Consider the following 55878-nt stretch of genomic DNA (forward strand, 5'->3'; position numbering starts at 1 on the left):
ACGTTGACCAATCGTCTGCGCAAGTTCGAGACCCACGGGTTGCTCGTACGGACGGTGTACCCGGAGATTCCGCCGCGGGTGGTCTACGAGCTCACGCCGCTGGGGCAGGGGCTCCGGCCGGTGTTGGACGCCATGAACGAGTGGGCCATGACCGTGCCGATCGCCGGTGTTGGCGAACGCGCCTAACCCGTGTCGGAGCCGACTTCGCCGACCCCGGCGATCAACTGTTCACGCGCACGCGCGACCCGTGAGCGGACTGTGCCGATGGGGCACCCGCACACATCAGCCGCCTCCTGGTAGGACAGCCCGAGCACCTGCGTCAGGATCAGTGCCTCGCGTCGGTCCGCGGGCAGATCGGCCAGCATCATGCGAACTTCCACCAGGTCCTCCGCGACGTTCGATCCCGTGGAGGCACTCTGCGCGGAATCCGCCACGGCCACCCAGTCGTCGCTTCCGACGAGCCGCGGGCGAGCCATCGCCGACCTGACCTGATCGACCACCACGCGTCGTGCGATGGACAGGAGCCAGGTGCGCGCGGAGGACTGCGCCGCGAACCGCGGGAGGGATGTCATCGCGCGGAGGTACGTCTCCTGCGTGAGATCGTCCGCGGCGGACGGGGAGCTCAGATGGGCGACGAATCGCCACACGTCACGCTGTGTCTCTCGAACGAAGGACTCGAGTGCGCGGTGATCACCTCGGCCGGCGGCGAGCGCCAACTCGGTGGTGTGCGCGTCGTGCTCGGCTCGGGAACTCACACCTTCAGTATAGTTGATGACCTTCAGTGTTATTGAAAAGGCCCGTCGGGAACTTTTCCGCAGTCCCGGGCGACCATTGACTCGTGGACTGCACACTCGCGCGAGAAGCGTTGTCGGCGCGCATCGACGGCGAACGGGAGCCCGTACCGTCCGCCCGGACCGACGAGCACCTGGAGTCCTGCGCCCGGTGCCAGAACTGGTACGCCTCCGCGACCGAGCTGACGCGCAGTCTCCGTGTCGGGTCCGCCCCACGCACCCCGGATCTGACACCGCAGATACTCGACGCCGTCGGCCTCCGTGCGCCGCGCGGTCGTCCCCGTCGCGTGGCGCGGTGGGTGTGCCGAGACCATCCGTGGAGAGCCGCCCTCGTTCTCGTGGCCATGGCGCAGATCTCGCTCGGCGTCGTACAACTCCTCGGAGTGGGACACACCCCTGCGGCCGACCCCATGGCGATGGGTCACGAGTCGATGGCCGGACACCTGTTCAACGAGAGCACCGCGTGGAACATCGCTGTCGGGATCGGATTCCTCGTCGCCGCGTGGCGACCGGCAGCGTCGGCAGGCTTGATGCCGGTCCTGGTCGCCTTCACCGGGCTGCTGGCGGTCTTCGTGATCACCGACTCGATATCCGGCCAAGTGACCGTCCAACGCGTCGCGTCCCACGCCATCATCGCCGTCGGTGTCGCGGTCACCGCGATGGTCCGGCGCAGCGCGAACGGGTCGACATCACCATCACCGCAACGCTTGTCGCACAGCGACGACGAGGGCGTCATCGTTCCGGACGGCGCGCGCCAGGGGCGCCGACGCGGCCACCTGCGAGACGCCGACGACTCCGCCGCGTGACATCCCCACTCCACCGAAACCGCAGTGTCGAACGAAAGAGCTGATCACCATGTCCGTCGGCACCCACCAGAACACTGACATCGCCGACGATGCGACGTCCGTGCGTGTCGCACTCGCCGTCGAGGGCATGACGTGCGGTGCCTGCGCCAACCGGATCGAGCGCAAGCTCAACAAGGTCGACGGGGTGAAGGCCTCGGTGAACTACGCCACCGCGGTCGCCACCATCGAGGCTCCGCCGTCCGTCACCACAGCAGACCTGTGCGGGATGGTCGAGGCCGTCGGATTCACAGCCGCGGAGTTCACCGACGACACCCGCGTCGACACCACGGCCGAGGACGCGCATTCCCGAGACCTGTTCCGCCGTCTCGTCGTCGCCCTGGTTCTGTTCGTTCCGCTGGCCGATCTGTCCATCATGTTCGCCGTCGTGCCCGACACACGCATCACGGGGTGGCAATTCATCCTGCTGGCGCTCGCTGCCCCGGTCGTCCTGTGGTCGGCGTTGCCGTTCCACCGGGCAGCGTTGTCCGGATTCGCGCACCGCACCACCACGATGGACACGTTGGTGTCCACGGGCATCATCGCCGCCACCGGGTGGTCCGTCTACTCGATGTTCTTCCAGACCTCCACGGCGGATCAGACCCGGGGCATCTGGGCGGCCATCACGTCGAGCGATGCGATCTACCTCGAAGTGGCAGCCGGCGTCACAGTGTTCGTACTCGCCGGCCGCTACTTCGAGGCAAAAGCCAAACGCCGCGCCGGCGGCGCCCTTCGAGCTCTCGCCGCTCTGGGAGCTCGGGATGTCTCGGTGCTCGTCCGCGGTGGCGGCGAACTACGGATTCCCGTCTCGGAACTGAAGGAGGGGCAGCAGTTCGTCGTCCGTCCGGGGGAGGTGATCGCCGCGGATGGTCTTGTCGTGGACGGACACTGCACTGTCGACACCAGTGCCATGACCGGTGAGTCGCTTCCCGTCGACAAGGAGGTCGGCACGGCGGTGACCGGCGGCACCGTCGTGCTGGACGGACGTCTCGTCGTCGAGGCCGCCGCGGTCGGGGCCGACACCGCGCTGGCCGGCATGATCAGGTTGGTCGACGCCGCCCAGTCGGGCAAGGCCGATCTGCAGCGCCTGGCGGACCGCATCTCCGGCATCTTCGTTCCCGTGGTGTTCCTGCTCTCGGCCGCGACATTCGCCGGATGGGTTGTCGGCAGCGGCGACATGAACGCAGCGGTCAGCGCTGCACTCGCGGTCCTGATCATCGCCTGTCCCTGTGCGCTGGGCCTGGCCACACCCACAGCGTTGATGGTGGCCTCCGGCCGCGGGGCGCAACTGGGGGTGTTCATCAAGGGACATCAGGCGCTGGAGGCCACACGCACGGTCGACACCGTCGTCTTCGACAAGACCGGGACCATCACCACCGGAGCGCTGACGTTCGAATCGATCGTCGTCGCTCACGGGGAGAACGAGGACGATCTGTTCCGACTCGCCGGAGCCGTGGAGGTCGCATCCGAGCACGCGATCGCGGCCGCGATCGTCGGCGCCGCTCGTGACCGACTGGGGACACTTCCGTCGGTCGACGATTTCGTCGCGCTCCCCGGACTGGGGGCACGAGGGCTCGTGGACGGCCGAGCCGTGGAGATCGGACGGCGGCGATTGTTCGAGGACAGGCAGTGGCCCGTTCCCGGAATTCTCGCCCGTGCACAGCACGAGAGTGAGCAACTCGGAGCGACAGCCGTCTATCTGGCAGTCGACGACCGAGTGCGGGCAGTTCTCGTCGTCTCCGACACGGTCAAGCCGTCCGCCGCGGCGGCCGTCGCGCAGCTGCACGCGCTCGGGCTCCGCACTCTGCTCGTCACGGGAGACAACGCCTACGCCGCGCAGGCAGTCGCCGACGCCGTGGGCATCACCGACGTCGTCGCCGAGGTGCTCCCCGAGGGCAAGGTCGAGATCGTCTCGTCGCTGCGCGAGAGCGGCCGCACGGTCGCCATGGTGGGCGACGGCATCAACGACGGACCGGCCCTCGCCACAGCGGACCTCGGTCTGGCGATCGGTGCAGGGACCGATGTCGCCATCGGTGCCGCCGACATCATCGTCGTCCGGGACGACCTCGGCGCCGTGGTGGATTCCCTGGGCCTGGCGAAGGCCACGCTCGCGACGATCAAGGGAAACATGGTGTGGGCGTTCGGCTACAACGTCGCCGCCATCCCCGTCGCAGCGGCCGGACTGCTCACTCCGCTGCTGGCCGGGGCGGCCATGGCGTTCTCCTCGTTCTTCGTCGTCTCGAACTCTCTGCGACTACGCCGTTTCACAACCTCCAACTCGGTCACCGGCGAGCGGGAATCGCCGCGCTGAGGGTTCGCGGGAACTTTCTCGATGGAGCGGCCGACTTCTCTTCCATCACCACTCCACGAAAAGAGAGAACCACATCGTGTCCAAGACCGACCGTGTCCAGCGTAATGCGCTGGCGGAAGCCGAACGCAGACGTTCGGTGCTCATCCGCGCCGGAATCACCGCCGCCCTGGTCGTTTTCGCGCTGGTCGTGGGCATCGTGGTCATCTCCGGCCGCGACACCCCCGGCGCAGCGGCTGCGCCGGCGTCGGTCACCGACACCGGCGCCCTGCGCGCAGCCGAGCCCGACGTCGAGACCCTCGGCGGCGGGCAGACACCCACACGAGTCCTGACGATCTACGAGGACTTCCAGTGCCCGAGCTGTCGAGCCTTCGAAGCCACCTTCGGTAGTGCTCTCGACGAGCTCCGCACGAGCGGGGCCGCGGCGATCGACTACCACCCGATCGCAATTCTCGACAGGATGTCGACCACCGACTACTCCACACGCGCTGCCAACGCGTCCCTGTGCGTGGCTGATTCGTCGATGGACAACTGGCTGCGCTTCCATTCGTCAGCCTACGAACAGCAGCCCGCCGAAGGTGGTGCCGGACTGACGGACGATCAGCTCACCGAGATGGCCGTGGCGGCGGGTGCACCCGAGACGGTCGGCGAGTGCATCGCCGACGGAACCCACACCGACTGGGTCGCCTCCTCCACCCAGTCGGTGCTAGAGACCAACGTGAATTCGACTCCGACCGTCCTGCTCAACGGCGAACCCCTCCAGCTGACAACCCCCGAGGCGCTGACCGCCGCCGTGCTCGCGATCTCGTGACCGACGTCCTCGCGAGCACCGAGGTGTCCGGACGCCCCCCGCTCGGCCGCATCGCGGGCGGGGGGATCCTCGTCGCCGGGGCGATCGGACTCCTGGCGGCGCTGGTGTTGGTCATCGAGCGATATCGGCTGTTGCTCGATCCCAGCTATGTACCGTCCTGCAGTCTCAACCCGGTTCTGTCGTGCGGGTCGGTGATGACCACGCCGCAGGCCGAGCTGTTCGGCTTCCCCAACCCCATCCTGGGAATCCCCGCGTTCACGGTGGTGGTGGTGACAGGCGTCCTCTGTCTCGGCGGTGTCCGTGTCCCGCGGTGGTACTGGGCAGGGTTGGCGATCGGACTGTCGGCCGGGGTGGTGTTCGTGCACTGGTTGATCTTTCAGAGCCTGTACCGGATCGGCGCACTGTGTCCCTACTGCATGGTCGTGTGGGCGGTCACAGTGCCGCTGTGGGTGGTCGCGGTCTCCCGCGCGACGCAGTGGGCACCGTTCGTCAGATGGAGATGGACCATCGTCGCCCTCTGGTTCACCGCAGTGATCCTGCTGTGCGGGGAACGATTCCTCGACTACTGGCAGACCCTGCTCTAGCTCGGATGCGGCACTGTCCCGGCCGCATCGACGGCCACGACCACCGCGAGCAGGGCAATCGCCAGGATTCCGACCAGTCGCGCGTCCCGCCGGTGTTCGACCCGTGCTCCCAACCACGACGCCAACGCGACGAGAACGACGAGAACCACGAGATGGACGTCGATCATGCGCGCACGTTCACCTTCGCGTTCTGGACAACTGGGCCAGCATCGCGTTGTAGGCCGCGAGCTCGTCGTCGTCGGTGCGATCGGCTGCCCGGTCCTCCCGCACCTCGGTCTTCCTGTCCTGGCGCGCCCACTGCGTCACCAGAGCGAGGACGACCATCACCAGCGGGACCTCGCTCGACGCCCACGCCAAGCCCCCGCCGAAGCGCTGGTCACTTGCGAGGTCCTGGACCCAGGGGAGGTCGAGGTATCGGTAGAACGTACCGCCGATGAGACGGTCCATCGTCATCACCGCGATACCGAAGAACGCGTGAAAGGGCATGGCCGCGAACAGCAACGCCAGCCGACCGAGGTGCGGTAGACGCTTCGGGCCCGGATCGATCCCGATGATGACCCAGTAGTAGAGGTATCCGGTGACGATGAAATGGATGTTCATGAGTTCGTGACCCCAGTGGTACCGCACCAACTCGTCGAACAGTGGGCTGAAGTACACCGCGAACGGCGAGAGCACGAACAGTCCGACGGCGACAGCCGGGTTGGACAGAACCCGAAGTAGCGGTGAATGCACGACCATGACGATCCATTCGCGCGGCCCGGGGGCGCTGCCGTCCCGCGCGGCCGGCAGCGCACGGAGCGCGAGAGTGACCGGCCCGCCGAGAACGAGCAGCACAGGAACGAACATGTTCAACGTCATGTGCACGCCCATGTGGACGCCGAACATCGCCGAACCATAGGCGCCCACCCCGGAACTGGTCGCCACCAACAGGGTCAGGCACCCTGATGCCCAGGCGACGGTGCGTCCGAGCGGCCACATGTCGCCGCGCCTGCGCAGGCGGACGACGGCCCACCCGTACAGCCCGGCCAGCAGTACTGCGCCCGCACCGGTGACGAAGTCGAAGCGCCAGAACGACGCGAACTGCGAGAGTGACGGGGGACCGGTGGGCTGAAACCCGAGGAAGACGTCGTAGACGGTGGACGCGGTGATCAGAAAAGCCGGAGCAGGCCGCACGGCCATGAGCACGACCAGCGCCCAGACGGACACCAGGATCACCGACGACGCCTGTGCCGACACTCGCACGTACCGATCGGACGGAGGGCGCCGAACAGCCGCAGTCACGGCGAGGACCGAGGAGACCAGGACGAGTGCTCCTGCCACGAGGGCGAATCGGCCGTACTCCGACGTGAACACAGCTGCCGGCGGAAGGAGGATGACGGCCACCACGATGGCCGGTCCCACGGTGAGAACCGCCGCGCACGAGGCGACGACACGATGCCGGGACACGGCCAGGTCGCATTCGCGCGCGTCGCGTCCGTCCACGCGCAGGATCATCGAGCGCAACGAGATCGCGGCGCCGGTCCACACGGAGAAGGCGACCATCGCCACGATGACTGCGCTGGTACCGATGTCGTGATCGCGGCCCTGCCCGGCGTTGCCGATCACCCAGGCCGGGAGAATCCCGATCACGGAGACAGCGGCCGACGCGGCTAGCGGTACCCAGTTCAGAGTCCAACGCGTGAGGACGACCACGGCGAGAGCGGCGACTGCGCTCACCATCCACGCCTTCGGTGCCTCGTTCGGCGCCACGAGGTCGAGAAGTGCGCCGCGCCGCACGGCATCGCCCAGACCGATCCCGGTGGCATCCGCCGCGGACACCGGAATCAATGCTGCGGACGACATCAGCCAGACGGAGCTGGAACGCGCGGCGATCAACAGTGCCGCATAGCCCTCCGGGCCGATGCGCCCGGACTTGGTGACCCGTGTGCAGGTGAGTGCGTGCACCAGCGCCCCGAGCGTGACCGCGCCGGACAGGGCAGCGACGAACCGCAGCACCACGTACAGCTGGGAGGTGACGATGCCGGGATACGAGTCTCCGCTCGCGAGGTAGCGGGTGTCACCGGAGACCGCGGTGACCGACACGACGAGGCCGACTGCGACGACGATCGTCGCAGTGAGCACATGGGTCGACAGTGTGCGAGAGGGCCGCGACGACGCGTCTCCTGACGAACGCATCCCCGGTGTCATCGGCCGCTGCACTGGTCACGGTGGGTCGAGGAAGACGTCACATCACTCCCATCATGATGGCCATCCCGCCGGCCATGGCCACCTCGCACGCGGCGGCGACGGTCTGCGGCTGGTACACGCGTCCCACGGTGGCCACTGCACCGCGCTCCGCGGTGGTGGGGGCCAGGGCGGCGTCCTGTTCGACTGCGAACATGCGGTGGAGCCAGAGGATCGCGGCCGCGGCGAACGCCAGCGTCAGAGCGAAAGATACGAGGGAGACCCACTCCGAACCCGCGCTCGTCCGAGCAGAAGTCTCCATCGCCGCGTGATGGGCGTGCGCGGACGCGTCACCAGCCATCGAATCGCCACCGGAATGATCGTGTGCGGCGGTGTCGGGCAACCACCCGGCCATGACGACCACCATCCACACCATCGCGGCCATCATGAATGCGTGATAAGCGGCCATCACGGGACCATGACGACCGACGTCCACCCGTCGCCGCACACTCGCGAGAACACCCTGCGCGGCCGTGAACACGAACCACAGGGTGGCCGCACCGAAGAAGACGCCCTGGGGGAGCAGGGGTACACCGAGGCCCCACGGCCACGCCATCGCGATCATCGCCACACACATCGCCAGGTGCAGGCCATGATCGATCACACCGCGGGTCCGCCCGACGTGGGCCAGCCGCGACACGCAATAGCCGGCGGCGGCGACGAACAGGGCCGTACAGATCCAGCGCAACGTGCCATCGGCGATCACGACCGGTCCTCGTCCACGATCGAGGTGGGCATCACACGTGGCTGCATGCGCGGTTCGTTCCTCTGCTCGGGCCGCACGGGCGCGTAGGCCCGTGATCGTCCACCAGTGGTCGGGTGCCGCGTACCGAAAGTTCCCGACAGTCCCGGTTCGACTCGACGACCGCGCTCTCGAAGCCGAAACCGATGCACCACAACCGCACTCGTCCGGACGAATTCCCGACGGAGGGGAACCCGACCGCGCCCACAGCCGACTACCGAGGCATGAACACTCGTACCTTCTCGACGGCGCTCGTCGCTGTGGCCCTGGTGGCGTCCGCGTGCACACGGACCGTGGACGCACCCGATCCGACGGCGGACGGAGGTGCCGTCCGGCCCGCGCCCTTCCCCGTCACGGTGGCGGACTGTACCGGTGAGCCCACCACGTTCGACGGGCCACCGGCGACGGTGGTGACAGCCAATCTGGCCGCACTCGAGCTGGTGATCCGTCTGGGGCGGGCGGACAGTGTCGCCGGAACCGGGTGGGCGTCCGGAGTGTCCACGCTCCCGGACGACGTCCGCGAGGCCGCGGAGACGGTTCCCGTGTTGTCGACCGGTGGCATTCCCAAGGAGGTCCTGCTCACCACCGGAGCGCAGGCGTACATCGACGCCTTCGGATCGATGCAGATGATGGGGGGAGACGGATTGTCCGAGGAGGAGATGACCGCTGCCGATATGCGACACGTGGTGCTGTCGTCGAGTGCCTGCGCAGCGACACTCCAGGGTGCCCGCACGGACCTGGACGCCGTCTACCGCGACATCGAGAGCATCGGCGCGATCCTCGACGCATCTGCCCCCGCAGCCGACCTCGTGGCCGACATGAAGGACACGATCGCCGAGGTCGCCGTCGCACATCCACCGCGGGACGACCGACCGACAGTGTTCTACTACTCGCCGGACCACACCACGCAGGGGATGACCACGGTCGGCGGTAAGCAGATCGCGAACGCCATCTACGAATTGGCCGGAGCCCGTAACGCATTCACCGACGATGCGACGAGCATGCGACCCGTGTCCTGGGAAGACGTCATCGCCGCCGACCCTGATTTCATCCAGATCGCTGTCAGGAACAAGGCATCCGCCGCGGAGCAGTCCGCCGCGTACGCTGCAGCGCTCGAAACTCTCCGCAGCGATCCGCGAGCGCGTGACCTTCGCGCCGTCCGCGAGCAAAGTTTCATCGACCTGGGTGCGGAGGAGACCACGCTCCCCGGCATCGCCAACGCGGCCGCCGTGGCGACCATCGCGAACGCCGTCGATGGTTCGTGACCGCGGTGCCGCGCTGCTCACCGGCGCCACCACGGTCCTGCTCGTCGCGGGATTCACACTGGCGGTGAGCTACGGATCGACGTCGGTTCCCGTGTCGACCGTGTGGTCGACCGTTCGAGGAGGTCTGCTCGGTACACCCTTCGCCCCCGGCACGATCGATCTCATCGTGTGGCAGGTGCGCATTCCACGCCCCATCCTCGCCGTCGTCGTGGGTGCCGGTCTCGGGACGGTCGGGGTCGCCGTGCAGGCGCTGGTGCGCAACGATCTCGCGGATCCGTACCTCCTCGGTATCTCCTCGGGAGCCTCCGTCGGTGCCGTGTGGGTGTTGGTGTTCGGGGGTGGCGTCGTCGGGACGCTCGCCGGCATCATCGGATCCGCGGTGGTCCTTCCCGTTGCGGCGTTCCTCGGTGCTCTCATCGCCCTCGCGGTCGTGTGGTCGGTGACCAGAGCCGCGGGCGGCATCGGCGGAGCCTTCGGGCCCACCCGACTCGTCCTGACCGGAGTCACCGTCGGCCAGATCCTCACCGCGATCACCAGTTTCATGGTGCTGCAGACCGACGACCAGGCGCAGACCCGCAGTGTCCTGTTCTGGCTGATGGGCTCGCTCGGCGGGGCCACCTGGTCGCAGCTACCTGTCACCGTCATCGGGGTCGCACTCGGCGCGGCAGTGCTCTACGGCCGTGCCCGCCACCTCAATGCTCTCGCGCTCGGCGACGAGACCGCGTCCTCTCTGGGCATCTCCGTGCTCCGTGTCCGCCGGGAGGTGTTCGTCGTCGTAAGCCTGATGACGGGGGTCATCGTCGCCGTGTCGGGAGCGATCGGATTCATCGGGTTGCTCGTCCCTCACCTGTGCCGCTTCGTCGTCGGCGTCGACCATCGCCGGCTGCTTCCCGCCGCGGCTCTGGTCGGGGCGACGCTGATGGTGTTCGTCGATCTGTCGTGCCGTGTCGCAGCGCGTCTAGTTCATCAGGAACTGCCCGTGAACGTGGTCACCGCCGCGCTCGGAGGCCCGGTCCTGCTCGTACTTCTCATGACACGGACCGGCCGCCCATGACCGACACCGGACCACCGCCCGTGCCGCTGTCGATCGAGAAGTTGTCGGTTCGACTGTCCGGCAACGACATCGTCTCCGATGTCTCCGTCCTCGCTCGGGCAGGGTGCATCACCGGGATCGTCGGACCCAACGGCAGCGGCAAGTCGACCCTGCTCCGCACGGTCTACCGCCACGTGTCACCGACGCACGGGCGCATCGTCGTCGGTGATCGCGACCTGTCGACCATGTCCACCGAAGCGTCGGCCCGCCTCGTCGCCGCGGTACCGCAGGAACGACAGGGCGCACCGGGTGCGACCGTACGTGACGTCGTCGCCCTCGGCCGGATCCCGCACCAGTCGAGCTTCCGCCGCGAGTCGTCGGAGGACCGCGCGGTGATCGATCGAGCTCTCGCCGATGTGGAGATCGAGGATCTCGCAGCCAGGACCTTCCAGTCGTTGTCCGGTGGGGAGAAGCAGAGAGCGCTGCTGGCTCGATGCTTCGCTCAGGGGGCCGGGGTGTTCGTGCTCGACGAGCCGACCAATCACCTCGACCTAGCTGTAGTTCTTGTTGAGGTTGTGAACGGCGTGGCGTGAGTCGATGAGGGAGGGCCTCCGGTATCGGTGTGGTTACCACACACACCCCGACCACCAGAGGCCCTCATGACACACGCTAACGCCTACCTCACCCCTCGGGGACGGTTGGACCTGGCACGCACCATCGTCGACACCGGCTGGACCGTCCGCCGCGCCGCCGAACGATTCCAGTGCTCACCCGCCACCGCATCGAAGTGGGCGCGGCGTTACGCCGCCGGCGGTGCCGCGGCGATGGGCGACGCCTCCAGCCGCCCACACCGCAGTCCCACCCGCACCGACCAGCGCACCGAACGCCGAATCATCAACCTGCGCTTCACCAGGCGGTGGGGACCTCACCGCATCGCCTACCACCTGCACCTGGCCCGCTCGACCGTCGAAGCAGTACTGCGCCGATACGCGATGCCGTTGCTGTCGCACCTGGACCAGAACACCGGACTACCCGTCCGCCGACTGCGGGCGCAACGCTACGAACACCCCACCCCCGGCGATCTGGTGCACGTCGACATCAAGAAACTCGGCCGCATCCCCGACGGCGGCGGGCACCGCAAGTTCGGCCGCACGATCGGAAACCGGCACAACAAGAAGCAGAGCCTCGGATACTCCTACGTCCACCACGCCGTCGACGACCACTCCCGGCTCGCGTACTCCGAGATCCTCACCGATGAACGCAAAGAGACCGCCGCAGCGTTCTGGACCCGCGCCCAAGCGTACTTCGCAGCGCACGGCGTCACCGTCACCCGAGTGCTCACCGACAACGGATCCTGTTACCGCTCAACACTGTTCGCCGAAGCGCTCGGAACTGTGGTCCACAAACGGACCCGCCCGTACCGGCCGCAGACCAACGGCAAAGTCGAACGGTTCAACCGCACCCTCGCCGCCGAGTGGGCCTACGCCCACACCTACTTGTCCGACGAAGCCCGCGCAGCGACCTACCAGGACTGGATCCACACCTACAATCACCACCGACCCCACACCGGCATCGGTGGCCAGTCACCTATCGACCGCGTCCCCGTACGCAACGTCCCCGGGAACTACACCTAGCGCACCAGGTACAGATGCTGGCGCTGCTCGAGCGCACGGGCTGCACGTGCCTGATCACGCTGCACGATCTCGGCGTCGCCGCTGCGGTGTGCGACGAGGTGCACGTGTTGTCGAAGGGCGCCATCGTGGCGTCGGGTCCGCCCTCGGCGGTCCTGACCGGTGCGCTGCTCCGAGACGTGTTCGGCGTGCGTGCGGCAATCGGAAGACATCCGCTCACCGGAGGCGTCCAGATCTCGGTGGACTATCTGAGCGAAGCGACGTGACGGTGAGCCCGATCGTCCGCAGCGGTGACCGTTGGATCGTCGTCGTCGCTGCCGGGATTCTCTCCTTCACGGCGATGATGGAGATGTCCGCGTTGAATCTCGCACTGCCGGCGATCGCCCGACACACGGGGACGACGACGACGGTCGCGCAGATCGCCATCATCGGATATCAGGCGATGCTGACGATCTGCCTGATTCCGGCCGGGCGTTTCCTCGCCGCGCACGACGCGCGCCGCACTGTCCTCGGCGCACTGACTCTCTTCGCGGCCACCGGAGTGCTCGCCGCGTTCGCGCCCGGCGACGAGATCGGCATCGTGTGGACCACGGCGTGGCGAACGCTGCAGGGTGCGGCGGCGGCGGTTCTGTTCGTCTGCATGCCGCTGCTGTCGACGGGAGCGGTGTCCCCGCAGCGTCGAGCTCGTGCCCTGAGCGTGACCACAGGACTCGGGTCACTCGGGATCGTGATGGGCCCGGTTCTGGCCGGTCCGCTCATCGACAATTTCGGTTGGCAGTCCGCGCTGCTCCTCAAGATTCCGGCGTGTGTCGCCGCCGGGTGGATTCTCGCGCGGACGCCGCCGGGGTCGCGCGCCGGGGCACGTGGCCGACCGCCGCGGAGCGACGGTGGCCGGCCCGAGGACGAGTCGCCGACGAAGTACATCGTGCTGGCTGTGGGTCTGGTCGCGAGTGCTGCATCCGTGGTCCCGCTGGGGGTGTCGATCGCCCTGCAAGCGGCAGGCGGGTCCGCCACCGACGCAGCGATGGTCATCATCGTCCAGGCGGCCGCCATGGCTGCGGTCGGTCTCGTCGCGGGCATGCTCGCCGATCGCATCGGACCGTCTCGACTCGTCGTGATCGGGGTTGCGGCGGTGACTGTCGGACTCGTCGCGATGGTCCTGCACCGCGGCGACTGGAGCATCGGCGAGCTGGCATGGCGATTGGCGCTGGTCGGGGTAGGCATGGGGCTTTACGGAGGCCCTGCGCAGGCGTGGGTGATGTCCTCGGTCGCTCCGGCACGGGCCGCGATCGTGGCATCGCACATGCAACTCGCCAGAACCACAGGCTTCATCGTCGGGCCTCTCATCGCGGCGTCGCTCTGGACGGCGCCCGTCGTACCCAATCCCGCTCTCACCGTCGCCGCCGCGGTCGCCGCGTGCGCCGCCATCCTGCTTGCCCACCACCGAACTCACCATCGCACCACGTCACGAGAGGACACCCGATGACAGACCGCACCCTGCTGGACGGATCTCGCTACCGCGCCGACCCGTATCCGCTGTTCGCAACCCTGACCTCGTCCGGGACCGTGCACGCGGTCTCCTTCCCGGCGCTCGACGCCTGGCTGATCACCGGACACGCCGCTGCACGACGTGCGCTGACGGACCAACGACTGGGGAAAGACCACGTCAGAGCGAACTCCGAGTTCCTGGCCAAGGCGTCGATCATGCCCGAGCCGCAACGATCCCGGCTGCAGAAGCACCTGCTCCACAGGGACGAACCGCACCACACACGGATGCGATCACTGGTCACAGACCACCTCTCGGCACGCCGATCCGAAGCCCACCGCGATGCGATCAGAGCCGACATCGATGCTCTGATCGACGCGATGCCGGCGACGGCCGACGATCGATCGGTGGATCTGGTCGCTGCCGTCGCCGAGGCGCTGCCGATGCTCGCCCTCGCTCGCGCGATCGGGCTACCGGATCATCTGCGGGACCGATTCGAGCCCGAGTGGCGGACCGTCGTCGCTCCGGTTCCGCCAGGACACCCGCGACGAGAGCGCTACGAGAACAACCTCGTGGAACTGCAGGACTACATCGACGACGTGGTACGCGAGGCCCGTGACGAGACCGTGCTCGGCGACATCGTTCGCGCCGCCGACGCAGCGATCATCACTGTGCAGGAACGAGACTCGATGATCTTTCAACTGTTCGCCGCCGGCCAGGATCCGGTGGCCGCACAACTCGAACTGGCCCTCGTCGGAGTACTCGAACGCCCGGCCGTTCTCCAGCAGCTTCGGAACCACCCCGACCTCGTACCGTCCGCCGTCGAAGAGCTGCTCCGCCACGATTCGGCCTTCAATCTGACGACGTGGAGGTTCCTCGAGGCGGACGATCACATCGAAGGTGTGGCGGTGCCGGCCGGTGACTCGGTCATCGTGGCTCTGGGAGCGGCCAATCGGGACCCCGAGGTCTTCGAGTGTCCTCACGACGTGCGCATCGACCGATCGCCGAATCCGCACCTCGCATTCGGATACGGGCGTCATGCGTGCCCGGCAGCGGGTCTGGCGCGCGTCGAGCTGCAGGAAGCGTTGACGGCATTGATCATTCGCTTGGACGGGCTCATGCCTGCTTACGACCGCAACGACGACCTCGACTGGTCGAGTTCACCGATCACCCGGGCTGTCGCCGCGCTGCCGGTGCACTACTCGTGCCGACGGAGTGCGAGCGCATGACCGTCACGCTTCCCCGTCATCTGAGAGACGACGTGACGATGGCGGAGAACATTCTCGAGATACTTCTCGGTCGCCGCCGCGCGGTGCCCGGCGAGGCACCGACCGCGGTTCCGGCAGCGCTCGAGGCGTCGACGCAGTTCGCGCAGATCATGGCTCACGTTCTGCAGCAGCGTCCCATTCGGATGACGCTGCCCGCCTTTCCCTGTAAGTCGCCGAGTCCGGACAAGGTGTGTGGAGTTCTGCCCGACGAAGGAGAACGTCTCGCCCTGATGGAGCTCGATGATCTGTGTCGGCGCATCGGCGAGATCTACGAACCGGGGGCGACACTGACCATCTGCTCGGACGGTCACGTCTTCGCCGACCACATCGGTGTGGACGACGGCGCCATCACCGAGTACGGCACCGCCCTGCTTGCACTCCTCGACGCCCAGCGCCTCGGCCATCTCGAATGGTTCGATCTCGGCGCACTCTGGCCGGGTCGCACCTTCGAGGACAAACGAACACTGCTCGACACCGCCTGGTGTGACGGACCCGAGGAGGTTCGAGCACGCGCCAGACACGACGAGGCAGCCGCGCGGCAGCTCAGAGGGGTGATCAAGTTCCTGGCCGAGGACGCTCCGAGCGGTGACGGCCACACCAGGTCGTACCGACATCGCCGAGCGAAGATCGCTGCGCGACACGTCGTGTCGCGAAGTCAAGGGTGGGGTCGGGTGATCGCCGCGCACCTTCCGAATCACGTGCGTCTGTCGATTCACCCGCAACCGCGCGGAGCGGACAAGCTGGGGATTCGACTGCTCGACCATGCTGATGCGTGGACCACGCCGTGGCATTCCGTGGTTCTCTACAACGCCGATGGAATGCCTGAACTGGTACGCCACGAACACGCGCGGCGCTGCGGCATCCCTCGATTACGCGACGGACGCATCTCGCACTACGTCGTGACGTGACTCAGACAACCCCTTCGGCCGGTCCTGCAACCGCCCCCTGCGGCGGTTGCAGGACCGGCCGAAGGGGGCGTTCGTGACAATCCGCGGGGATGTGCTGTCAGGAACCGGCCCAGACGCAGTCGATGAAGAACCGCCATCCGCCGTCGGATCCGCGGTGGGCCACGTCTGCGCTTCGTCCCGTCGTCTCGGCCGAGGTTCCGTCCGGCCCCACCGCGGTGATCGTGTAGTCGTTGAGAACGAGGGCGTGGTCACCTACCTGTTGGACCCACGTGACAGTCGACTTCACGCTCGGTGGCGGATCGACCATGGCGGTCACCACTGCCCTGATCTCGTCTGTTCCTCGTGCCACAGTCCCGCACTCCGGTGAGAACGTGGCATCGTCGTCGTACATCGACATCAATCCTTCGACGTCGCCTGCATTGAGGTACTGCGAGTAGATGCGCACCAGGTCGGTGGGTGTCGCAGCCTTCTCGTATGTGACTGGGGGGTGGACATTCAGTTCCCTCTCTCATCGGATGGACGGTGTAGGTGGTCGGCTCAGAAGTAGGGGTCACGTGCGGGCGGCTCCAGGCCGAGTTCGAGGCACCGTAGAACTCGCCGACGGTCTGGAAGTTGAAGACGACATGGGTGGCGATGGCATGGGCGTCTCGCCATGCTCGCTGGATCGGGTTGCTCACGTACATTCCGCGCGCCCCGGCCATGCGCTGCATTCGATCGAGGGCAGAGAGGATCACCTTGACCGAGTAGACGTTGTCCCGTCGGCACTCGACGCGCGTCTTCAGATCCAGAGCGGCGGGATTCAAAATTCGACGGCCGGTGCGCTCGAGCAGCAGCTGAGCGGAGTCGAGTTCGACTGCGGTCTCCGTGAGTTCCGCCTGTGTGGAGGGATGCTCGGCAACCCCGGCGCCGGTCACGCTGGAGGCGCGGGACTTGGTCCATTTCCCGGAGGTACTCGTAGGCGCCGCGGGCCGCGCCGAGTGCGACGTACGCGGCGTTGTACGAGAAGCCGGGGGCCAGGGGAACCTGGTACAGCGAGCTTCCGAGGGACTCGACGCCCGGTCCGACGCCGTCACGGGCCCACTCGAACGGCATGACCCGGTGGGTGGGAACGAACGCATTCTCGACGACGGTGTCGTGGCTGCCGGACGCGGACAGGCCGACGTTGTGCCACGTGTCCTCCCACGTGAAATCGCCCGGGGCGATCAGGAACATGTGGAGCTTGGGCGGTGTCTGGCCTTCGATGAAGGCCCCCAGGATGGTCCACTCGTCGTGGATGATGCCGCTGCTCCACGGCCAACGGCCGTCGAGCACGTAGCCTCCGTCGACGGCTTTCGCCTTGCCCATCGGAGCGAAGATTCCGCCGATGCTGACATCGGGTCCGTCGGACCAGACGTCGGCCTGTGCCTGCTCGGGGAAGTGGGACAGAAGCCAGGAATGGGCACCGAGGAACGAGGCGAGCCATGCAGACGAGGTGCAGCCTCGGTACCCCCGACGGGGGACTGCTGCGCGGCGGTGTCCGAGGAACACGACACGGCAGCGACAGCCAGAACGACGAATACCGCTGCGACAGGGGCGCGTCCGGCGGCAGTGCGCGAGGAGGGAGTGGGAACGGTGACGGGCGGTGTCCACCGGTACGCACAGTTGTTCCCAGGTGCTCAGTGGCGACCGAAGTCGGGACCACTCGGGTGCCGTAGATGCCCAACCTGCCGTGCGACGGTTGGGCAGCTCGTGATGATCAAGCCCACGGTCAGAGATCGGCCACCAGCGGTGCGACCTCCGTTCCCAGTAGCTCGATGCCGCGGAGCAGATCACTGTGAGCCAAGCGGGGATTGGTCATCTGCAGGGACAGCCGATCCACACCGCCGAGCTGTTCGCCCACTCGCGCGATCTTGTCGGCCACCGTCTGCGGGTCACCCATGAAAAAGGCACCGTTCGGTCCGGACGTGGCATCGAATTGCGCTCGGGTCGGTCGCGCGAATCCTCGCTCCCGCGAGATCTTCGTGAACATTTCGTTCCACCCGGGGTAGATGGTGTCCGCCGCCGCCTGCGTGCTCTCCGCGACGAACCCGAACACGTGCAGGCCCACCTTCAGCTTCTCCGGCGCATGACCTGCCTGTGCACCCGCGCGGCGGTACAGATCGACGAGCGGCGCGAACTGGCGCGGCTCACCGCCGATGATCGCGATCATCAGCGGCAACCCCAACAGACCTGCGCGAGCGAATGATTCGGGACTGCCGCCGACACCCACCCAGATCGGCAGAGGATCCTGCATGGGACGCGGATAGATGCTCTGCCGCGTCAGCGCCGGCCGGTGCTTGCCCGACCACGTCACCTCGACGTTGTCCCGGATCTGCAGCAGCAGCTCGAGCTTCTCGATGAACAGCGAGTCGTAGTCGGCCAGGTCCAGACCGAACAAGGGAAACGACTCGGTGAACGAGCCGCGGCCCACGACCAGATCCGTCCGCCCCTTCGAGATCAGATCCAGGGTGGCGAATTCCTGGAAGACTCGCACCGGATCGTCCGCACTGAGTACCTTGACCGCACTGCCCAGCCGGATTCGTTCCGTGCGAGCTGCCGCGGCCGCCAGGATGATCGACGGAGCGGAATCGTAGTACTCGCTGCGGTGGTGCTCGCCGATCCCGAACGAGAAAAGACCCACCCGGTCGGCGAGGGTGATCTCCTCGAGCAGATGCTCCATTCGCTCGGCAGCGCCGATCACGCGGCCGTCGGTCGGGTCGGTCACGGAGGACACGAAGCTGTCCACACCTACATGCATTGCTGAACCTCTCGGTCGGGGCCACGACGTCGACCCTGGTTTAGTTTACAAGTCAACCATCTCGACCGAGAAACTGTTCCCAGGGCTACCCACCTCTCCGCGCCCCTGATCGGCACGGCTGCTGATCAGGGGCCCTTTGTGGTGCGCCCACAGGGACTCGAACCCCGGACCTTTACTGACACTCGACGGCTATGCCGCCCCGCAACCTGGCACCCGGGGCGCCAACTGGGACAAGAACACAACACAGCTCGACGAGCACCGCCTCGCGCAGTACAGCCAGACACAGCTACCTCTACCGAGCCGGAAGAAACACTCCATGACCGAGCCTCTCAGCTTCAAGGTCGTGGTATCGAGACGGCGGCGATACGCCGCAGCGACGGATGGACCGTGTACAGCCCTTCTCGGGCTGAGCGCACTGATCGGTCGGTTCCCGAGCAACGCCACAGCGAAAGACAAGTGTTCTACGCCCGCTGCGCCAGTTGGTGTTCACCTTCCAAGCAGCCGCTGCACCGCTGGAAGGTCAGGTCAAATCAGGCGGTGGCGTGGTGGGACGGCCGGCAGCAGTGTCGCGAAGCCACTGCGGTACCTCTCGTCCGCTTCGCTCGCGGATGGCGATGGAGGCGCGGGCAGCGGCAGCAGCCACCCTGGGCCGCTCGGCCGGTCGGTCACTGCGTTCCTCGGTGGCGGTCATCGGGGGTCCTCCTGCTGCTCGCTCTGGCTGTCAGTGTCCTCGGTTTCGGTCGGCGGCACCAGCGCCCGCCGTGCCGCTGCACGGTCGGTGACAGCGACCAGAACGTCTTCCTCGGTCCTGGTGGTCAGCGCCGAGTCGGTGACCGTGGCGTAGATGTCCCGGCCGAGTTCGGCCTCGTCGCCGTTGTCACTGGTGTGCGTTCGAGGCACCATGTGATGCGTTGCCAGGCCTGGGCGCGCTTGTCTGCGACAGTGCGTTGTCGGACGGTGAGAGGAACGCCGACGACGGCGAGGACCAATAGACGAGATGTGGTACGTCGTCTCCATGCACGTCGCTGGGGTCCGGTCGTACCCGAGGGTGTCGGCGTGGTCATGGTGGCGTCCTGTATTCACTCGGCCGCGGCCCGAACGGCCTCGCTCGCAGTGCGTTTGGGTGGTCTTGCTGTTCCGTCTGTGGGCGATCGCCTTGATGATCGGAGCTGAGCTGCGAGTGATCGGCACACCGGGATGCCGGACGGCGGTTCGCCGTCCAGGGTCTGTTGTAGTCGCGAGGAGAGTAGGGTTCGCGCCGCGGCTCCGTCGTGGCTCACTGCGCTGCACTCGATCGTGTCATGGTGCTCGCCACAGGGAGTCTCGATCGATGCTGTCGGGTGAGCAGTGGCCGGCGAGTGCCATGACGAGGTCGAATTCGGCAACGATATTGGCGACGACGTCGGCGGCACCGGCGGCACCGGCCAGAGCGAGTCCGTACATGTGCGGTCTGCCGATGCACACGGCGTCGGCGCCCAGGGCGAGTGCCTTGAACACATCCGACCCTGATCGGATTCCGGAGTCGAACAACACCCTCACGCGTCCGTCGACTGCGTCGACGACCCCCGGCAAAGCGTCAGCGGCTCCGATCGCTCCGTCGACCTGTCGTCCCCCGTGGTTGGACACCACGATTGCGGCGACGCCGAGATCGACGGCGCGTCGGGCGTCGTCCGGATGCAGAACGCCTTTCAAGACGATCGGCAGGGACGTGCGGTCCTGCAGTCCGGCGATGTCGTTCCAGTTCAAGCTTTCTCGCGAGTAGATGTCGGTGAACGTCGTCACCGCGGTGCGCGGCTCGGGCGACAGGAGATTGGCCACGGTGCTGCCCGGTGCGTTCCGTGCGATCGAGAACAGGGTGGACAGCGCGGACAGTGCACTCGACGGGCCCGTGATGGGGAGATTCGGCTTTTCGGCGCCGGCCGCCAGGCGCTCCGCGACGATCGAACGGAACCGAGCATCCGAGGTGTATTGGCTGATGCCGATGCCACGTGAGAACGGTAGCGATCCAAGGTTGAGGTCCTGTGGTCGCCATCCCAGCAGTGTCGTGTCGAGGGTCACCGTGATCGCGCTGGCACCGGAGCGCTCGGCCCGCGTGAGCAGGGAATCGACCAGGTCGTCGTCGGTCGACCAGTAGAGTTGGAACCACCTCGGGGACCCGGGCGCGATCCGGTCCATGCCGGCAGCGACCTCCTCCATCGCGACGGACCCCTGGTTGGAGAAGATGTAGGGAAGTCCCAGTGTGGCGGCGGCTTGGCCGATCAACAGATCTGCCTGTCGATGAACTGCGCCCCCGGCTCCGACCGGAGCGAACAACACGGGTGCCGGAAGCGTGAGGCCGAGGAGTTCGCTTTCGGTGGTTCTCGCAGACACGTCCCGAAGGACCCGAGGCACGATGTTCCACCGATCGAGAGCGCGGCGGTTGTTGTCCATCGTGGTGCCGGAGCCGGCCCCACCCGCAATGTAGGCACGCGCTCGGTCGGACATCTTCGTGAGTGCACGCCGTTCCAATCCCGGGAAATCCGTGGGAACAGTCGGTGTTCGTCCGGCCACCCCCGCTGTGTAGATGTGGTTTTGGCGTTCGCGTCCGGTGGAGAGTGGCATGTGCGGATCCGTTCCCGAGTCGTGGCCCACTTGGTCGGCATTGCCGTCGACCGATCGATGGTGCGTCGGCATGGCGGGGACGGTACACGAGCTCGGATTAGCGAGGAATGCGCAGCTCAAGGGTGTGCAGCGGCACAAATTCGGTGAGGTGCCCGTGTGCGCGGTTGCCCTTGCGTCCTCGTCCGCCTCGTCGTTCACCTACAAGGTTGTGCGCCGTCTCGTCATGAAAGCCGTTGCCCGTGCGACCGGGGTACCTGACAGCAATGATTCCCGACTGCTATTGCGGTCTCATCGGAACCGTGATGGTCCCACATGGTCATGTGACTCTTGATCCACGCTACTGAGGTGGGATTCATGGTCCCACTGGATTACCGAGTTCGGCCGGGGACAGTCACTGGGTCCGGGGTTCGAGTCCCTTCTGGTTCAGATGCTACTCACTACTATTTTTCGAGACCGTGGACCACAGGTCTGACGGCGAGGTGCCGATGTGACGTCGACACGGCGTGCCTGTCCGGTGATGAGTTCGGCAGCGCACCCGAGTCGACACGGCATGACTACACACACGCTCGCCGTTTCCGGCGCCACCATCACCTACGACGTCCATGGTCCACTGACCTCGGATACACCCCTGTTGCTCATCGGTTCACCGATGGATGCGAGTGGGTTCACTACGCTCCGTGAGCATTTCATCGATCGACCGGTCGTGACCTACGACCCACGCAACACCGGCCGCAGCGTCTGTGGCGAACCCACGGCTGCGGTCACGCCGTGGCAGCACGCCGCCGATCTGGATGCGTTGATCACAGCGCTGGGGTCCGGACCTGTCGACGTGTTCGCGTCGAGCGGCGGCGCGGTCAACGCCCTCGTCTGCGTCGAACGCCGGCCGGGCGCGATCCGAACTCTCGTCGCCCACGAGCCACCCGCCGGTGGTGCACTCGCTGACCACAACCACATCTCGGCTGCCTGCACGCACATGGTGGAGTCCTACGACGCGGCGGGGACGGGGCCGGCGATGGCCGAGTTCATCCGCCTGGTGATGCACCGCGGTCCTGTCGACGACGCGTACCTCGCATGGCCGGCGCCGGGCCCGGCGCAGTTCGGACTCCCGACCGAGGACGACGGTTCTCGTACCGATCCGCTGATGTCGAACATGCGTGGACTGGGCGTCGATTACGTGCCCGACGTGGAGCGTCTGACGGCAGCGTCGACTCGCATCGTCATCGCGGTAGGCGAAGAGTCCGGTGGGCCTGAGGACGGCGAGATGGCCGGTCGCGCAGCGTATGCGGTCGCCCGGCTGTTGGGCCAGGACGCTGTCGTCTTCCCCGGCGGACACCAGGGGTTTCTCGGTGGTGAGTACGGTCAGACGGGCCGGCCCATCGAGTTTGCCGCAGCGCTCCGGACGTGGTTGGACTGTGCTGGATGAGGCGTGCCCGAGTCTGGGTGCGGCAGCAACGGCAACTGCAGCACAGTCGGATTCTCAGAGCGAAAAGCACGCGAAGTGACCCGGCAGTCGGAGAACCTGCGCACGAGGTTCGCGCTCATTGCCGAGTGATCGTTACTGCTGCGAACAATATCGTCGAAACGTTGACTCGGTCCCGATACGAGGTCGATTCTGAGTAGATGACAACCACCAACGAATCGGAGCATCTCGCGGCGGTGCAGGACCGGCTCACCGCCGCCCTGCCCGGGGTGAGCCGACACGACATCGAACAGACCGTGGCGGCTGAGTACGCCCGCTTCGAGGGACGCTCGGTGCGCGACTTCGTGCCGCTGTTCGTCGAGCGCAACGCACGAGAGGCACTGCGCTCCGTCGCACCGCACTGACACCACCTGTCGCACAGCAATACACGGCCGCCCAGAACGCGGGCGACCGTGCACGGTGCGGCCATTCACCGATCGGATCGCGCTTGCTGCGGCGCGGATCAGATCGGCCCGGGGTGTGTCAGCTGAAGAAGCTGAGTCCGTCGAGGAAGTCGCCGCTGCCGCCGAAGATGTCGGACAGGGCGCCGAGGAAGTCGACGAAGCTTGCGAGGTCGGTGATCATGGGAGCTCCCGTGGTCGAGTGGTGGTGGCAGGAATGCCTGTTCATTGGTACCGAGCATTGGTGAACGAACGGTGGATCATCGGTTGTCCCAATGGGGTTGCCGCCGTGAACGGTTCCGATCAGACCGGGGTGATCACCAGCAGCTGAGCCCAGTACGCGGCGGTATGCTCACCGAGGTAGGGGAGCAGGGTGTCGAAGAGGATGTAGGACAACGGGGGACTCCTCGGGTCGGGTCGTGGTGGGGCTGCGCCGAGTGAGGGGTGCCCGCTCCGCGGGTAGTCGGAGTGGCGGTGCGGTGAACAGCGGGTGTCGACTCGGCTCACCGCCGGGTGGGACGGCTCGTCGGCCGCGATGATGGTGCGATGAGCACGAGTCAGGCCGAGGGCCTTCGCGGGATGATCGAGTTCGCGCGTCGGTGGTTGCCCTACGGCGGCGGTCCTGACGAGGAAATCCTCGTGACGTTCGGTGTCCCCGGGTATCAGTTCCACGAGCGGCTCGCTCGTGTCCTCGACAGCGGAGACCCGACGGTGGCGCAGGCGTTGTCGGCGCCCGAGATCGCGGCGCTGCGCCTGCAGTGCCGTACCCGCTCGCTGCATCGTCACAACGTCCCCGCCTGGCAGTGACCCACTGGTCCTCGAAACGTTTCGTCAGCTGCCGCTGAGTCGTCCTCGGCGAGACTCACCGCGACTGCGCGAGGTGGGATGCTTCCGGCCGTGACCGGTCGACATGTGGGACTCGCGTTGTTTCTGGTGGTGACGGTTGCTCTCGCGTCCTACGGCGTCCTGACCACTCCTGAGCCGAGGTCGGTCGCCGAGATCGGTTCGGCCGATCACTTCGTCTGCGCGTTGCCACAGGACGTCGGCGGCTATCTGGCGCCCCCGCCGCCGCAGCAGAGCGTCGCTCCCCGTCCGGCGCGGGGCACGGTGCCCGAGGGGTTCGAGCCGGTGGCAGCCGTGGTGTGCGACATCGGTATCGGAGACCATGTCGAGGCCGACGGGACCGTGACCTACGTCGAACGCCGCTACGCCGGGGACTTCGGCAGCGCCGTGCGGGAGCTGAACGGGCCGCCCACACGTCGCTCGATCTTCGACGCCGAATGTCTGGCGTCCGTGCTCGCTGCGGCGCCGGTCGACATGTGGCTCGTCGACGTGGACGGCCGCGCCGTACAACCGTCGTACCCGCGTGGTGACTGCGGCCTGGACAACACCCTGGGACTCGCCGAGGTTCTCGAGCTCCCGAAGGTAGAGGCCACCGAACACAGCGTCCGCCTCGATGCTGCCGGTATCACCTACTTCTACTCGTGCTCGCCGATCGTCTCGACACCGGTGCCGGGGTCTCGGTCGCTACTCGACCTGACGTTGACACCGTCCGGGTTCTGCCGCTTCGACACCGCCGGACCCGATCTGATGTTCACCGGAGCGGATCGGTACGAATCCGAGCCGTCCCTCGACTGGAACGCCGCCCTCATCGACGTCGAGCCCGCCGGTCCCTGCGGTGAACGCGGGACATCGCTGGCGACCACCTCGACGCAGTCCACGATCGGGGACGAGTTGGTCATGATCGACGTCCACATCGAACTCGACGGGTGCCGGCGCATCCTGGGCGACGGCTTCACTCCGTTGTCGGCGCCCGCCTCTGTCGTCGACTCGATCGTCAGCGCAGCGTCGTGACCTGACGTCTGTCGGCCACGTCGGGTCGAGCCCTGACGGCCGTGGTTTCCGTTGATCGCCGTTCACAGAGCAGAACGTGGTTGGGGCGCACGTTTCACCACTCGACGCCTGCATGGTTGCGCGTCGACCACGACCGTGGCATCGGATCACGCCAGTCCGGCCAGCAAAGCTCTCAGTCGAAGATCCGCCGACGGACATTGGTGTCCGCGAGGTCCACGAGTTCGTCGGCCCGGCCGGACAGGATCGTCCGAATGCCGTACAGCGTGAACCCCTTTGCCTGCTCGAGGGTGATCTTGGGAGGAATGGAGAGCTCCTGTGCCGCGGTGACGACGTCGATGACGGCGGGACCGTCGTACGCGAACGCGTCGATCAGAGCCGCCTCCAGATCCTGCGGCTTCTCCACTCGTCGGCCGAACATCCCCAGAGCCTGTGCCACAGCGGCGAAGTCGGGGTTCTTCAGGTCGGTGCCGTAGTTGACGATGCCGGCAGCCTTCATCTCGAGTTCGACGAAGTTCAACGACGAATTGTCGAAGATGATGACCTTGACCGGCAGACCGCTCTGCATCAACGTGATCAGCTCACCGAAGCCCATCGTCAACCCGCCGTCGCCGGCGAAGGCCACCACCTGCCTTCCGGGCTGAGCGGTCTGCGCACCGATCGCCAACGGGAGCGCGCAGGCCATCGATCCGTGATTGAACGACCCGAGCAATCGGCGCTTGCCGTTCATCGTCAGGTACCGGGCGGCCCACACGACAGGCGACCCCACGTCGACGGTGAAGACGGCGTCGTCGTCTGCCAGCTCGTTCGCCATGCGCGCCAGATACTCCGGCCGGATGGGTGTGCGGTGCCGGTCGTCCACAGCGAACGAATCGAGATTCTTGCGTGTCTTGCGATAGTGCTTGACCGATGTGTCCAGATGCTTGCTGTCCGTCTTGGCGTGGACACGGGGGAGCAGAGCGTCCACGGTGTCGGCGACGGTACCCACCAAGCCGACGTCCAGGGTCGCTCTGCGGCCCAGGTTCTGGCCGCGGATGTCCACCTGGATGATCTTTGCGTCGTCGGGATAGAAGTTGCGGTACGGAAAGTCGGTGCCCAGCATGAGAAGAACGTCGGCATGCGAGATCGCGCGGTACCCCGAGGCGAAGCCGAGCAGCCCCGTCATCCCCACGTCGTAGGGATTGTCGTATTCGACGTGCTCCTTGCCGCGCAGTGCGTGCACGACAGGAGCCTGCAGCGCGCCGGCGATCTCGAGCAGTTGTCGATGCGCACCCGCCACACCGGCGCCGGCCAGAATGGTGATGTTGTCGGACGAGTTCAGGATCGACGCCGCCTCGTCGAGCGAGGCATCGTCGGGACGCACGTGGGACGTGGTCGCGCGGATGGCCGGGGTGGCCTTTCTCTGTTCGGCATGCGCCAGCAGCACTTCGCCCGGGACGACGACCACTGCGACACCGCGTTCTTCGATCGCCGCCCGCATCGCCATCGCGAACACGTGTTCCGCCATCTCCGGGTCACTGACCAGCTCGCAGTAGACACTGCATTCCTGAAAGAGGTTCTGGGGGTGAGTTTCCTGGAAGTACTGCGATCCGATCTCGCTGCGCGGGATGTGCGCCGCGATCGCGAGCACGGGGACACGGCTGCGGTGCGCGTCGAACAGCCCGTTGATCAGGTGGAGATTGCCGGGCCCACAACTGCCGGCGCACACCGCGAGTTCGCCGGTGATCGCCGCGTCACCGGCTGCGGCGAAGGCGGCAGTCTCCTCGTTGCGGACGTGCTGCCACGTCATGCCGTCGTTCCGGCGGATCGCGTCGGTGAAGCCGTTCAACGAATCGCCCGGAAGACCGTAGACGTGGGTCACGCCGCTCTCGGTCAGGGTCTGCACGAAATGGTCTGCCACGGTCGCCATGGCGAACAGTATGCGCCGGATCCGCACCGGAAGCGTCGTGGAACGAGTGACCGATCGTCCTGGCTCGGACACTCGTGGAGATCGGTGAGGACCGGGGAAAGCGCTGTGGGCGAATACGCAGCAGGTGCCCGGGCGAGCTCCGGGGACAGCCGGGCCTATGTCGTCCCGGGGAGCGTCAGAATGGATCCATGCAGAGAAAGACGACGAGCGGAAGGCGGTGAGCAGCATGACGAACGACGCGCCGACCGATCGTGGGCCCGTGTTCGACGGTGTCCGCATCGGTAGGCCTGCGACGGGCGCGTTGATCGACGCCGGGTATCGCACGGTGCTCGACCTTCCGGCGGACCTCGCGGTGTTGTTCGCGCTGCACGGAGTGGGGCCGTCGGTGATCAGGCGGTTGGCCGAGGCGCGCTACGATCGGCGTTGACGGGAACGATCCCTTCCACCTCCAAGATATAGCGCACGGTGGGGCTTGCGGCAAGCCCCCGCGGTCGGCGCAGAATGGCTCGCTCGATGCCATGAACTGCACGTTTCCCCGATCGGAGCCGACCTGTGGACACCGTGTTCGCCCTGCCCCCGCACCGCCGAGCCAAGGCCGACCCCGCCTCGATCGCGGCGGATGATCGACATCTCGCCAGAATCGACGCGGCCCTGCGTCGGTCCCTCGCGGATCTCGAACGACGCCTCGCCCGGACTCGCGCCGCCCCTGGCCGATCCGGCCAGGACGCGATGGAACGCGACCTGGAGACACATCGGCTCACCGCCGAGATTTGCGCAGTGCGACGTGTCGGGCGGGACATGTGTCTCGGGCGACTCGTGCCGGCGGACGGAACGGAGCCGGTGTACGTCGGGCGGCGCGGACTCCTCGACGAGGCCGGTCATCCACTGCTCGTCGACTGGCGCTCACCAGCAGCAGCACCGTTCTTCGCCGCGACCCCGGCACGTCCGATGGGTGTTGCCTGGTGTCGTCGCTACCGGTGGACCGGAGGACGAGTGAGCGACTTCTGGGACGAGGTGTTCACCGCCGAGATCTTGCACGGCGCCGTGGCATTGGACGATCGGTCGGCCTTCGTCGCCGATCTCGGGGCGGCGCGGTCGTCCCGCATGCGCGACGTGCTGGGCACCATCGCCGCGGACCAGGATGCGATCGTCCGCGCTCCGTCCCGAGGAGTGCGTGTGGTGGACGGCGGCCCCGGAACGGGAAAGAGCGTGGTCGCGCTGCACCGTGCGGCCTACCTTCTGTACGCGGATCCGCAGGTCGGGCACCACCGCGGCGGGGTCCTGGTGATCGGACCGCACGAGCCCTACCTGTCGTACGTCGCCGACGTGCTTCCTGATCTCGGAGAGGACGGTGTCCGGGTGTGCCTGCTCGACGAGATGGTTCCCGAGGGCCGGAATGCAGTCGCAGAGAGCTCGCCACGCGCCGCCGCGGTGAAAGGCTCCGCGTCGATGACGGAGACGATCGATCGCGCGATCCGCTTCTACGAGACACCGCCCGCGAACGACATGGTCGTCGAGACCGAGTGGGGTGCAGTGCTGCTCCGGGCAACCGACTGGGCGGAAGCCTTCGCGGCACCCGACGCGGAGACTCCGCACAACGATGCGAGAGAGGAGATCTGGGCGGCGCTGGGCGACATCGTCGTCGACCGCCTCGCCGGCGACGTGTCGGACGCCGAGCTGACGTCGTCGCTGCGGGAGATCGACGAGCTTCGCGACTGCGTCGAGTCGTCGTGGACGGTGATCGATGCTCCCGATCTCGTCGCCGACCTCTGGGCCGTGCCGGCATACCTACGCCAGTGCGCGCCCTGGTTGGACGAGGACGACAGGGCCGCGGTCCGCAGAGACCTCGGTGCTCCCTGGACGACAGCGGATCTCCCTCTTCTGGACGTCGCTCGTCGCCGCCTCGGAGACCCACGGGCGACGACGATGCGCGTGCGCCGTGCCCTGACGATCGCCTCCGAGCGTGCGCGCCGACGCGCGGTGGTCGACGATCTCGTCGAGTCCGACGATTCGGAGCTTCGCGTCATGTCGATGCTCCGCGGCGACGACCTGCAGAACGTGCTGGACGAGACCGAGTTCTCGACGGGCGAACCGGATCGGCTTGCTGGTCCGTTCTCCCACGTCGTCGTCGACGAGGCCCAGGAACTGACGGATGCGCAGTGGCAGATGGTCCGTGCCCGCTGCCCGTCGGGCAGTCTCACGGTGGTGGGTGACCGGGCGCAGGCCCACAGCGGTTTCCCGGAATCCTGGGAGGCGCGGCTGGCGCGTGTCGGATTCACCGACGTGGCGGTGTCCACGCTCGACGTCAACTACCGCACACCGGCCGAGATCATGGCCGCGGCCGAACCGGTCATCAGAGCGGTCCTCCCCGACGCGAACGTGCCTCGTTCGGTCCGCAGCACCGGGGTGGGCGTTCGCCAGGCCGGAGTGGACGACCTGGACGCGATTCTCGACGAGTGGGCCGCGGCCGGTGAGGGCGTGGCATGCGTCATCGGTGTGCCGGCTCGGCCGGACACCGAGCGGATCCGTTCTCTGAGCGCACGGTCGGTCAAGGGGCTCGAGTTCGATCTCGTCGTCCTCGTCGAGGGGCCGGGTGTGGACAGCGCCGTCGACCGATACGTGGCGATGACGCGGGCGACCCGGCAACTCGTGGTGCTGAGCTGATCGACTGGTGCGGGTGGGATGGTTCCGAGACGGCATTCCTGGTGTCCCTCGTCGGTCGAGACCTCGTCTGTCTCAGGGTGGGGTCGGGGTGTTCCCGGATGTTCGGGCGAGCGGAACGTTCCTAGTGTCGATCGTGTGCAGACACCCTCGGGAACGACACGCATGAGAATGCCTGCGGCGGTGGCCTTTCTCCTCGCTGCGGCAGCCGGGCTGCTGCATGCGGCCGCGAGCGCGTACTGGGCGGTGGGTGGTCGATGGCAGCTCGCCTCGGTGGGGGACTGGGCGGTGACCCTGGCCGACGACCGACCGGTGGCGAGCGGTCTCGCGCTCGGTGTCGTCGCTGTCGTGAAGGCCGGCGCTGCTGTCCTTCCGTGGGTGAACGAGCGGGTCCGAGGCCACGGTCATCGGCAGGTCCGCATGTGCGGGTGGTGCGCGGGCGGTGTGCTTTCCGTGTGGGGCGCAGTGTCGACGGTGTCCGCGGCAGCGGTGCTCGCCGGCGTCATCGTGCCCGACGGCGGGTACGACCGGACCGCGATGATCGGGCATGCCGTGGTCTGGGATCCGCTGTTCACGGTCTGGGGAGCAGCGCTGCTGACCGGGTTGTGGTCCACCACGCACCGGGCCACAGCGCTGACGGGAGTACGACGATGACCGCGGCACGACGAGTCGTCGCCGTGTTTCTGGGCGCCCTGACACTGCTCGCACTGTCGATCTGCCCGGCGGCCGGTCGAGGGCACGACGAGGAGTCGTTGCAGGGCCTCGTCACTCGGTGGGCCTCGGAGATCGGTGCACCGGGCATGGCCGCACGGATCGTCGACAGCGACGGTGCACGGTCTGCGGCATTCGTGGGAGTCGACGGGGACGGTCACGACATCGACGGGTCGACCCCTTTCGTCTGGGGGTCGGTGTCGAAGCAGTTCGCGGCAGCGACAGCGAGGGGCCTCGGGCGCGAGGGTGTTCTCGATGCGACCAGCCCTGTCGTCGAGGTGGTCCCGCAGGCTCGCCGAGTGCTCTCCGACCCCGCAGTGACCGTCGACGACCTCGTTCATCACACCAGCGGGCTGCCGCACGACATCACCGTCACCGACGAGTGGACCCGAAGGGGTTCCGCGACAGACGCCGTCACCGCCCTCGACGCGCCGAAGGGGGCCGGTCCTCGTGGTGAGTTCCGGTACTCGAGTCTGAACTACCTGCTCCTGCAGGCTGTGATCGAGCAGGCGGCAGGGTCCTCCTACGCGGACGCCGTGCGCCGCGTCGTACTCGATCCCGCCGGCAGTGACGCCATCACCGACCCGCAGTTGTTCGTCGACAGTGTTCCGCGGGGACACGTTCCGTTCTTCGGTTCCACCCGCCCGGTCGACGTCGGTGTCGATTCGGCGGGGTTGGGATACGGCTACCTCGCCGGTTCCATCGATGACCTGGGACGCTATGCGTCGTGGCGACTGCGGGAACGTCACGGCGGCGTAGCCCGGTATCGCGAGGTGCCGACGGCTCAGGGTTCGACCTACGGTGACGGCCTGTTCCACGAGAGGATCGATGGCCACGATGTCTGGTGGCATGCGGGTGCGGTGCCCGGCTACTACACCTACGTCTCTCTGATTCCGTCCCTGGACACAGCAATCGTGGTGGAACCGATACGGTGAAATCGAGGCCGAGCGACTCGCGGCCGTCGGTCGGAACCTGACGACATCGGTGACGGGTGGACGGACGAGCGAGCTTCCCGACTCCTCGGCGTCCACCGTGCTCGGAGCGCTCGCTGCGATCATCGCGACGCTGGTGGTCGGCATCGGCGTTCACGCGGTCCGCATCGTCTCGGGCAGGACGCCCCAGCGGACCAGAGGAGTCGCCGTCGTGCGCGGGGTCGTTGCGGTCGGGGTAGGGACAGCGGCCGCTGTCGCCGTCCTGTTCGGACTGTCTACTTCGACCGGCGCGGGGTTGTCGGTGGCAGGCAGGTGGGCGCCGGACGTGGCTCTGCTGGTGTGGGTATTGCTCGTGGCGATCGCTGCGGCCGCCGTGGTCGACGTGCTCGGGCAGGTCGTGGGGTGCCGACGTGTCCGTGGGGCGCAGTGAGGTCAGGCATCGGGAGTGTCGCTGGTGTGCACTCGCCGACGCCCTGTCCGGCGTTCACACGAGGTCGCGGCGGCGCAGAGCCCACGATCCGATGGCCAGAAGTGCTGTGGCCACGACGATGAGGATGACTGCGGCGGTGAGTGGAACCGGCGCGCCGACGTCGGCGGGAAGATGCGTGTGCGGTGCTGTGTCGCGCAACCACTGGGGAGCGCCGATGAGGGTACCGAGCGGCCCCAGCAGCAGGTCGAGGACGACTGCGGCCCACCCGACTGCGATCCACCGGCCTCCGAATCCGTATGCGGCGTAGGCGATCGCGGCGACAGCAAGGGTTGCCGGCAGCTGCGACACCGCTCCGACGAGCACGTCGACGACACCGGGGCCGTCTCCGCCGACGGCAGCAGCCCCGGTGACGAGCCCGACACCTGCCAGAAGCAACACGAGGGTTGCCGTGACTGTCGCCGTGGCGGCAGCGGCGAGCAGACGAGACAGCGGGGAGACGGCGGTAGCGAGGAGCATTTCCGCGCGACCCGTCCGGTCGTCCTCGCGCAGGTGCCCGACCACGGTGCCACGCCGAACTCGTGGGCGAAGGCAGCGATGATCCCGCTGCTGGTGCTGTAACCCACTGCTGCCGTGTCGGCGAGGTGTGTCCCCGCTCGAGAAGGTCGGCCGCAACGATCATTCGAGCGCGTGTCCGCCAGCATCCGTAGGTCAGTCCCATATCGGCGGCGAATGCTCGCCGGATCGTTTTCTTACTGACTACGGCACCAACAGGAGCTTTCAGCGCTACACGAGAGCGATCAACGCTTTCGCCGCGGCCCTGGACAATTCCACCGTGTCGGAAGGACAGTAGAGCCGGACTGCCCGGACGCACCGATGCGTCACGTACGGCGTTCGCTCTGTCCGAACACACGTCGACGAACGACGGCGCCGGCGACACTACACACCGCAGCGCAGACAAGGCCGCTCGCGACGGCGACGCCCGGTGCGAGGGAGGTCAATCCCGCAACGAGTGACACCCATGCGAGGACCACTGCGCCGGTCTCCAGGCGCGCCGCCAGGACTGGCCCTGTTCTCCGTCTGTGCGCCGACACCGCCTTCAGGTACAACCCGTAGGCGGCATAGACCGTGGTGTACGCACCGATGCAGAACGCGAACACACCCATCGCGAACCACCCGGGGACAACGTCGTAGGGAGCGTCGCCGAGGGCGGACATTGCGGCGACCGAGATGGGCACCACCAATGCCGTTCCGATGTACAGGAGGACGGCGAGGCCCAGCACCGAATCCTTGGGCGACGACGTCCACGACATCGCACCACTGTAACCAACTGATCGGTCTAGATCGTGCTCGCCGCTGCCGCGCACGGGCGGGTCACGGCGTGTCCGTGCGAGACCTGACCGAGAGAATCGCCGCGACCACTGCTCCGACCAGCAGGAGGAGGACCACGTCGTCGCTGCGATCGGCCGCCGACGTGCCTCCCCAGGTCGCCACGCGCACGATCACCGCAAGTAGGTAGAGGCCGATCGCGGCGGTGCGTGGATTTCCCATGACGGCACCGTATGCCTGTATCGACGCCGCATCAACGCCGAAGGCGAATGAGTGGCATCGCACGAATGGTCTATCGCTCGACGGTGTCAGATCCGGTGCGCTGCCCCCCTGGGAGAACTTTCGGCCGAATGTGCCGATCCTGCTACGGGTATCGGCACCGACTCTTGCGCTGCGTCGCGCGACGTGTCATTCTCGGACACATGACAACCGGAAAGGCGGACACCGCCACCCTCGCGTGAGCGCCGCAGCAACACCCTTCGCGGTCAGGGCAAGAACCGCATCGTCTTCGATTCATCAGATGGCATCCGTACCCACGTTGCGGGACACGTGGCTCGCGCTGGGTCTGTCCACTCTGCCGTCCGACAGGCCGACCGCCGAGGCCGCCGTAGCGGATCTGTACAGGCATGCAGGGTTCCGTTGTCCCGAGTTCGTGTGGGTACCGTCCCCACCGGCTGGCGCCGAACTGATTGTCTCCGAACAGTTGTCGGGTACGAACTCTCTGACGTCCGGTGCTGCCGCTCGAATCGCGTCGACCGTCTCACGGTCACGCGAACGTATGGACAACCGCACGGGCGGGGTGTCGCGACGATGGCCTTCCGACAGTCGCTCCCTCTGGGCTGCACGCACGCAGCCACTGGCGGAGTCCGCGCGGCAGGGGATCGCGCCCGACGAGTTGCTGCGAATCGCGGTGTGGGATTCGTTGCGCACGAGCCTGTTCGATGGAGTGGCGGCCGCCGTGCGGTCACTCGTTCAGCGACCGACGGGAAGCGTGGCGTGGTACGGGCAGCAGGAAGCGCACCGGCTCGCGTACTACGACATCCATCGCACACTGGGCATCTCTGCCTTCCGCGGTACGGATCACGCCATCCTCGATACTCAGACAGCCCTCGCGGGGGCGACCGGCTGGTGGTGGGCATTCGACAGTGTCTGCGTCATGTCCGAGCGACCTGGAATTCTTCAGACCGAACCTCTTCCGGGAGCGGTGCACAACGAACGGCGACTGCACGGACAGAACGAGCCCGCAGTCCAGTTCGCCGACGGACGATCCGTTCATGTCGATCACGGGACCATCGTTCCCGAGTGGGTGATCACCGAACCCACCGTCGAGCGCATCGCACGCGAACGGAACATCGAGGTACGACGGTGCGCCATAGAGCGCATCGGGTGGGACGTCTACATCGACGAGGCCGGACTCGAACTCGTCGACCGGACGGACGATCCGGGAAATGCCGGCGCCCCGCTGTCGCTCTACGCCACGCCGACCAGCTGGGTGGACGACGGCCGAATTCTGCTCGTGGTCAACGGTTCTGTCGAGCGGGACGGTCGGCGGCGACGCTACGGGTTGCCGGTTCCGAACGGTATGACGTCCGCACTCGACGCCGCCGGATGGACCTACGGCATCACCGGCGACGACTACTCCCGTCTCGTGCGCCGCACGTGACCACATCCCGCCGACCCGAGGTGACTTCGATGACCACGACCATGACTCTGTCCACACTCACGGCCCTGACCGGCCTCGACGTCTTCGACTATCTCGATCGAGACGTGTCGATACCCGTCGTCGACGGGCTTCAAGCTCAGGGCGACCTGATCGTCGTGCCGCGTCCGATGATCCTCCACGTGCAGGCAGTTCGGGGCACGCGGGCCGACGACGTGCCCCTCACCGGCGTCGAACTGCTTCGCAGCGCCGCCGGCGGCAACCCTCACAGCCTCGTCTGCGAGGAAGGCCATTGCATGTGGTCCACTCCGGTGTTCGATCCGAACGGCCTTGCGTTGGGCATCCTCGACACCGAGGTCACGGCGTACCTGATTCATCCCGAACACGGTGCGACAGGAATTGCGCCCGGCTCCTACGTCATCAGCAGGCAACGCGAGCGTGGAGTGGGTCGACACTTCCGATCAGCGCGGTTGGTCGCGGATTGACGCACGCGACCAGCCAGGGGCGCGGCTGACACCGCGCCCCTGGTGACGACAGGATCAGTCGGTGACGGCCACGAACTCGTTCGGAGTGACGTCGAGTTCGCTGCTGACGGTGACGTCACCGGTGGTCAGATCCACGGCGTGGATGCTGTCGGTGTCCGGTTCGGTGACGTAGGCGGTGTCGCCGGTGATGGAGATGCCGGGGTGTGCGTCCTGGTACTCGCTGGGGCCTTCCCACTCACCGATGACAGGGTAGGAAGCGGTGAACTCGCGCGTCTCGGGATCGAAGACGTGCAGGGCGCCGTCGGTTCCGATGATGTAGGCCTTGTCGTCGGGTCCACGGGAGACCCCGCGCCAGGTGTACTCGGCACCGTCGGGCATCTGGACGACGTCCAGCGTCTTCGCCACGGTGTCGATGACGGTGACCGCCTGCAGCAGTGAGCCTTCCGCGTCTGCGTCGTTCTTGTAGTCGCCGACGACCAAGGGACTGGTCTCGCTGACGTACGCGTTGCCCGTACGCCCGTAGGGCTGGTCCGGAGCGTCGAGCTTGGTGATCTCGCCCTTGTCGTAGACCAGGACACCGTTCTCGCAGCCGAATACGACGATCTCGTTCTGTGCCGTTCCCTCGCCGTGGACGCCGGGGCACTGATCGTTGCGCGCGATGACCGCACCGGCGGCATCGCGCACCTCGATACCGGTGCGTCCGTTGGCATTACCAACGGTGGTGAGGAACGTGCCGTCCTCGAGAACGACCGAGACTCCGTGATGCGCCTCCACACCGGGAATGCTCTCCACCTCGGGGAGACCGTCGCTCGACTCCAGTGCTGCCGTGTCGAAGATCGTGGTGTCGCTGGTACCGTCGGCGTACAAGATCGTCTTGCCGCCGTGCCGGACGACATGGCCCGCCTTCTCCGCCTCGAAGACCGTGTCCGTGAGCTGTGGTGCGTCCGTGGTGCCCGCGGCGGTGTCGAGAACTTGGAAGCCCTTGCTCGTGGTCACCATGACGTTGCGCCCGTCGCCGGCGAGGTTGAGGCGTGTGTAGTCCTCGGAGTCGAAGTCCGCGACGGTCTCGAGGGTGGCGGCGTCCAGCACCTGTACGCCGCCGTCGTAGGAGACCGCGACACGAGGGCCGGCCTGCATCGCTGCGGTGGTGCTCGTGGTGGAGTCGGCGGCGGTCGTGGTGGTTCCGGAGGAGCACGCCGCGAGAGTGACGACCGCGCCGAGCGCGAGCACAGTGGAGCCTGCCCGCCGGAAGTGATTGAGACGCATGTGAATCCTTTTCTGTGTGGGAACGATACCGATCAGGGGGAGAGGCCGGCGGCGATGCGTTCGGTGTTGACGCGCATCATCGTCAGATAGTCGGGGGCGCCGCCGTCAGGACCGGTGAGCGACTCGGTGAACAACTGCACGACGTCCACGCTGATGTCGGCTTCACTGGCGAGTGCCTGAACGAGTCGGTCGGGCGAGGACGATTCTGCGAAGACGGTGCGGACACCGGTGGAGTCGACGGCATCGACGAGATCGGACAGGTCGGACGCCGACGGTGCGGCGAGGGTGGTGCCGCCGGGAATGACCGCCCCGACGACCTCGAAGTCGAAACGGTCAGCGAGGTAACCGAAGACATGGTGGTTGGTGACGAGCGCACGCCGTTCGTCGGGGATCGCGGCGAACAAGGCGGACATCTCCTCGTCGAGACTCTGTAGCTGTCCGCGGTACTCGGCCGCTCGTGTCGACATGGTGGCCGGATCCACTCCGTCGAGATCGCCGAGCACCGGTTCCAAGGCATCGACGACGGCGATCATGCGGGCAGGATCGGTCCAGAAGTGGGAGTCCGGGCTGCCCGCCGCGTCGCCCTCCCGGTAGTCGAGCACGTCGATGACGTCCCCGGCGACGAACGTCGGAACCTTCTCTGCGGCTGCGGCGTCGAGATGCTGCTGTAGTCCCTCCTCCAATCCCAGCCCGTTCGAGACGACGAGGTCCGCCGAGCGTAGACGCGCGCCCTCCTGCGCGGAGATCTCGAACGAGTGTGGGTCGGCGTTCGGCTTCATCAGCGTCACGACCTCTGCCTCGTCGCCGACGAGTTCCTCGACGACGTCGCCGAGGATGTTCGTGGAGACCATGACCACCGGACGGTCATCGGCTGTCGCCGAACATCCAGCGAGAAGGGCCACCACAGCCACTGCCGCCGCGGCCAGGAGACTGCCCGTCCGGTGTCCTCGCATCATCAGCGTCCCGTCTCGGCCGTGAAGGCCGGTTCGGACGCGGTCTCGAACGTGCGGGAGACGCGGGCGTCGTCGGCGTAGTCGATCTCGTACAGCTTCCGTTCGGTGGGCGCGCTGAGGTAGGCGCGCTGCTGGTCGGCGATCAGAGTGGGTGTCTCACCGGCGGCCTGTGATGCGGCGACGAGCGCGCCCGTCTCGGCAACGACCGAACCGTCGGCTCCGTCCAGCACGAACACGCGGCCGTCGGCCGAGAGGCTGAGAAGATGGTCGTCGCTGTCGTCGACCGCCGACACATGCGTCAAGCGAGTGGGAGCGGGAAGGAGCGTCCACGACCTCTGGCGGGTGTCGAGTAACCAGATGCCCTGATCGCCGGCGAGGCCGGCGACGGTGGGGCGGCCCTCGCGATTGTCGAACGACGTTGCGGGAGGGGCGGACACGTCAGTCGGGTACGGGATCTTTTCCACTGTGAGTTCGTCTCCGGTGGCGGACGCGAGCAGCGCGCCGTCGGAGCAGCCGATCACGGTGCCGACACGCGTGGTGATGGTGCCGGCGGCGTCGGGGCACGACTCGACGAGACCGGTGCGCTTTCCGTCCGAGGTGTGTCCGACGACTGTCCGTGAGGGGCCGACCCCGTCGGTGACGAGGGCGAACGATCCGACGGGCACGACCATGCCGTCTCCCGGCGGGTTCTGCAGCCGGAACGACTCGGAGATCTCGCCCTTCGACAACGCCGCGGTGTCGAGCAGGACGGCGTCGCCGGAGTCGGGGAAGTAGAGCCCGGTTCCGCCCGAGGTGGATTGATTCGACGTGGCCACGGTCGCGTCGCCGGCGCCCTCGACGGTGCCGAGGAGCCGGGGTTCGGCGCGGTAGTAGTGGAAGTGGTCGACGTGGTCCCAGGTCCAGACGCCACTGTCCACGATCTCGATTCCCGCGTCCGTCCCGGCGAACAGGTAGCGTCCGTCGGTGCTCATCGCCTCGGGTGCACCGATGGTGCCGAGGTCGGACACCGATTCGTCCAGTAGGTCCAGGTGCGAGATCGAGCCGGTGGGATCGATGGTCGTGAGGCCGAGTCGTGGCTCGGCGAGTTCCGCGGCGTCGGCGATCGCTCCGTGGCCTTCGGCGGGTACCTCGTCGGCGGGGATCGTCGGAGCCTGCTCGGTGGAGCACGCGGTCAGGCCGACGACGAGGGCGAGAGCGGTGGTCGTGATGTGTTGTCGCACAGTGTCCTTTCGGGTGGATCGGGTCGGCCGGTGTCAGACGGAGAGCGCCGGCGCTGATGTCGTGCGTCCGATCGACGCGGTCGCCGCCCTTGCCGCCACCGACAGGCCCGACAGCGCGATCGCCGTCGCGGCGACCGTGGCGCCGGCCGCCGTGGCCGCGTGCCACGAGATGAGCAGACCGACGAACACCGACAGCACACCGATCGAGGCGGCCGCCACCATTCGAGTCGGTATCCGAGTGGTCCACTGCCCGGCGGCGACGGCAGGTGCGAGCAGGAGTCCGACGACCAGAAGCGAGCCGACAGCCTGGTAGGAGGCCACGACAGCAAGCGTCACCAGGGCGACCAGAGCAGCCTGTGCCGCGCGGGGAGCAAGGCCCAGTACCGACGCGATGCGGGGATCCAGCGCGAGCGCCACCAACGAGCGGTGGAAGCCCGCGGCCACCGTCATGCCGACCACCACAGCGACGGCCAGGAGTGCGATGTCCACGGACGTGATGGCCAGGATGTCTCCGAACAGGATGGACGTGGCATCGGTGGCGAAGCTTCCCGAATGGGAGATGATGATGACTCCCAGTGCCAGCATCGAGACGAACAGCATGCCGATGCTCGTGTCGTAGGAGAGGGATCCGCGACGCTGGAGCGCAGCGATGCCGAGGCTCATCACGACCGCGCTGAGCGCGCCGCCCACCAGCGCGGGCGCCCCCAGGACCGTCGCCAGGGCGACCCCGGGCAACATCCCGTGCGCGAGGGCTTCTCCCAGAAAAGCCATGCCTCGGATGACGACCCACGTACCGACGACCCCGCACAGCACCGCCACGAGTGCGCCCCCGACGAGGGCGCGTTGCACGAAGGCGAGCGAGAAGGGCTCGACGAGCGCCTGAATTGTCACGCTTGGGATCGTAGCGATAATAATAATGGTTTTCAAAGTCGGTAAGGTGAGTCCATGAGCCAGATCGACACGACCCGACTCGCTGCTCGGCTGCGCAGTGCCCGTGTGGAGTTCGACAAACACGTGGCCATCGACGGGGTCGACCTCGATGTCGTCGCGGGAGAGGTGACGGCGATCGCAGGTCCGAACGGTGCCGGCAAATCCACACTGCTGGAGATGATCGCGGGAACGCGTGCGCTGACGTCCGGCACCCGAGTCGCGACGCGGGCACTAGGATTCGTTCCACAGCGCGCGGCGGTCCCGGACCGACTGCCGGTGACGGTGCGGGACGTCGCGACAGTCGGCGTCTGGGGCGGGAGGCGGGCGTGGCGCCGTCTCGATGCCGAGTCTCGCCGTGTCGTCGACGACGCGCTCGATCGCCTCGGTATCAGCGAGCTCGCAGACAGGCCCTTCTCCGCGTTGTCAGGCGGTCAGAGACAGCGGGCGTTGCTCGCGCAGGGCCTTGCGCGTCGCGCTGATCTTCTGCTTCTCGACGAACCCACGACGGGTCTGGACGCGACGAGCGGGGATCGCATTCGGGACGTCATGAGGGCTGAAGCCCGGCGCGGCGTGGCAGTCGCCTGCGTGTCTCACGATTCGCTCGTGATCGACATGGCCGATCGGGTCGTGAAGCTCGAGGCGGGGCGGGTGGTCCGCTGATGGGCGTTCGAGTGTCACCGATCGACCGTGGATGCCGAACGGGTCATCGATTGTGGACTGTCGCCCCCGTCCACCGGGGTCGGAAGTCCACGACCGCTACGACTCAGGAGGGGCTCTGCTGCTTGTGGTTCCGACGGTCGACACGTGCTGCAACGCCCGCTGCGACGACGGCCGCGAACATGGCCACCACGACCGCGAGTACCGAGCGGGAACCCACGGTCCCGGGTTCGAGAACGAGAATCCGGTCGGCACTACCCGTCCATCCGAACTCGTACGGACGGTCCGGCGGAGCGGACAGTGTGACGACGGCGAGCATGGTCGGGATCAGCAGGCCCACGGAAGTGATCGTCGGATCGGACGGTCGGGACGACAGTAGCGAATAGACGATGGCAGCAGGCAGGACCACGGCATACCCGACGGTGGACACGAGGCCGTACGGGAACAGAGCCGACGCGCAGACGAGCGCGAGGATGCAGCAGCCCACCGGAGTGGAGGGTGCCCACCGCGCTGCGAGGGCGCCGACGGTGAAGCCGGCGATCGCGAGGAGAACGAGCCACCACGCGTTCCACACCATTCCTCCGACGAAGGTGCAGGCCACGGCAAGCCCTGCGCACAAGAATGCACCGCTGTCCGCGGAACCGATGGCTGCCCCGACGATCACGACGACCGTCGCTGCCGCGGCCACTGTCCACTGACCGACGGACACACTGTAGTCACCGAGGAGCGCGTACACGACCCACAGCAGACCGACCGCAGCGGCCATGCGCCAGTGCACAGTTCGGGGACCACGGGTCACGACGTGCGGCATCGAGATCGTGCTCGCGAGTAGCACTGCGGTCACCACGAGCACCGGGATCGGCACGACCGGCTCGGGGAAGAATGCGTCGCCCGGCAGACTCACCGACCATCGGAAGTGGTCCGGATACTGCTGCGCAACGAGTGGGGAGAAGCGGTAGGCCGATGCGGCTCCGAGAGCCAGAGCGACGAATGCGGTGCGACTGGTGTGGGCCAGTGTCACCGCCGTGACGAGGATCAGTCCGGATCCGACACCGGCCACAGTCACGGACCACGCCGTGGAGATGTCGACCGCCGCCGGCGTTGCCAGGACGGCGGTGCCCGCCGCGCCGACACCGGTGATCAAGCCCCGCCGCGAGTGAGTGAACGCCACACGGACAGCCGTCAATACCACCACGACTGCGACGACGCCGGCCCACGCGGGACTGAGGAACACAGAGCTGACAGGAGAGTCGCGCTCTGCCACCATCAGATCGGTGGGCGGGGTGGACATCACCGCGAGACACGCTGTGAAGGCGCCCGTTCCGGCGGCGGCGCTCGCCCGAGGGTCGTACTGTCGCCACTGCACGGCGACCAAACTACCGCGGTGACACACGGAGGCAGCGATGAGTACCGACCACGAGCAGCCGGACGACCCACGCGCCCACTGGCGCGTTCTGCCGCAGACGGTGTCACCGACAGACGACGGAGTGCAGACCCAGACGACGCAGGTCGATCTCGATGTGCCGCCGTCGTTCGATCCGATTCAGGGAATGGTGCGCACGTACCGCTGACGACGGCCGCTGCCGCCGGCCGACTCAGTCCCGGCGACCCACCACCGGGTTGAGCTCGGACTCCGCGAGTCCGCCGGGCTCGATGCCGGGGAGGAACTCGCGCCACGTGCCGCTGATCAGGGTCGGCGATTCCACGACACGGGTGCCGTCGGCGAAGTACGTGGTGGCGAGTGCTCGACGCGGCTGCGTCGTCCGGTTCGGGCCCGCGGTGTGGAAGCACAGCGCGGAATGGAACGACACGTCTCCCACCGCGAACGGCTCCGCTTCCACCGCGACGTCGCGCTGGAGGAAGCGTTGGGTGACGGCCTCGTCGTACGACGTGCCGACCTTGTCGAACTCCAGATCGGCGACCTCGTCCAACACGTCCCGGCCGCGGGCGAAGGACAGCGGACCCATCCGGCCCGGGATGGCCGACATCGGCATCCACGCGGTGACGGCGTCGGTGGTCTGCAGGGGGAAGTGTTCGGCGTCGTGATGCCACGGCGTGCGCCCGCAGCCGGGCTCTTTGGACAGCGCATTGTCGTGGTACAGGCGAACTCCGGGCACGTCGAGCAGTGCCGCAGCCAGACCGCCGATGCGGGGCGAGAGCGCCACGGTGCGCATCAGGTCGTCGTGGAGCCACATCTGCTCGAGCGCGGTGAATCGCCCGGCGACGTCGTCACCGTGCTCCGCGCGCAGCAACTCCTCGAGTCGCTCGGCGAGGCGGCGCACCACCGCCGGCGACAGCACTGCGGGCAGTCGCACGAAAGCCTGCCGTGCGAAGGCCTCGACGGAAGCGGGATCGAGGGCGTAGGGCTCGGCCAGCTCGCGCTCGATCTGCTCGTCCGTGGCGGCCTCGACATCGGGCAGGCCGGGACCCTCGACCAGTTCGGCGGGCGCCGCATCGTTCGCGGCCAGGGTGACGTACCAGTCCCACCAGTCCTGATCGTCGCCTGCCCAGTCCTGATCGATACCGCCGTCCCGGTTCTGTTCGGGCAGGCGATCATTGGTGGTCGAGTCGTTCAGAGCCACAGCAGCGCCGCCTCGTGCGAGAAGGTGTAGGAACCGGACGCGTCGCGGCAGGAGGCCAGGTACTCGCCCAGCACCGGAGCGGCTTCCATCTCCTCCAGCGACACCGAGTCGTCGAACGCGCAGCGCTGGAGAAAACCTTCGGCGATGCCACGGTCGGAGGTACCGGTCGTGTAGGTGACGCGCTGATCGCGTACGTCCGCGCCGGCTCGTGTCAGTGCGTCGCGCACCTGCTCGGCGGTCGTGTATGGCGTCGCCTCGCGCACCCCGGCGCGGAAGGCGTCGTAGAACGCGAGGTAGTGCGAGGCCGCCGTGGCCTGTGCGATCAGGCCCAGGCCTCCGGGAGCCAGTGCGGCCACGAATCGTTCTGCTGCAGCGTCCAATTCGTCCGGCGGCAGTGCGTAGAGAGCGTGGGTGGCCCAGACGACGTCGTAGCCGGCGTGATCCGCGGGGAGGTCCTGCAGGGTCATCACCAGGTCATGCCGGGCCGCGAACGGCGCGCCGAGCGCGCCGCGTGCCTCGGCGACGGAGAACGCGGACGGGTCGAGAAGGTCGTAGGCCAGCTCGGGAACCGCCGACAGGTCGGTGTAGCGGCGCAGCGCGGTGGGGAACTTTCCGCTGCCGCATGCCACGTCGAGCAGCGACCAGCCCTCGTGCGCGCGGTCGCCGAGGAGCGTCGGCCAGTCGGCGGCCAACGCCAGCTGCCGGTAGTCCTCGGTCGCGAGAGCGTAGAACGCCTCCATGCCCGTGCGACCGGCTTCGCTCCAGTGCTTGAGGCTGCGCTCTGCTGTGTCTCCGCTGCTCATGTCACTCCTCCTGAAAGGAGCCGACCGCAACACACCGGATGAGGCGTCGTGATTGACTCGTATCTGATGTCCAACATAGCTGCGCCACCGCCCACCGAGCTCGCCGCAGTGCTTCTCGACGGTGTGCGCGCCGTGCGGCGGGGAGCTCCGGCCCTGGCCGGCCTCGAACCCGACTCCTACGCCCGCCTGCATTCCGCTTTCGAACTGCTCTCCGATCAGCGCGATCTGATCGCCGAGCACCTTGCCGGCAGGCTGGGTACCAGGGGGGACGGACCGATCTCGGTGCTGTCTGTGGGATGCGGTGACGGCGTGCTGGACGTCCGTCTCGCCGCCGGTCTGGTGTTGGCGGTGCCAGGGCGCCCCGTGCGGTACGTCGGAATCGATCCGTGGATCGGCAGTGTCGAGCGCTTCACCGCCACGATGGCCGCGCTGGGTGCCGACGAGCTGAGTGCCGACGGCCACGTGGCGTCGTTCGGTGACTCCCCGGTGGACGACGAGACCTTCGACGTCGTGATGTTCGTGCACTCGATGTACTACGTCGCCGATGTCGGGGCGACCCTGCGCGCTGCTCTCGCGCTGCTACGTCCCGGCGGCGAACTGTGTGTGGCCGTCGCACCGTCGGCCGAGCTGAACGCGCTGGTGGGAGTTCTCGCACCTCCGCTCGAGGGTCATCGACAGTGGTTCAGCGGTGACGTCGGAGACGCCTTCGTCGACGCCGGGATCGTCGTCGACGACGTGGCCACTCTGCACGCGCTGGTCGATCTGGCGTCCGCGAGCGACGAGGTGCTCGACTTCGCGGTGCAGGCCAGGCTGACCCCCGATCTACAGGGCCCGGTGCGGGCCTACCTCGACGCGGTGTCGGTCCCCGGCGCGGACGGAGGCCTTCGAGTGCCGCATCCAGTGGACGTGTTCACCGCGTCCCGTCACTGACCCCGTCCCGCAGTGCGTCGTTGATCGTCTCGCCCACGGCAGCCGCGCCCACGGCGGTCATGATCGTGCCGGCATGATCGAGGCCGTCCAGTGCTCTGACGGACGTCAGCTCGAGAGCGCCGATGTCCTGCGGCGAGTACATCGGCGGAGACCCTGCCCCGACGCTCCACTGCGCGTGCAGGAATCGGATCGGCACCGTCAGGTCGCGGAACCGCGAGTCGCCGAAGAAGACGTCCGTGGCGTCCGCGACGACCGCATCGGTCGACAGCCGGATCGCACCGTCGGCCAGATCATGAGCGGCGTACTCCCGGAGGAGCGGATCGTCACGGTCCAGCAGCGGTAACGACGTCGACACCAGTAAGTCGAGGTAGTCGTCGAGGTCGTCCCATCGCTGCCGCGTTCGCGCGATCCTGTCCTCGAACACGGCCGCGACGGTGTCTCGGGTGAGACCGGCCGGCGGTTCCACCGGCACGCCTCCGTCGACGAGAACGAGACTCTTCGCTCTGGACGGGAACCGCGCTGCGAATTCCACTGCGGCGAATGCACCCATCGACATGCCGCACACGTGCACGGAGTCGAGTCCCAGGGCCTCGAGAACGGCGTCCAGATCGTCCGCGTGACGGGCGAGCGACGACGCGCCCGTGACGTCGACGCTGTCACCGCGGCCGCGGAGGTCCGGCGCGACGAGCGTCAGGTGTGGCGCCTCCGCGTGCAGCCAGTTCCACAGCATGCGCTGGCTGGACACCCCGTGGATCACGAGGATCGGATCGGAGCTGCCCATGAGTGTCTCGACGGTGATGTGTCCGCCCGACACCGGTACTCGTTCGACGGTCATGGTGCAGACACTAGGAGGTCGGACCCCGTGATGACGGTGGAAGTACGTGCGCTGCACGTTTCGCTGTCCGATTCGGGTCACGGTTGTACCGTCGCAGAGTCACGAGGCCACGAGGGATGCACCTCGACGGCCACACACCGTCGAAGAAGGGGCCTCATGCCCGACACGTCACCGCGCAGGCACCACGAGATCGTCATCGTCGGCGGAGGCTTCTCCGGCCTGGGTACCGCTATCGCGCTCCGCAAGGCCGGTTTCGACGATCTTCTCATCGTCGACGACGGTGACGGTCCCGGCGGCACGTGGCAGTGGAACACCTATCCGGGCGTGGCGGTCGACATCCCGTCCTTCAGCTACCAGTTCTCGTTTGCTCAGCGATCCACCTGGTCGCGCAGCTACGCCCCCGGCCGCGAGTTGCGTGCCTACGCCGAGCAGATCGTCGACGAGTACGGCCTGGCGCCTCATCTGCAGTTCGGCACGCGCGTACACGGGGCCTCGTTCGATGCGCCGTCCGCGACGTGGTCGATCTCGACCAGCGCCGGCGACGTGACGGCACGCTGGTTGATCCACGCGGGCGGGCCGCTGAGCCAGCCCAAGCTCCCCGACATCGAGGGCATCGACACCTTCGAGGGCGCGACGATGCACACCAGCCGGTGGAACCACGAGGTCTCGCTGGCCGGTAAGCGGGTCGGCATCATCGGTACCGGCGCGACGGCGGTGCAGGTGGTCCCGGAGATCGCACCGGAGGTGGACCATCTGACGGTGTTTCAACGCACGCCCATCTGGTGCCTGCCGAAGCCGGACTTCCCGCTCGGCCGGATGGGACGGGCGAGTCTCGAGACAGTCCCCGGAGTCCGGCAGATCGCCCGCCTGGCGAGCCAGGCGTTCGTCGAGGCGACGTTCCCGGTGCTGGCGCACTTTCACAAGTGGGTTCCCGCCACCGCGGCTCTCCAGGTCGCCGCGCGTCGGTACATCGCCGCACAGGTACACGATCCGGCCACACGGGACGCCCTGACTCCGACCTACGCGCTCGGGTGCAAACGGCCGAGTTTCCACAACTCGTATCTCTCGACGTTCAACCGGGACAACGTCTCTCTGCAGACGACGTCCATCGAGGCGATCACGCCCGGCGGCATCCGCACGAGCGACGGCGTGCAGCACGAGCTCGACGTGTTGGTCCTCGCCACCGGATTCAAGGTCACCGACAGGGACGCACTGCCGACGTATCCGCTCACCTCCGCCGACGGCACCGATCTGGCGGAGCACTGGGACGCCGAGAGGTTCCACACCTATCAGGGCGTCGCGACTGCGGGCTTTCCGAACTTCTTCACCGTCTTCGGCCCCTACGGATACAACGGCGCCTCGTTCTTCACCCTGGTCGAGAACAGTGCCGCGCACATCGTGCGTGTCCTGACCGAGGCTCGTCGACGCCGGGCCACCTTCGCCGAGGTGACCTCGGCGGCGCAGGAGCAGTACATGAGCGCGATACTGGCACGTCGGTCGTGGCAGGTCTTCACCGATCCGACGTGTGCCGGCGCCAACAGCTACTACTTCACCGCGAACGGGGACGTGCCGTTCCGGGCGTCGACCACTCCCGAGGCGGCATGGCGCAGCCGCCGATTCCCCCTGGCCGACTACGCCTTCGGTGGACGGGCGGGCTGATCGCCGCCGAGGTCGAACTCAGCTCGCGCGCAGAGCCGCGACGACCGGCGCGAACATGGTGGTCTTGATCGCGCCGAGGGTGCCGCGGTCCTTGCCGGCAATGGGCGTGATCCGCTCGATCGCGGCACCGACGACCTCGTCGTCGGGGGCGATGGCGTCGACGAGTCTCGCGGCCAGTGCGTCGTCGCCGCCGTAACGGTGCCCCGTGGTCATCGCGACGACGGCGTCCTGCGGTGACAGCTTCGCCTGGATCAGCGCCGCCATGCCCGGGGTGAAAGGAATGTCGATGTCGACCTCGGGGAAGCAGTAGTAACCGCGATCGGCTCGCATGGTGCGGAAGTCGTGCGCCAGAGCGAACATCGCGCCGGCGCCGAAGGCATGGCCGTTGACGGCGGCGACGGTGGGGAGCGGGAACGTCAGGATGCGGGCGAATAGAGCGTGCACGCGGCCGACGTACCAGTCGGCGCGCTCGCCGTTGGCCATGAGCCAGTCGAGGTCGAGTCCGTTGGAGTAGAACTTTCCGGTGCCGACGGTGACGAGTCCGCGGGCGTCGGCTTCGACCGTGTCGAGCTGGGCGCCGACGGTGTCGAGCCAGTCCGGGGAGAAGCGATTCTCGTCGTCCCCGAGGGTGAGGACGGCGATGCCGTCGCGGAGGTCGAGGGTGGCGGTCATGAGGAGGCCTTTCGTGTGGGCGGGGCGTGATCCGTGGTCGGTGGGGGCAGGGCGAGAATGCCGCGGACGGCGGCGGCAAGTCGTTCCCGGGCGGCGATGTCGGGTGATGTGGTGCCGCGCAGCAACAGTGCTGTCGGGAGCCCGACGACGCAGTCCTTGACGACGGCGACGCTCTCACGATCGGCGCGGTTCCACAGGGCTCGGGAGAGTTGGACGAGCAGTGCGGCCAGTGTCTCGTCGAGGGTGCGCAGGTCTGCGGCGACCTCGTCGGGCAGGTCGTCGGTGCCCAACAGCTCTCGCCGCGAGACCGTCATGAGAAACCGTGCTGCGACGGGTGATTCGGCAAGGAAGGCAGCCGGTGCGTCTGCGGCCGCCACGACGGCCCGGACGGCGGAGTCACGTCCGGGTCGGTGCTCGAGTGCCGTGGTCACCGCATCGTTCTGCAGAGTGAGCATCCGACGTGCGTCACGGACCCACACTCGTCCGAGGAGGCCCGCTCGTGACCCGAACGCATGATAGATGGCGCCGTTGGAGATCGAGGTGCGCTCCGACATCGCGCGGATCGTGACGGCGGAGGCGCCGGAGTCGACCGCCAGCGACTCGGCGGCGTCCATCAGCGCGTCGAGGTCGTGGAGGCGGGGGCGAGGCACCACCGAACCATACCAGAGCATGTGCTCTGTTACGGCACGGTGGTCGCCGGCGGGCTGCCTCAGGCGGGTGGTCGGTAGCCCGGGGGATTGGGCTCGTCGACCCAGATGTCCACTGCGAGTTCGCCTCCCGGCGTGCAGTCGTATGCCGACAGGTCGGTCACGCCCGACTCCAGCAGGACGTCCTCGCACAGCAGAGTCTGTCCCGTGTAGTCGCGGGCCGGTCTGCTCAGCACCGCGTACGCCGCGTCCGCGTAGATCTCGGGCTTCCGTGCCTCGCTCATCGCCTTGTCGCCGCCGAGCAGGTTCTGCACCGCGGCGGTCGCGATGAACGTGCGAGGCCACAGCGTGTTCGATGCGATGCCGATCTCCCGCATCTCCTCCGCGATTCCCAGGGCGCACAACGTCATCCCGAACTTGGCCATCATGTAGGGGGTCGGCACGAGCCACCGTTGTTCGAGGCGCAAGGGCGGTGAGAGCGTGAGGACGTGCGGGTTGTCGCGGCCCTTCATGTGGGGCAGGCACGCCTGCGACACGGCGTACGTCCCGCGCACCTGGATGCCGTTCATCAGATCGAACTGTTTGAGAGCAACCTCGTCGATGGATCCGAGGTTGATCGCCGAGGCGTTGTTGATGCAGATGTCGATGCCACCAAACTGCTCCACGGCGGCGCCGACGGCGGCCTGCACCGCCTCGCCGTCACGAACGTCTCCGACGATGGGCAGCGCCTGCCCGCCCGCCTCCTCGATCTCCGCGGCCGCGGTGTGCACGGTCCCGTCGAGCTTGGGGTGGGGTTCGGCAGTCTTGGCCAGCAGCGCGATGGTGGCGCCGTCCGCTGCGAGGCGCTTCGCGATGGCCAGCCCGATTCCGCGGCTGGCCCCGGAGATGAACACGGTCTTACCCGAGAAAGTCATGAGGCATCCGTCCTTCGTCGATGTCGCGGTGAACGGTGAGTACCGCGGACACCTCGGACCGTAGCAGAGCGGATGCTCGGTTACTCGAACCCCGATCAGCGTCCCGACATGCGCAGGACCCGTAGGCTGGGGGTGATCACAGTCGCTCCGTAGTCGAGCGGCGGCGGACCAACCCCGGAAGTCCGTCGGAGAGGGTGGCGTGCAGCGCATCGTCGATCCCGAATCCCGCGCGGTCGAGGCCGTCCTGGCGGACGTGTGGGGAGCGCGATCGGTGTATCAGCCGATCGTCGACCTGGACTCCGGGGTGGTGGTCGGTTACGAGGCATTGGCTCGGTGGCCCGCGGTACCCGGTGTGGATGTCGGACGGGTATTCGACGAGGCGGCGGATCGAGGTGTGGTGCGTGAGCTCGACTGGGCATGCCGACTGGCCGCACTCTCCGGTGCCGCGGAGGCCGGTCTGAGTACCGAGTACAGCGTCTTCATCAACGTCGAACCGCACAACGGGCCCGTCATACCCGACTTCGCACGGAGAATGCTCGACAGCTTCGACCGGCCGATCAACGTCGTGATCGAACTGACCGAGAGGTCGCTGCTGTCCGATCCCGCCACGTTGCTGGCGGTGGTCGACGCTGCTCGACGACTCGGGTGCTCGGTGGCCCTCGACGACGTCGGGGCCAACGAGGCCACGGTCACCATGCTGGAGTTCGTGGCACCGGACATCATCAAGTTGGACTGCACGCTGGTGCAGTCCGATCCGAGTCCGGCACAAGCGCGTGTCATCGCTGCGGTGCGTGCGCACGCCGAGTTCACCGGCGCGACGATTCTCGCCGAGGGTGTGGAGAACGAGGAGCATCTGGCCCGTGCCAGAGCGCTCGGTGCCACCCTGGGGCAGGGCTGGTTGTTCGGCCGACCCGCGGCGTTGCCGTCCGACACGTCGCGACGCCGCGACGTTCTCGACCGGACGCCGTCGGTGGTGTCACGTAGACGGTCGTCGGCCGGTTCCGCAGTGCCGGAGGTGCCGTCCGACCTGTTCGGGGAGATCCCACCCCTGGTGGGGCGAAAAGCGTTCGTGCTGAGCATGGCTCGTGAGATCGAGGACCACGCCCGCGGCGCTGTGGACCCACTCATCGTGCTCTCGGCATTCCAACGTGCCCGGTGGTTCGCGCCGAACGTGGTCGACCGGTACGCCGATCTCGCGGCCCTGCACCCGTTCATCGCCGCGCTGGGGGTGGGCCTGCCGGACGAGCCGGCCCCCGGAGTGCGCGGTGCCGCACTGGATGCAACAGAACGATTCTCGGGCGAGTGGACGGTGACGGCGGTGGGCCGGCACTACTTCGCGGCGCTGATCGCTCGCGACCTCGGCGATGTAGACGTTCCCGACGCCGATCGGCGATTCGAGTTCATCCTCACGCACGACCGTCGTCTGGTCGTGTCGGCGGCACGGTCGCTGATGAGGCGCGTGCTGCCGTCTCGCGGATGATCCTCACGCGTCCTCGACGTGACCTTCCGCGTCGGAGACCCCCGGCAGCACATCGGCGAATCGAACGAGGAATTCGCTGATCGCGTCCACGGTGTCGGCGTCGTAGTCCCCGAGTGCAGTGTCGAGCGCCGCCGAGGACCGTCGAAGAAAGGGGTCGATCCGCTCGTGGGCGGCCTCGGTGGCCCGCAGCGTCACCGATCTGCGGTCTCTGCTCTCGCGGTTGCGGGAAACGAACCCCCTCTCTTCCAGCCGGTTGATCAACGCCGTGGTGGCACCGGAGGTGAGGCCCACCCGCCGCGACAGCGCCGCGGGAGTCAGCGGGCTGCCTTCGCGTTCGGCCCAGATCACCTCTCCCAGTGCGGTTCCGTCCGTGGTCGGCAGGTCCATCCAGCGGGCGAGGAGATGCGCCGATTCCTGGTACCTCACCGCGTACAGCCGGAGGGCCTGGAGAACGCGCGTCTGGGGTGAGGTCATCGGTGGGTGGTCTTTCCCGCGTGGGCGATGTCAGGCACGGAGATGAGGGTATTCCGCGAGGCGGGGAACATGCTTCTCGCTCGTCAGGAGGGTCGACTGGAACAGTCTGCGCACCGGCGCCGAAGCCGCCACGCGGTGGCCGACGCGGAGTGCCCGCACTCCCGTGGGAGACATCGGATGCAGCAGCTTCGCGCCGCCGCGGGGGAGTCCTTGCGCGCTGTCGGCGTAGCCACGCATGAGCTCCTCGTAGCGAGCGAAGGCGAGGTCCGGTCGATCGGGGTGCGCGGCCAACTCGCCGGTGAGGATGTGCGCTCCGACCAGGGAGAGTGTGGTGCCCATTCCGGTCGGACCCGAGCCCCACGCGGCATCCCCGACGAGCGCCACCCTGCCCTTGCTCCAGGTGGAGACGAGTACCTGTTCCATGCGCTGGGTGTAGAACTCGTCCGGCCGGGCCGCGAACCCCGCCACGATGCGGTCCGTCTGCCATCCGGCACCGCGGAACCGTTCACGCAGAATCTCCACTTGGGTTGCCACGGGCAGTTTCTCGAAGCCGAACGGCTCGGACCGGAAGGACATGCTCGCTCTGATGGTGCCCTCGTTGTCCGGCCTGACGGACGCGACGCGTCCGCGGGTCGCCGTGTACCAGTCCCACGTGTTCACGTCCTCGGGACGCCGATCGAGGGTGCCGTAGGTGATGCTCACACCGAAGTCGCGCAGTTCGGTCTCGGCTCCGAATATCAGGCGCCGTGTGCGAGAACTGCGTCCTTCGGCGACGAGCACCAGGTCGAAGCGCTCGGTGGATCCGCTGTCGAAGGTCACGTCGACACCGGAGGCATCCTGCTCGACGGCGGAGATGAAGTCACCGAAGCGGCGTTCGACACTGTCGGGGACCGCGTCGACGAGGATCTGCGCCAGTCGGCCCCGCAGGATCTCGATTTCCGCGGTGGGGCCGTCGCGACCCTCCTCGCGAGGGAAGACTGCGGAGGGTTCTCCGCGCTCGTCGACGAAGCGGGTGCCTTCTTCCCCGGTGAGGTGCTCCATGATCGAGTGATCGACACCCATGCGTCGGACGATCTCTCGGCCGAGGCCGCGAATGTCGATGTTCTGTCCCGTCTCACGCGGCGACGCCGACCGTTCGAGAAGGGTGACGTCGAAACCGGTGCGTGCAAGCCCCCATGCGAGGGTCGGGCCGGCAACACTCGCGCCGGTGACGAGGACGCGGACGGGGTGCTGCTGTGAGGCGGTCACGGTCGAGCCTTTCGATGGGGGGTCGAGGCCGACCCGCCACCACTATAACTTCACTGTGAAGTAACTTCACCATGAAGAGTATTTTGCGACCTCGTCTCGGTCAGTCGGCGACGCGTCGACGGCTGCGTTCCACTCCGTCGACGATGGTCGCCGTCAGTTCGTCGTACGCCTCCCGGGTGTCCAAGTTTCCCGCAGCTGCTTCTGCCGAGAGTGCCTCCGCTGCACCGAGAACGGCGGTCAAGGTCGACGCCGGAAGCACTCCCTCGGCGAACGGTTCGAGGAATGATCGACACCGATCCGAGTAGGCGGCGTCAGACCGGCGCTTGTAGTCGGCCAACTCGGGTGCGCCTTCCAGGGCCGCGGCGACGCCCGCCAGTTCGCGCCCGTGGGTGACCACGCAGTCGACGTGCGCCGTGGCGATGGCGCGCGCTCGCTCGGCGAGTGAGTGCTCGACCGCGTCGAGCGCCTGCTCCAGTGCGAGTGTCTGCGTCGCGTCGTACGCCTCGAACAAGGCCACCAGCAAGGCTGCGCGTGAGGGAAAGTGACTGTAGACAACAGGTTTGGTGATACCGGCCGCGTGCGCGAGTCGACCCAGCGTCAGTGCGTCGGCGCCTTCCTCGCGCACGATCGTCCAGGCCAGGGTCACCAGTTGCCCGTGGCGATCCTCTCTCGTCATTCGCACCCGTGTCATCGACACCGCCCCGTCTCCTATGTACCGTTGGTAACCTACCATCGGTAACCTACTGATGGTACATCCCGACCGAGAGGATCGTCATGACCGCGCTCGTCGTCGTCGCTCACCCCGACCCCACGTCCTTCACCCAGCGTCTCGCTCGCTCCGTCGCCGACCGACTCGCCGAGGACGCCGTGTCCACCGCTGTCGCCGACCTTCATGCCGAGGGCTTCGATCCACGGTTCTCGCTCGAGGACCGCGCCGGATATCCGGCGGGTGGGACTCCTCCTGCGGATGTGCTCGCCGAACAGCGTCGCCTGGACGGTGTCGACGACCTGGTTCTGGTCTTTCCGGTCTACTGGTGGTCGATGCCCGCGCTCCTCAAGGGGTGGGTCGATCGCGTCTTCACCGACGGGTGGGCATTCGACACCGGAGTCACGCCGACCGGACGCAGGCTCGACCACCTGACCGTGCATCTGGCCATGGTCGCGGGGGAGGACGCCGAGGGCTTCGCGAAGCGCGGCTACGACACCGCCCTGTCCACCCAGATCATCACTGGCATTCTCGGATACACCGGCGCGCGAACCGGGCACACGGGAATCGTCCACGACGCGGAGTCGCGCTCACGTGACTCTCTCGCCCGGGAAGCGCGGGCGATCGTGGACGGCGTGGCGGCCCGGGTCCGTTCCTCGGCGGCGGAGGCTTCCGGTGCGCGGGCGTGAACTCGGTGGCTAGGTGTTCTTCGCGGGGAGGTTGTGGACGGTGAGTCGCTCGATGGGTGACTTGCCGTCGATGCCTGTGTGGGGTCGGTGGTGATTGTAGTGATGGACCCAGTCCTGGTAGGTCGCTGCGCGGGCTTCGTCGGAGAGGTAGGTGTGGGCGTAGGCCCATTCCTGGTTCAGGGTGCGGTTGAACCGTTCGACTTTGCCGTTGGTCTGCGGCCGGTAGGGCCGGGTGCGCTTGTGCACCACCGATCCGAGTGCTTCGGCGAACAGTGTTGACCGGTAACAGGATCCGTTGTCGGTGAGCACTCTGGCGATGGTGATGCCGTGGTCGGTGAAGTACGCAGCGGCGCGCCGGTAGAACCCGGCGGCGGTCTCCTTGCGTTCGTCACCGAGGATCTCGGAGTAGGCGAGCCGAGAGTGGTCGTCGACGGCGTGGTGGACGAACGCGTAGCCGCGGCCTTGTTTCTTGTTGTGCCGGTTGCCGATCGTGCGGCCGAGTTTGCGGTGCCCGCCGCCGTCGGGGATCCGGCCGAGTTTCTTGATGTCGATGTGGATCAGGTCGCCGGGGGCCGGGGTGTTCGTAGCGGCGGGGTGCGGGGCGGCGCACCGCCAGGCCGGTGTTCTGGTCCAGGTGGCGCAGCAGCGGCATCCGGTAGCGGGCCAGGACCGCGGAGACGGTGCTGCGCGGCAGGTGCAGGTGGTAGGCGATCCGGTGCGGTCCCCACCGGTTGGTGAAGCGCAGCGCCACGATTCGTCGTTCGGTGCGTCTCGGTGTGCGCGCGGGGCTGCGGCGGGGCCGGCTGGACCGGTCGATCATCGCCGGCGCCCCGCCGGCCCGGTACCGGTCGGCCCACTTCTTGGCGGTGCTCGGTGAGACCTGGAAGCGTTCGGCGGCCCGCCGGATGGACCAGTGGTCGTCGACGATCGAACTCGCGAGCTTCAATCGTCCCTTAGGGGTGAGGGAGGCGTTAGCGTGGGACACGAGGACCTCTCGGTTGTCGGTGCAGTTGTGGTAACCACACCGATACCGGAGGTCCTCACCTATCTGTTGTCGCCACGCCGTCCACAACGTCCCTGGCCATTACAGCTAGGCCACCGTGAAGCGAACCGTGTTGCCCGCGGGGTCGAGCAGGGTGGTGTTGAGTGGAGCGTCCGTGGTGAGGGTCAGTCCCGCTCGGCCGGAACCGATGTCGATCGCGATCTGCTCGGTCCACTTCCTGCCCGCGGGTGGGACCGTGCCGATGGCGGCCGACTCGAGATGGACCATCCAGGTCCCGCCTGTCGGCTTCGCGCCGCTGTAGGGATCCACGCGAGGTGCGTCGGTGTTGTTCAAGTTCACGTAGACGGCCAGTGGGCACGCGTCGGTGACGAACGTCCTCCAGGTCAGAGTGACTACGGCGATGCCGGGCCTTTCGTGGGGTGTGTACACGTCGCCATCCACCTCGCCGGCGCACGGCAACGACATTCCCCGGCCCAGTGAGATGTTGTACGGGAAGGGTGTGAACTCCTGGTGGTGGGCCGATGCGAGGCCGGGTTATGTCGCGAGTACGCCGACGACTGCGGAACCTGTGACGGCCAGACGTCTGAACCACGAGGAAGACGCGAGTGGCACGATACGGGACGAAAGGGACCAGGGTGGTGGGTGAGCGCGAGTCCGGTCGGCGTTGCGGTGTCGTTGACGCATCGTGACCGTTCACACATGCTCGGGCCCGAGCTGGCACCACAATGCTGTCGGCCACCTCGCTACGGTGAGGCGTGCATTACCAATCCTTTACCAAAGTCTTCGCAGTTGCCGGTGCCGTCGCGGTGCTGACCGCCTGCAGTGCGGACGTCTCGGCCGACGACGCCACGGGCCGCACGGTCGACACCAGCCTGGGGGCCATCGTCGTCCCCGACGAGATCCAGTCGGTCGTGGTCATCGACGGGCGTCGGGATCTGGACATCGCCCTGTCCTTCGGCCTCCCTGTCGTCGGCATGCCCGTCGAGTCCGAGGCTCCGCCGGAGATCCCGGGGCCGTTGACGGCACCGACCCGAGACCTGCTGTCGCGGGGAGTCGCGGAGCTGTTCCCGCGCAACAGCATCGACATCGAAGCCGTGGCCGCAGCGGATCCCGACC

At 67.3% G+C, this 55878-nt stretch carries 59 protein-coding genes, 1 tRNA gene and 2 pseudogenes (2 of these 62 running past the window's edge); 31 read left to right on the forward strand and 31 right to left on the reverse strand.

Annotated features, from left to right (window positions below; all coding sequences use genetic code 11):
• Positions 1 to 186: the 3' portion of a helix-turn-helix domain-containing protein gene (locus tag QE449_RS07010; RefSeq protein WP_042576608.1), read on the forward strand. Its footprint begins 165 nt before the window's first position; the window shows 186 of its 351 coding nt (coding positions 166-351); its start codon lies beyond the left edge, outside the window; the stop codon is at positions 184 to 186.
• Here the strand turns inward: QE449_RS07010 and sigC are convergent.
• Positions 183 to 755 (reverse strand): RNA polymerase sigma factor SigC, encoded by a 573-nt coding sequence (sigC, locus tag QE449_RS07015; protein WP_027505517.1) that lies wholly within the window; start codon positions 753 to 755, stop codon positions 183 to 185. The two genes, QE449_RS07010 and sigC, sit on opposite strands and share 4 nt — an antisense overlap.
• An 83-nt stretch (positions 756 to 838) precedes the next feature.
• On the opposite strand from sigC, the gene QE449_RS07020 reads away from it, so the two are divergent.
• The 4 genes from QE449_RS07020 to QE449_RS07035 all read left to right on the forward strand — a co-directional run bounded on the left by QE449_RS07020 (position 839) and on the right by QE449_RS07035 (position 5336).
• Positions 839 to 1597, forward strand: coding sequence for a zf-HC2 domain-containing protein (locus tag QE449_RS07020; protein WP_027505518.1), 759 nt, complete (start codon positions 839 to 841; stop codon positions 1595 to 1597).
• A 49-nt stretch (positions 1598 to 1646) separates the two neighbouring features.
• The gene (locus tag QE449_RS07025) at positions 1647 to 3944 is read left to right on the forward strand and encodes a cation-translocating P-type ATPase (RefSeq protein WP_037185681.1); all 2298 of its coding nucleotides are present in this window, start codon (positions 1647 to 1649) and stop codon (positions 3942 to 3944) included.
• Positions 3945 to 4020: 76 nt separating this feature from the next.
• Positions 4021 to 4752 (forward strand): DsbA family protein, encoded by a 732-nt coding sequence (locus tag QE449_RS07030; protein ID WP_307108534.1) that lies wholly within the window; start codon positions 4021 to 4023, stop codon positions 4750 to 4752.
• A 50-nt stretch (positions 4753 to 4802) separates the two neighbouring features.
• Positions 4803 to 5336, forward strand: coding sequence for a vitamin K epoxide reductase family protein (locus QE449_RS07035; protein ID WP_027505520.1), 534 nt, complete (start codon positions 4803 to 4805; stop codon positions 5334 to 5336).
• On the opposite strand, the gene QE449_RS07040 is transcribed toward QE449_RS07035, so the two are convergent.
• The 3 genes from QE449_RS07040 to QE449_RS07050 all read right to left on the reverse strand — a co-directional run bounded on the left by QE449_RS07040 (position 5333) and on the right by QE449_RS07050 (position 8265).
• Positions 5333 to 5503, reverse strand: a complete 171-nt coding sequence (locus QE449_RS07040; RefSeq protein ID WP_156388475.1) for a hypothetical protein — start codon at positions 5501 to 5503, stop codon at positions 5333 to 5335. The two genes, QE449_RS07035 and QE449_RS07040, sit on opposite strands and share 4 nt — an antisense overlap.
• Positions 5504 to 5513: 10 nt before the next feature.
• Positions 5514 to 7457, reverse strand: a complete 1944-nt coding sequence (locus QE449_RS07045; protein ID WP_307108535.1) for a cytochrome c oxidase assembly protein — start codon at positions 7455 to 7457, stop codon at positions 5514 to 5516.
• A gap of 103 nt (positions 7458 to 7560) precedes the next feature.
• Complete coding sequence (locus QE449_RS07050; protein ID WP_307092032.1) at positions 7561 to 8265, reverse strand: DUF5134 domain-containing protein; 705 nt, start codon at positions 8263 to 8265, stop codon at positions 7561 to 7563.
• A gap of 260 nt (positions 8266 to 8525) precedes the next feature.
• Between QE449_RS07050 and QE449_RS07055 the strand changes: the two genes are divergently transcribed.
• The 8 genes from QE449_RS07055 to QE449_RS07090 all read left to right on the forward strand — a co-directional run bounded on the left by QE449_RS07055 (position 8526) and on the right by QE449_RS07090 (position 15892).
• Positions 8526 to 9566 carry an ABC transporter substrate-binding protein gene (locus QE449_RS07055; RefSeq protein ID WP_307108536.1) on the forward strand — a complete coding sequence of 347 codons (1041 nt, stop codon included), beginning with the start codon at positions 8526 to 8528 and terminating at the stop codon, positions 9564 to 9566.
• Positions 9556 to 10620, forward strand: a complete 1065-nt coding sequence (locus tag QE449_RS07060) for an iron ABC transporter permease (RefSeq protein ID WP_056076119.1) — start codon at positions 9556 to 9558, stop codon at positions 10618 to 10620. The genes QE449_RS07055 and QE449_RS07060 overlap by 11 nt, the downstream gene beginning before the upstream one ends.
• Positions 10617 to 11192, forward strand: a complete 576-nt coding sequence (locus QE449_RS07065; RefSeq protein WP_307108537.1) for an ABC transporter ATP-binding protein — start codon at positions 10617 to 10619, stop codon at positions 11190 to 11192. The genes QE449_RS07060 and QE449_RS07065 overlap by 4 nt, the downstream gene beginning before the upstream one ends.
• A gap of 66 nt (positions 11193 to 11258) precedes the next feature.
• Positions 11259 to 12233: an IS481 family transposase gene (locus tag QE449_RS07070; RefSeq protein WP_307108538.1), complete on the forward strand. Its 975-nt coding sequence runs from the start codon at positions 11259 to 11261 to the stop codon at positions 12231 to 12233.
• Positions 12234 to 12247: 14 nt separating this feature from the next.
• Positions 12248 to 12496 (forward strand): ABC transporter ATP-binding protein, encoded by a 249-nt coding sequence (locus QE449_RS07075; RefSeq protein ID WP_307108539.1) that lies wholly within the window; start codon positions 12248 to 12250, stop codon positions 12494 to 12496.
• Between the two features lie 2 nt (positions 12497 to 12498).
• The gene (locus tag QE449_RS07080) at positions 12499 to 13716 is read left to right on the forward strand and encodes an MFS transporter (RefSeq protein ID WP_307108540.1); all 1218 of its coding nucleotides are present in this window, start codon (positions 12499 to 12501) and stop codon (positions 13714 to 13716) included.
• The gene (locus QE449_RS07085; protein WP_307108541.1) at positions 13713 to 14945 is read left to right on the forward strand and encodes a cytochrome P450; all 1233 of its coding nucleotides are present in this window, start codon (positions 13713 to 13715) and stop codon (positions 14943 to 14945) included. The genes QE449_RS07080 and QE449_RS07085 overlap by 4 nt, the downstream gene beginning before the upstream one ends.
• Positions 14942 to 15892: an isocyanide synthase family protein gene (locus QE449_RS07090; RefSeq protein WP_307108542.1), complete on the forward strand. Its 951-nt coding sequence runs from the start codon at positions 14942 to 14944 to the stop codon at positions 15890 to 15892. Before QE449_RS07085 ends, QE449_RS07090 begins: the two co-directional genes overlap by 4 nt.
• A gap of 97 nt (positions 15893 to 15989) precedes the next feature.
• Here the strand turns inward: QE449_RS07090 and QE449_RS07095 are convergent, their stop codons facing one another.
• The 7 genes and pseudogenes from QE449_RS07095 to QE449_RS07120 all read right to left on the reverse strand — a co-directional run bounded on the left by QE449_RS07095 (position 15990) and on the right by QE449_RS07120 (position 21269).
• Entirely contained in the window at positions 15990 to 16337 is a 348-nt protein-coding gene (locus tag QE449_RS07095) for an SgcJ/EcaC family oxidoreductase (protein WP_307108543.1), read from the reverse strand.
• A 178-nt stretch (positions 16338 to 16515) separates the two neighbouring features.
• Positions 16516 to 17010: pseudogene (locus QE449_RS21425) on the reverse strand (acyl-CoA dehydrogenase family protein); the annotation flags it as partial.
• Between the two features lie 629 nt (positions 17011 to 17639).
• Positions 17640 to 18668, reverse strand: a complete 1029-nt coding sequence (locus QE449_RS07100; RefSeq protein ID WP_307108544.1) for an LLM class flavin-dependent oxidoreductase — start codon at positions 18666 to 18668, stop codon at positions 17640 to 17642.
• Between the two features lie 139 nt (positions 18669 to 18807).
• Positions 18808 to 18890: transfer RNA gene (locus tag QE449_RS07105), tRNA-OTHER, on the reverse strand.
• Positions 18891 to 19188: 298 nt separating this feature from the next.
• Positions 19189 to 19359 carry a hypothetical protein gene (locus QE449_RS07110; RefSeq protein ID WP_155957004.1) on the reverse strand — a complete coding sequence of 57 codons (171 nt, stop codon included), beginning with the start codon at positions 19357 to 19359 and terminating at the stop codon, positions 19189 to 19191.
• Positions 19356 to 19571, reverse strand: a complete 216-nt coding sequence (locus tag QE449_RS07115) for a hypothetical protein (RefSeq protein WP_261769312.1) — start codon at positions 19569 to 19571, stop codon at positions 19356 to 19358. Before QE449_RS07115 ends, QE449_RS07110 begins: the two co-directional genes overlap by 4 nt.
• Positions 19572 to 19967: 396 nt before the next feature.
• On the reverse strand, positions 19968 to 21269 hold the full coding sequence (locus QE449_RS07120) for an alpha-hydroxy-acid oxidizing protein (protein ID WP_307109690.1): 1302 nt from the start codon (positions 21267 to 21269) through the stop codon (positions 19968 to 19970).
• Between the two features lie 703 nt (positions 21270 to 21972).
• Here QE449_RS07120 and QE449_RS07125 point away from each other — a divergent pair.
• The 4 genes from QE449_RS07125 to QE449_RS07140 all read left to right on the forward strand — a co-directional run bounded on the left by QE449_RS07125 (position 21973) and on the right by QE449_RS07140 (position 24983).
• On the forward strand, positions 21973 to 22692 hold the full coding sequence (locus tag QE449_RS07125; protein WP_373425208.1) for an alpha/beta fold hydrolase: 720 nt from the start codon (positions 21973 to 21975) through the stop codon (positions 22690 to 22692).
• A gap of 197 nt (positions 22693 to 22889) precedes the next feature.
• Positions 22890 to 23093: a three-helix bundle dimerization domain-containing protein gene (locus QE449_RS07130; protein WP_027505531.1), complete on the forward strand. Its 204-nt coding sequence runs from the start codon at positions 22890 to 22892 to the stop codon at positions 23091 to 23093.
• Positions 23094 to 23675: 582 nt separating this feature from the next.
• Positions 23676 to 23936: a hypothetical protein gene (locus QE449_RS07135; protein WP_155957006.1), complete on the forward strand. Its 261-nt coding sequence runs from the start codon at positions 23676 to 23678 to the stop codon at positions 23934 to 23936.
• 90 nt (positions 23937 to 24026) lie between these two features.
• Positions 24027 to 24983, forward strand: a complete 957-nt coding sequence (locus QE449_RS07140; RefSeq protein WP_307092056.1) for a hypothetical protein — start codon at positions 24027 to 24029, stop codon at positions 24981 to 24983.
• A gap of 172 nt (positions 24984 to 25155) precedes the next feature.
• Here the strand turns inward: QE449_RS07140 and poxB are convergent, their stop codons facing one another.
• Positions 25156 to 26889: a ubiquinone-dependent pyruvate dehydrogenase gene (gene poxB / locus QE449_RS07145; RefSeq protein ID WP_056448978.1), complete on the reverse strand. Its 1734-nt coding sequence runs from the start codon at positions 26887 to 26889 to the stop codon at positions 25156 to 25158.
• A gap of 226 nt (positions 26890 to 27115) precedes the next feature.
• Between poxB and QE449_RS07150 the strand changes: the two genes are divergently transcribed.
• The 5 genes from QE449_RS07150 to QE449_RS07170 all read left to right on the forward strand — a co-directional run bounded on the left by QE449_RS07150 (position 27116) and on the right by QE449_RS07170 (position 31623).
• Positions 27116 to 27316, forward strand: a complete 201-nt coding sequence (locus QE449_RS07150) for a helix-hairpin-helix domain-containing protein (protein ID WP_307108545.1) — start codon at positions 27116 to 27118, stop codon at positions 27314 to 27316.
• 125 nt (positions 27317 to 27441) lie between these two features.
• Positions 27442 to 29553, forward strand: coding sequence for an RNA polymerase recycling motor ATPase HelR (gene helR, locus QE449_RS07155; RefSeq protein WP_307092058.1), 2112 nt, complete (start codon positions 27442 to 27444; stop codon positions 29551 to 29553).
• Between the two features lie 162 nt (positions 29554 to 29715).
• A complete protein-coding gene (locus QE449_RS07160; protein WP_307092060.1) occupies positions 29716 to 30204 on the forward strand; it encodes a DUF3995 domain-containing protein in 489 nt (162 codons plus the stop codon).
• The gene (locus QE449_RS07165; RefSeq protein ID WP_307108546.1) at positions 30201 to 31196 is read left to right on the forward strand and encodes a serine hydrolase; all 996 of its coding nucleotides are present in this window, start codon (positions 30201 to 30203) and stop codon (positions 31194 to 31196) included. Before QE449_RS07160 ends, QE449_RS07165 begins: the two co-directional genes overlap by 4 nt.
• A gap of 49 nt (positions 31197 to 31245) precedes the next feature.
• Positions 31246 to 31623: a hypothetical protein gene (locus tag QE449_RS07170; RefSeq protein ID WP_307108547.1), complete on the forward strand. Its 378-nt coding sequence runs from the start codon at positions 31246 to 31248 to the stop codon at positions 31621 to 31623.
• Between the two features lie 54 nt (positions 31624 to 31677).
• Here QE449_RS07170 and QE449_RS07175 read toward each other — a convergent pair whose 3' ends face one another.
• From QE449_RS07175 to QE449_RS07185, 3 genes are all read right to left on the reverse strand, one after another.
• Entirely contained in the window at positions 31678 to 32139 is a 462-nt protein-coding gene (locus QE449_RS07175; protein ID WP_307092063.1) for a hypothetical protein, read from the reverse strand.
• 362 nt (positions 32140 to 32501) lie between these two features.
• Positions 32502 to 32933, reverse strand: a complete 432-nt coding sequence (locus QE449_RS07180; RefSeq protein ID WP_027505539.1) for a hypothetical protein — start codon at positions 32931 to 32933, stop codon at positions 32502 to 32504.
• 61 nt (positions 32934 to 32994) lie between these two features.
• Positions 32995 to 33171 carry a hypothetical protein gene (locus tag QE449_RS07185; RefSeq protein WP_156380573.1) on the reverse strand — a complete coding sequence of 59 codons (177 nt, stop codon included), beginning with the start codon at positions 33169 to 33171 and terminating at the stop codon, positions 32995 to 32997.
• Positions 33172 to 33469: 298 nt separating this feature from the next.
• Between QE449_RS07185 and QE449_RS07190 the strand changes: the two genes are divergently transcribed.
• Positions 33470 to 34612, forward strand: a complete 1143-nt coding sequence (locus QE449_RS07190) for a DUF6745 domain-containing protein (RefSeq protein WP_307108548.1) — start codon at positions 33470 to 33472, stop codon at positions 34610 to 34612.
• 29 nt (positions 34613 to 34641) lie between these two features.
• The gene (locus tag QE449_RS07195) at positions 34642 to 35094 is read left to right on the forward strand and encodes a hypothetical protein (RefSeq protein ID WP_307092068.1); all 453 of its coding nucleotides are present in this window, start codon (positions 34642 to 34644) and stop codon (positions 35092 to 35094) included.
• A 54-nt stretch (positions 35095 to 35148) separates the two neighbouring features.
• Here the strand turns inward: QE449_RS07195 and aztD are convergent, their stop codons facing one another.
• The 4 genes from aztD to aztB are packed head-to-tail and all read right to left on the reverse strand — an operon-like array spanning position 35149 to position 39424.
• Positions 35149 to 36360 (reverse strand): zinc metallochaperone AztD, encoded by a 1212-nt coding sequence (gene aztD, locus QE449_RS07200; RefSeq protein ID WP_027505542.1) that lies wholly within the window; start codon positions 36358 to 36360, stop codon positions 35149 to 35151.
• A 32-nt stretch (positions 36361 to 36392) separates the two neighbouring features.
• Complete coding sequence (gene aztC, locus QE449_RS07205; RefSeq protein WP_308123863.1) at positions 36393 to 37316, reverse strand: zinc ABC transporter substrate-binding protein AztC; 924 nt, start codon at positions 37314 to 37316, stop codon at positions 36393 to 36395.
• Positions 37316 to 38533: an ABC transporter gene (locus tag QE449_RS07210; RefSeq protein WP_307108550.1), complete on the reverse strand. Its 1218-nt coding sequence runs from the start codon at positions 38531 to 38533 to the stop codon at positions 37316 to 37318. The genes aztC and QE449_RS07210 overlap by 1 nt, the downstream gene beginning before the upstream one ends.
• Positions 38534 to 38566: 33 nt before the next feature.
• Positions 38567 to 39424, reverse strand: a complete 858-nt coding sequence (aztB, locus tag QE449_RS07215; protein ID WP_231476305.1) for a zinc ABC transporter permease AztB — start codon at positions 39422 to 39424, stop codon at positions 38567 to 38569.
• A gap of 54 nt (positions 39425 to 39478) precedes the next feature.
• Between aztB and aztA the strand changes: the two genes are divergently transcribed.
• On the forward strand, positions 39479 to 40123 hold the full coding sequence (gene aztA, locus QE449_RS07220) for a zinc ABC transporter ATP-binding protein AztA (protein ID WP_307108551.1): 645 nt from the start codon (positions 39479 to 39481) through the stop codon (positions 40121 to 40123).
• A gap of 103 nt (positions 40124 to 40226) precedes the next feature.
• Here aztA and QE449_RS07225 read toward each other — a convergent pair whose 3' ends face one another.
• Positions 40227 to 41486 (reverse strand): hypothetical protein, encoded by a 1260-nt coding sequence (locus QE449_RS07225; protein ID WP_307092080.1) that lies wholly within the window; start codon positions 41484 to 41486, stop codon positions 40227 to 40229.
• Positions 41487 to 41523: 37 nt separating this feature from the next.
• On the opposite strand from QE449_RS07225, the gene QE449_RS07230 reads away from it, so the two are divergent.
• A complete protein-coding gene (locus QE449_RS07230; RefSeq protein ID WP_222638522.1) occupies positions 41524 to 41691 on the forward strand; it encodes a hypothetical protein in 168 nt (55 codons plus the stop codon).
• Positions 41692 to 41715: 24 nt separating this feature from the next.
• Here QE449_RS07230 and QE449_RS07235 read toward each other — a convergent pair whose 3' ends face one another.
• A complete protein-coding gene (locus QE449_RS07235) occupies positions 41716 to 42702 on the reverse strand; it encodes a phytanoyl-CoA dioxygenase family protein (protein WP_222638521.1) in 987 nt (328 codons plus the stop codon).
• A complete protein-coding gene (locus tag QE449_RS07240; protein ID WP_307108552.1) occupies positions 42693 to 43505 on the reverse strand; it encodes a class I SAM-dependent methyltransferase in 813 nt (270 codons plus the stop codon). Before QE449_RS07240 ends, QE449_RS07235 begins: the two co-directional genes overlap by 10 nt.
• Positions 43506 to 43553: 48 nt before the next feature.
• Here QE449_RS07240 and QE449_RS07245 point away from each other — a divergent pair, with 48 nt between their 5' ends.
• Positions 43554 to 44435: a bifunctional 2-polyprenyl-6-hydroxyphenol methylase/3-demethylubiquinol 3-O-methyltransferase UbiG gene (locus QE449_RS07245; protein WP_307108553.1), complete on the forward strand. Its 882-nt coding sequence runs from the start codon at positions 43554 to 43556 to the stop codon at positions 44433 to 44435.
• Here QE449_RS07245 and QE449_RS07250 read toward each other — a convergent pair.
• The gene (locus tag QE449_RS07250) at positions 44416 to 45270 is read right to left on the reverse strand and encodes an alpha/beta fold hydrolase (protein WP_307108554.1); all 855 of its coding nucleotides are present in this window, start codon (positions 45268 to 45270) and stop codon (positions 44416 to 44418) included. The two genes, QE449_RS07245 and QE449_RS07250, sit on opposite strands and share 20 nt — an antisense overlap.
• A gap of 156 nt (positions 45271 to 45426) precedes the next feature.
• Between QE449_RS07250 and QE449_RS07255 the strand changes: the two genes are divergently transcribed.
• Entirely contained in the window at positions 45427 to 46929 is a 1503-nt protein-coding gene (locus tag QE449_RS07255) for an NAD(P)/FAD-dependent oxidoreductase (protein ID WP_056448723.1), read from the forward strand.
• 18 nt (positions 46930 to 46947) lie between these two features.
• Here the strand turns inward: QE449_RS07255 and QE449_RS07260 are convergent, their stop codons facing one another.
• The 3 genes from QE449_RS07260 to QE449_RS07270 are packed head-to-tail and all read right to left on the reverse strand — an operon-like array spanning position 46948 to position 49162.
• Complete coding sequence (locus QE449_RS07260; protein ID WP_307092084.1) at positions 46948 to 47601, reverse strand: enoyl-CoA hydratase-related protein; 654 nt, start codon at positions 47599 to 47601, stop codon at positions 46948 to 46950.
• Positions 47598 to 48251, reverse strand: coding sequence for a TetR/AcrR family transcriptional regulator (locus QE449_RS07265; protein ID WP_027505553.1), 654 nt, complete (start codon positions 48249 to 48251; stop codon positions 47598 to 47600). Before QE449_RS07265 ends, QE449_RS07260 begins: the two co-directional genes overlap by 4 nt.
• A 59-nt stretch (positions 48252 to 48310) precedes the next feature.
• Positions 48311 to 49162, reverse strand: coding sequence for an NAD(P)-dependent oxidoreductase (locus QE449_RS07270; RefSeq protein WP_027505554.1), 852 nt, complete (start codon positions 49160 to 49162; stop codon positions 48311 to 48313).
• 199 nt (positions 49163 to 49361) lie between these two features.
• Between QE449_RS07270 and QE449_RS07275 the strand changes: the two genes are divergently transcribed.
• Positions 49362 to 50642, forward strand: a complete 1281-nt coding sequence (locus QE449_RS07275) for an EAL domain-containing protein (RefSeq protein WP_051613303.1) — start codon at positions 49362 to 49364, stop codon at positions 50640 to 50642.
• A gap of 3 nt (positions 50643 to 50645) precedes the next feature.
• Here the strand turns inward: QE449_RS07275 and QE449_RS07280 are convergent, their stop codons facing one another.
• From QE449_RS07280 to QE449_RS07290, 3 genes are all read right to left on the reverse strand, one after another.
• Positions 50646 to 51116, reverse strand: a complete 471-nt coding sequence (locus QE449_RS07280; RefSeq protein WP_027505555.1) for a MarR family winged helix-turn-helix transcriptional regulator — start codon at positions 51114 to 51116, stop codon at positions 50646 to 50648.
• 30 nt (positions 51117 to 51146) lie between these two features.
• Positions 51147 to 52364, reverse strand: a complete 1218-nt coding sequence (locus QE449_RS07285) for an FAD-dependent monooxygenase (protein ID WP_307092087.1) — start codon at positions 52362 to 52364, stop codon at positions 51147 to 51149.
• Between the two features lie 100 nt (positions 52365 to 52464).
• Positions 52465 to 53040, reverse strand: coding sequence for a TetR/AcrR family transcriptional regulator (locus QE449_RS07290; protein WP_307108555.1), 576 nt, complete (start codon positions 53038 to 53040; stop codon positions 52465 to 52467).
• A 98-nt stretch (positions 53041 to 53138) separates the two neighbouring features.
• Here QE449_RS07290 and QE449_RS07295 point away from each other — a divergent pair, with 98 nt between their 5' ends.
• Complete coding sequence (locus tag QE449_RS07295) at positions 53139 to 53759, forward strand: NAD(P)H-dependent oxidoreductase (protein ID WP_307092091.1); 621 nt, start codon at positions 53139 to 53141, stop codon at positions 53757 to 53759.
• A gap of 9 nt (positions 53760 to 53768) precedes the next feature.
• Here the strand turns inward: QE449_RS07295 and QE449_RS07300 are convergent.
• Together QE449_RS07300 and QE449_RS07305 are read right to left on the reverse strand one after the other, a co-directional pair.
• A pseudogene (locus tag QE449_RS07300) lies at positions 53769 to 54744 on the reverse strand (IS481 family transposase).
• A 105-nt stretch (positions 54745 to 54849) separates the two neighbouring features.
• Positions 54850 to 55191 (reverse strand): hypothetical protein, encoded by a 342-nt coding sequence (locus tag QE449_RS07305; RefSeq protein WP_307108556.1) that lies wholly within the window; start codon positions 55189 to 55191, stop codon positions 54850 to 54852.
• Between the two features lie 326 nt (positions 55192 to 55517).
• On the opposite strand from QE449_RS07305, the gene QE449_RS07310 reads away from it, so the two are divergent.
• Positions 55518 to 55878 carry the 5' end (the start) of an ABC transporter substrate-binding protein gene (locus tag QE449_RS07310; protein WP_307092095.1) on the forward strand. It continues 587 nt past the right edge of the window, so only the first 361 of its 948 coding nucleotides appear in the window; its start codon is at positions 55518 to 55520; its stop codon lies off the right edge, out of view.

Source organism: Rhodococcus sp. SORGH_AS_0303, from assembly GCF_030819335.1.
In the GTDB taxonomy this organism is placed as follows: Bacteria; Actinomycetota; Actinomycetes; order Mycobacteriales; family Mycobacteriaceae; genus Rhodococcoides.

What these genes read in the sequence shown, in the direction of transcription:
- QE449_RS07025 (WP_037185681.1), top strand. Translation starts at nt 1,647, where the DNA reads ATGTCCGTCGGCACCCACCAGAACACTGACATCGCCGACGATGCGACG.
- QE449_RS07040 (WP_156388475.1), bottom strand. Translation starts at nt 5,503, where the DNA reads ATGATCGACGTCCATCTCGTGGTTCTCGTCGTTCTCGTCGCGTTGGCG.
- QE449_RS07055 (WP_307108536.1), top strand. Translation starts at nt 8,526, where the DNA reads ATGAACACTCGTACCTTCTCGACGGCGCTCGTCGCTGTGGCCCTGGTG.
- QE449_RS07060 (WP_056076119.1), top strand. Translation starts at nt 9,556, where the DNA reads ATGGTTCGTGACCGCGGTGCCGCGCTGCTCACCGGCGCCACCACGGTC.
- QE449_RS07065 (WP_307108537.1), top strand. Translation starts at nt 10,617, where the DNA reads ATGACCGACACCGGACCACCGCCCGTGCCGCTGTCGATCGAGAAGTTG.
- QE449_RS07070 (WP_307108538.1), top strand. Translation starts at nt 11,259, where the DNA reads ATGACACACGCTAACGCCTACCTCACCCCTCGGGGACGGTTGGACCTG.
- QE449_RS07075 (WP_307108539.1), top strand. Translation starts at nt 12,248, where the DNA reads ATGCTGGCGCTGCTCGAGCGCACGGGCTGCACGTGCCTGATCACGCTG.
- QE449_RS07085 (WP_307108541.1), top strand. Translation starts at nt 13,713, where the DNA reads ATGACAGACCGCACCCTGCTGGACGGATCTCGCTACCGCGCCGACCCG.
- QE449_RS07090 (WP_307108542.1), top strand. Translation starts at nt 14,942, where the DNA reads ATGACCGTCACGCTTCCCCGTCATCTGAGAGACGACGTGACGATGGCG.
- QE449_RS07100 (WP_307108544.1), bottom strand. Translation starts at nt 18,668, where the DNA reads ATGCATGTAGGTGTGGACAGCTTCGTGTCCTCCGTGACCGACCCGACC.
- QE449_RS07110 (WP_155957004.1), bottom strand. Translation starts at nt 19,359, where the DNA reads ATGACCGCCACCGAGGAACGCAGTGACCGACCGGCCGAGCGGCCCAGG.
- QE449_RS07115 (WP_261769312.1), bottom strand. Translation starts at nt 19,571, where the DNA reads ATGGTGCCTCGAACGCACACCAGTGACAACGGCGACGAGGCCGAACTC.
- QE449_RS07120 (WP_307109690.1), bottom strand. Translation starts at nt 21,269, where the DNA reads ATGCCACTCTCCACCGGACGCGAACGCCAAAACCACATCTACACAGCG.
- QE449_RS07130 (WP_027505531.1), top strand. Translation starts at nt 22,890, where the DNA reads ATGACAACCACCAACGAATCGGAGCATCTCGCGGCGGTGCAGGACCGG.
- QE449_RS07135 (WP_155957006.1), top strand. Translation starts at nt 23,676, where the DNA reads ATGAGCACGAGTCAGGCCGAGGGCCTTCGCGGGATGATCGAGTTCGCG.
- poxB (WP_056448978.1), bottom strand. Translation starts at nt 26,889, where the DNA reads ATGGCGACCGTGGCAGACCATTTCGTGCAGACCCTGACCGAGAGCGGC.
- QE449_RS07150 (WP_307108545.1), top strand. Translation starts at nt 27,116, where the DNA reads ATGACGAACGACGCGCCGACCGATCGTGGGCCCGTGTTCGACGGTGTC.
- QE449_RS07160 (WP_307092060.1), top strand. Translation starts at nt 29,716, where the DNA reads ATGAGAATGCCTGCGGCGGTGGCCTTTCTCCTCGCTGCGGCAGCCGGG.
- QE449_RS07165 (WP_307108546.1), top strand. Translation starts at nt 30,201, where the DNA reads ATGACCGCGGCACGACGAGTCGTCGCCGTGTTTCTGGGCGCCCTGACA.
- QE449_RS07175 (WP_307092063.1), bottom strand. Translation starts at nt 32,139, where the DNA reads ATGCTCCTCGCTACCGCCGTCTCCCCGCTGTCTCGTCTGCTCGCCGCT.
- QE449_RS07180 (WP_027505539.1), bottom strand. Translation starts at nt 32,933, where the DNA reads ATGTCGTGGACGTCGTCGCCCAAGGATTCGGTGCTGGGCCTCGCCGTC.
- QE449_RS07185 (WP_156380573.1), bottom strand. Translation starts at nt 33,171, where the DNA reads ATGGGAAATCCACGCACCGCCGCGATCGGCCTCTACCTACTTGCGGTG.
- QE449_RS07190 (WP_307108548.1), top strand. Translation starts at nt 33,470, where the DNA reads ATGGCATCCGTACCCACGTTGCGGGACACGTGGCTCGCGCTGGGTCTG.
- QE449_RS07195 (WP_307092068.1), top strand. Translation starts at nt 34,642, where the DNA reads ATGACCACGACCATGACTCTGTCCACACTCACGGCCCTGACCGGCCTC.
- aztD (WP_027505542.1), bottom strand. Translation starts at nt 36,360, where the DNA reads ATGCGTCTCAATCACTTCCGGCGGGCAGGCTCCACTGTGCTCGCGCTC.
- aztC (WP_308123863.1), bottom strand. Translation starts at nt 37,316, where the DNA reads ATGATGCGAGGACACCGGACGGGCAGTCTCCTGGCCGCGGCGGCAGTG.
- aztA (WP_307108551.1), top strand. Translation starts at nt 39,479, where the DNA reads ATGAGCCAGATCGACACGACCCGACTCGCTGCTCGGCTGCGCAGTGCC.
- QE449_RS07230 (WP_222638522.1), top strand. Translation starts at nt 41,524, where the DNA reads ATGAGTACCGACCACGAGCAGCCGGACGACCCACGCGCCCACTGGCGC.
- QE449_RS07240 (WP_307108552.1), bottom strand. Translation starts at nt 43,505, where the DNA reads ATGAGCAGCGGAGACACAGCAGAGCGCAGCCTCAAGCACTGGAGCGAA.
- QE449_RS07250 (WP_307108554.1), bottom strand. Translation starts at nt 45,270, where the DNA reads ATGACCGTCGAACGAGTACCGGTGTCGGGCGGACACATCACCGTCGAG.
- QE449_RS07255 (WP_056448723.1), top strand. Translation starts at nt 45,427, where the DNA reads ATGCCCGACACGTCACCGCGCAGGCACCACGAGATCGTCATCGTCGGC.
- QE449_RS07260 (WP_307092084.1), bottom strand. Translation starts at nt 47,601, where the DNA reads ATGACCGCCACCCTCGACCTCCGCGACGGCATCGCCGTCCTCACCCTC.
- QE449_RS07270 (WP_027505554.1), bottom strand. Translation starts at nt 49,162, where the DNA reads ATGACTTTCTCGGGTAAGACCGTGTTCATCTCCGGGGCCAGCCGCGGA.
- QE449_RS07280 (WP_027505555.1), bottom strand. Translation starts at nt 51,116, where the DNA reads ATGACCTCACCCCAGACGCGCGTTCTCCAGGCCCTCCGGCTGTACGCG.
- QE449_RS07290 (WP_307108555.1), bottom strand. Translation starts at nt 53,040, where the DNA reads ATGACGAGAGAGGATCGCCACGGGCAACTGGTGACCCTGGCCTGGACG.
- QE449_RS07295 (WP_307092091.1), top strand. Translation starts at nt 53,139, where the DNA reads ATGACCGCGCTCGTCGTCGTCGCTCACCCCGACCCCACGTCCTTCACC.